This is a genomic window from Frigoribacterium sp. Leaf44 (assembly GCF_001421865.1).
In the GTDB taxonomy this organism is placed as follows: domain Bacteria; phylum Actinomycetota; class Actinomycetes; order Actinomycetales; family Microbacteriaceae; genus Frigoribacterium.
In genome coordinates, this window is record NZ_LMLG01000006.1 from 1,160,772 (window position 1) to 1,205,196 (window position 44,425).

General features: G+C 71.8%; 44 protein-coding genes and 1 tRNA gene. 32 read left to right on the forward strand and 13 right to left on the reverse strand.

Going from position 1 to position 44,425, the window contains the following annotated elements:
• The 6 genes from ASE87_RS13915 to ASE87_RS13940 form a co-directional block, all read left to right on the forward strand.
• Positions 1 to 1,691 (forward strand): S1C family serine protease (locus ASE87_RS13915; RefSeq protein WP_056229310.1); only part of this gene is annotated, 1,691 nt, incomplete at its 5' end.
• 148 nt (positions 1,692 to 1,839) lie between these two features.
• Positions 1,840 to 2,883 (forward strand): glycosyltransferase family 2 protein, encoded by a 1,044-nt coding sequence (locus tag ASE87_RS13920; RefSeq protein ID WP_043595427.1) that lies wholly within the window; start codon positions 1,840 to 1,842, stop codon positions 2,881 to 2,883.
• Positions 2,884 to 2,889: 6 nt separating this feature from the next.
• Positions 2,890 to 3,696: a CDP-alcohol phosphatidyltransferase family protein gene (locus tag ASE87_RS13925; protein ID WP_043595425.1), complete on the forward strand. Its 807-nt coding sequence runs from the start codon at positions 2,890 to 2,892 to the stop codon at positions 3,694 to 3,696.
• The gene (locus tag ASE87_RS13930; RefSeq protein ID WP_056229314.1) at positions 3,693 to 4,580 is read left to right on the forward strand and encodes a glycosyltransferase family 2 protein; all 888 of its coding nucleotides are present in this window, start codon (positions 3,693 to 3,695) and stop codon (positions 4,578 to 4,580) included. Before ASE87_RS13925 ends, ASE87_RS13930 begins: the two co-directional genes overlap by 4 nt.
• A gap of 53 nt (positions 4,581 to 4,633) precedes the next feature.
• Positions 4,634 to 5,938, forward strand: coding sequence for a CDP-glycerol glycerophosphotransferase family protein (locus tag ASE87_RS13935; protein WP_056229316.1), 1,305 nt, complete (start codon positions 4,634 to 4,636; stop codon positions 5,936 to 5,938).
• A 100-nt stretch (positions 5,939 to 6,038) separates the two neighbouring features.
• On the forward strand, positions 6,039 to 6,344 hold the full coding sequence (locus ASE87_RS13940) for a helix-turn-helix domain-containing protein (RefSeq protein WP_082452634.1): 306 nt from the start codon (positions 6,039 to 6,041) through the stop codon (positions 6,342 to 6,344).
• 39 nt (positions 6,345 to 6,383) lie between these two features.
• Here ASE87_RS13940 and ASE87_RS13945 read toward each other — a convergent pair whose 3' ends face one another.
• The 5 genes from ASE87_RS13945 to ASE87_RS13965 all read right to left on the reverse strand — a co-directional run bounded on the left by ASE87_RS13945 (position 6,384) and on the right by ASE87_RS13965 (position 9,932).
• Complete coding sequence (locus ASE87_RS13945) at positions 6,384 to 6,665, reverse strand: hypothetical protein (RefSeq protein WP_052505283.1); 282 nt, start codon at positions 6,663 to 6,665, stop codon at positions 6,384 to 6,386.
• A 120-nt stretch (positions 6,666 to 6,785) separates the two neighbouring features.
• Positions 6,786 to 7,589 carry an EcsC family protein gene (locus tag ASE87_RS13950; protein ID WP_231567101.1) on the reverse strand — a complete coding sequence of 268 codons (804 nt, stop codon included), beginning with the start codon at positions 7,587 to 7,589 and terminating at the stop codon, positions 6,786 to 6,788.
• A 9-nt stretch (positions 7,590 to 7,598) separates the two neighbouring features.
• The gene (locus ASE87_RS13955) at positions 7,599 to 8,360 is read right to left on the reverse strand and encodes an ABC transporter ATP-binding protein (RefSeq protein WP_056229320.1); all 762 of its coding nucleotides are present in this window, start codon (positions 8,358 to 8,360) and stop codon (positions 7,599 to 7,601) included.
• Entirely contained in the window at positions 8,360 to 9,157 is a 798-nt protein-coding gene (locus tag ASE87_RS13960) for an ABC transporter permease (protein WP_171007257.1), read from the reverse strand. Before ASE87_RS13960 ends, ASE87_RS13955 begins: the two co-directional genes overlap by 1 nt.
• 61 nt (positions 9,158 to 9,218) lie before the next feature.
• Positions 9,219 to 9,932 (reverse strand): NTP transferase domain-containing protein, encoded by a 714-nt coding sequence (locus tag ASE87_RS13965; RefSeq protein WP_043595417.1) that lies wholly within the window; start codon positions 9,930 to 9,932, stop codon positions 9,219 to 9,221.
• A 264-nt stretch (positions 9,933 to 10,196) separates the two neighbouring features.
• Here ASE87_RS13965 and ASE87_RS16805 point away from each other — a divergent pair, with 264 nt between their 5' ends.
• Genes ASE87_RS16805 through ASE87_RS13980 form a run of 3 tightly spaced genes read left to right on the forward strand, consistent with a single transcriptional unit; the run spans position 10,197 to position 13,442 of the window.
• Entirely contained in the window at positions 10,197 to 11,615 is a 1,419-nt protein-coding gene (locus ASE87_RS16805; RefSeq protein ID WP_235472313.1) for an ABC transporter ATP-binding protein, read from the forward strand.
• The gene (locus ASE87_RS13975) at positions 11,591 to 13,156 is read left to right on the forward strand and encodes a hypothetical protein (RefSeq protein WP_043595415.1); all 1,566 of its coding nucleotides are present in this window, start codon (positions 11,591 to 11,593) and stop codon (positions 13,154 to 13,156) included. The genes ASE87_RS16805 and ASE87_RS13975 overlap by 25 nt, the downstream gene beginning before the upstream one ends.
• Before the next feature lie 25 nt (positions 13,157 to 13,181).
• Complete coding sequence (locus tag ASE87_RS13980; protein WP_043595414.1) at positions 13,182 to 13,442, forward strand: DUF3039 domain-containing protein; 261 nt, start codon at positions 13,182 to 13,184, stop codon at positions 13,440 to 13,442.
• 13 nt (positions 13,443 to 13,455) lie between these two features.
• On the opposite strand, the gene ASE87_RS13985 is transcribed toward ASE87_RS13980, so the two are convergent.
• Complete coding sequence (locus ASE87_RS13985) at positions 13,456 to 14,706, reverse strand: nicotinate phosphoribosyltransferase (protein WP_056229730.1); 1,251 nt, start codon at positions 14,704 to 14,706, stop codon at positions 13,456 to 13,458.
• Positions 14,707 to 14,811: 105 nt separating this feature from the next.
• Between ASE87_RS13985 and murI the strand changes: the two genes are divergently transcribed.
• The 3 genes from murI (at position 14,812) to ASE87_RS14000 (ending at position 17,107) form a co-directional block, all read left to right on the forward strand.
• Positions 14,812 to 15,666 (forward strand): glutamate racemase, encoded by an 855-nt coding sequence (gene murI / locus ASE87_RS13990; protein WP_056229732.1) that lies wholly within the window; start codon positions 14,812 to 14,814, stop codon positions 15,664 to 15,666.
• A gap of 71 nt (positions 15,667 to 15,737) precedes the next feature.
• Positions 15,738 to 16,484 carry a ribonuclease PH gene (gene rph, locus ASE87_RS13995; RefSeq protein ID WP_043595412.1) on the forward strand — a complete coding sequence of 249 codons (747 nt, stop codon included), beginning with the start codon at positions 15,738 to 15,740 and terminating at the stop codon, positions 16,482 to 16,484.
• Positions 16,481 to 17,107 carry a non-canonical purine NTP pyrophosphatase gene (locus ASE87_RS14000; RefSeq protein ID WP_056229322.1) on the forward strand — a complete coding sequence of 209 codons (627 nt, stop codon included), beginning with the start codon at positions 16,481 to 16,483 and terminating at the stop codon, positions 17,105 to 17,107. The genes rph and ASE87_RS14000 overlap by 4 nt, the downstream gene beginning before the upstream one ends.
• Positions 17,108 to 17,164: 57 nt before the next feature.
• On the opposite strand, the gene ASE87_RS14005 is transcribed toward ASE87_RS14000, so the two are convergent.
• The 3 genes from ASE87_RS14005 to ASE87_RS14015 form a co-directional block, all read right to left on the reverse strand.
• Positions 17,165 to 17,872 carry a DedA family protein gene (locus ASE87_RS14005; protein ID WP_043595409.1) on the reverse strand — a complete coding sequence of 236 codons (708 nt, stop codon included), beginning with the start codon at positions 17,870 to 17,872 and terminating at the stop codon, positions 17,165 to 17,167.
• 52 nt (positions 17,873 to 17,924) lie between these two features.
• A tRNA-Leu gene (locus tag ASE87_RS14010) sits at positions 17,925 to 18,006 on the reverse strand.
• A gap of 55 nt (positions 18,007 to 18,061) precedes the next feature.
• Entirely contained in the window at positions 18,062 to 19,312 is a 1,251-nt protein-coding gene (locus ASE87_RS14015) for an MFS transporter (protein ID WP_056229735.1), read from the reverse strand.
• A 39-nt stretch (positions 19,313 to 19,351) separates the two neighbouring features.
• Here ASE87_RS14015 and mnmA point away from each other — a divergent pair, with 39 nt between their 5' ends.
• The 10 genes from mnmA (at position 19,352) to ASE87_RS14065 (ending at position 31,032) form a co-directional block, all read left to right on the forward strand.
• Entirely contained in the window at positions 19,352 to 20,482 is a 1,131-nt protein-coding gene (mnmA, locus tag ASE87_RS14020; protein WP_082452636.1) for a tRNA 2-thiouridine(34) synthase MnmA, read from the forward strand.
• 11 nt (positions 20,483 to 20,493) lie between these two features.
• Positions 20,494 to 22,842 (forward strand): NAD-dependent DNA ligase LigA, encoded by a 2,349-nt coding sequence (gene ligA / locus ASE87_RS14025; protein WP_056229325.1) that lies wholly within the window; start codon positions 20,494 to 20,496, stop codon positions 22,840 to 22,842.
• A 173-nt stretch (positions 22,843 to 23,015) separates the two neighbouring features.
• Positions 23,016 to 24,404 (forward strand): alpha/beta hydrolase, encoded by a 1,389-nt coding sequence (locus tag ASE87_RS14030; RefSeq protein ID WP_157489891.1) that lies wholly within the window; start codon positions 23,016 to 23,018, stop codon positions 24,402 to 24,404.
• Between the two features lie 187 nt (positions 24,405 to 24,591).
• Complete coding sequence (gene gatC, locus ASE87_RS14035) at positions 24,592 to 24,891, forward strand: Asp-tRNA(Asn)/Glu-tRNA(Gln) amidotransferase subunit GatC (RefSeq protein ID WP_056229330.1); 300 nt, start codon at positions 24,592 to 24,594, stop codon at positions 24,889 to 24,891.
• Between the two features lie 2 nt (positions 24,892 to 24,893).
• Positions 24,894 to 26,444, forward strand: coding sequence for an Asp-tRNA(Asn)/Glu-tRNA(Gln) amidotransferase subunit GatA (gene gatA, locus ASE87_RS14040; RefSeq protein WP_056229333.1), 1,551 nt, complete (start codon positions 24,894 to 24,896; stop codon positions 26,442 to 26,444).
• The gene (gatB, locus tag ASE87_RS14045) at positions 26,444 to 27,943 is read left to right on the forward strand and encodes an Asp-tRNA(Asn)/Glu-tRNA(Gln) amidotransferase subunit GatB (RefSeq protein WP_043594163.1); all 1,500 of its coding nucleotides are present in this window, start codon (positions 26,444 to 26,446) and stop codon (positions 27,941 to 27,943) included. The genes gatA and gatB overlap by 1 nt, the downstream gene beginning before the upstream one ends.
• Before the next feature lie 37 nt (positions 27,944 to 27,980).
• Positions 27,981 to 28,778 (forward strand): hypothetical protein, encoded by a 798-nt coding sequence (locus tag ASE87_RS16810; protein WP_056229335.1) that lies wholly within the window; start codon positions 27,981 to 27,983, stop codon positions 28,776 to 28,778.
• Positions 28,771 to 29,607, forward strand: coding sequence for a DUF3097 domain-containing protein (locus tag ASE87_RS14055; RefSeq protein ID WP_235472315.1), 837 nt, complete (start codon positions 28,771 to 28,773; stop codon positions 29,605 to 29,607). The genes ASE87_RS16810 and ASE87_RS14055 overlap by 8 nt, the downstream gene beginning before the upstream one ends.
• Positions 29,608 to 29,708: 101 nt before the next feature.
• The gene (locus ASE87_RS14060; RefSeq protein WP_056229338.1) at positions 29,709 to 30,563 is read left to right on the forward strand and encodes a hypothetical protein; all 855 of its coding nucleotides are present in this window, start codon (positions 29,709 to 29,711) and stop codon (positions 30,561 to 30,563) included.
• A 52-nt stretch (positions 30,564 to 30,615) separates the two neighbouring features.
• On the forward strand, positions 30,616 to 31,032 hold the full coding sequence (locus ASE87_RS14065) for a DUF3054 domain-containing protein (RefSeq protein WP_082452690.1): 417 nt from the start codon (positions 30,616 to 30,618) through the stop codon (positions 31,030 to 31,032).
• A 24-nt stretch (positions 31,033 to 31,056) separates the two neighbouring features.
• Here the strand turns inward: ASE87_RS14065 and ASE87_RS14070 are convergent, their stop codons facing one another.
• Entirely contained in the window at positions 31,057 to 31,383 is a 327-nt protein-coding gene (locus tag ASE87_RS14070; RefSeq protein WP_043594170.1) for a hypothetical protein, read from the reverse strand.
• 191 nt (positions 31,384 to 31,574) lie between these two features.
• Between ASE87_RS14070 and ASE87_RS14075 the strand changes: the two genes are divergently transcribed.
• From ASE87_RS14075 to ASE87_RS14095, 5 genes are all read left to right on the forward strand, one after another.
• Positions 31,575 to 32,291, forward strand: a complete 717-nt coding sequence (locus ASE87_RS14075; RefSeq protein WP_056229341.1) for a DedA family protein — start codon at positions 31,575 to 31,577, stop codon at positions 32,289 to 32,291.
• A 43-nt stretch (positions 32,292 to 32,334) separates the two neighbouring features.
• Complete coding sequence (locus tag ASE87_RS14080; protein ID WP_369814014.1) at positions 32,335 to 33,249, forward strand: hypothetical protein; 915 nt, start codon at positions 32,335 to 32,337, stop codon at positions 33,247 to 33,249.
• A 90-nt stretch (positions 33,250 to 33,339) separates the two neighbouring features.
• Positions 33,340 to 34,350: an SDR family oxidoreductase gene (locus ASE87_RS14085; RefSeq protein WP_043594173.1), complete on the forward strand. Its 1,011-nt coding sequence runs from the start codon at positions 33,340 to 33,342 to the stop codon at positions 34,348 to 34,350.
• The gene (locus tag ASE87_RS14090; RefSeq protein WP_056229348.1) at positions 34,347 to 35,810 is read left to right on the forward strand and encodes an NAD(P)/FAD-dependent oxidoreductase; all 1,464 of its coding nucleotides are present in this window, start codon (positions 34,347 to 34,349) and stop codon (positions 35,808 to 35,810) included. Before ASE87_RS14085 ends, ASE87_RS14090 begins: the two co-directional genes overlap by 4 nt.
• A 109-nt stretch (positions 35,811 to 35,919) precedes the next feature.
• Positions 35,920 to 36,375: an SRPBCC family protein gene (locus tag ASE87_RS14095; RefSeq protein ID WP_056229350.1), complete on the forward strand. Its 456-nt coding sequence runs from the start codon at positions 35,920 to 35,922 to the stop codon at positions 36,373 to 36,375.
• A 97-nt stretch (positions 36,376 to 36,472) separates the two neighbouring features.
• Here the strand turns inward: ASE87_RS14095 and ASE87_RS14100 are convergent, their stop codons facing one another.
• The gene (locus tag ASE87_RS14100; RefSeq protein ID WP_056229353.1) at positions 36,473 to 38,155 is read right to left on the reverse strand and encodes a long-chain-fatty-acid--CoA ligase; all 1,683 of its coding nucleotides are present in this window, start codon (positions 38,153 to 38,155) and stop codon (positions 36,473 to 36,475) included.
• A 123-nt stretch (positions 38,156 to 38,278) separates the two neighbouring features.
• Here ASE87_RS14100 and ASE87_RS14105 point away from each other — a divergent pair, with 123 nt between their 5' ends.
• The 3 genes from ASE87_RS14105 to lepB all read left to right on the forward strand — a co-directional run bounded on the left by ASE87_RS14105 (position 38,279) and on the right by lepB (position 40,897).
• Entirely contained in the window at positions 38,279 to 39,097 is an 819-nt protein-coding gene (locus ASE87_RS14105) for an SDR family oxidoreductase (RefSeq protein WP_200925478.1), read from the forward strand.
• Positions 39,098 to 39,227: 130 nt separating this feature from the next.
• Complete coding sequence (locus tag ASE87_RS14110; protein ID WP_043594181.1) at positions 39,228 to 40,145, forward strand: oxygenase MpaB family protein; 918 nt, start codon at positions 39,228 to 39,230, stop codon at positions 40,143 to 40,145.
• 110 nt (positions 40,146 to 40,255) lie between these two features.
• Entirely contained in the window at positions 40,256 to 40,897 is a 642-nt protein-coding gene (gene lepB, locus ASE87_RS14115) for a signal peptidase I (protein WP_043594183.1), read from the forward strand.
• A gap of 78 nt (positions 40,898 to 40,975) precedes the next feature.
• Here lepB and ASE87_RS14120 read toward each other — a convergent pair whose 3' ends face one another.
• The gene (locus tag ASE87_RS14120; protein ID WP_056229360.1) at positions 40,976 to 42,670 is read right to left on the reverse strand and encodes a long-chain-fatty-acid--CoA ligase; all 1,695 of its coding nucleotides are present in this window, start codon (positions 42,668 to 42,670) and stop codon (positions 40,976 to 40,978) included.
• Between the two features lie 106 nt (positions 42,671 to 42,776).
• Complete coding sequence (locus ASE87_RS14125) at positions 42,777 to 43,334, reverse strand: TIGR03086 family metal-binding protein (protein ID WP_043594186.1); 558 nt, start codon at positions 43,332 to 43,334, stop codon at positions 42,777 to 42,779.
• Positions 43,335 to 43,445: 111 nt separating this feature from the next.
• On the opposite strand from ASE87_RS14125, the gene ASE87_RS14130 reads away from it, so the two are divergent.
• Together ASE87_RS14130 and yidC are read left to right on the forward strand one after the other, a co-directional pair.
• Positions 43,446 to 43,742, forward strand: coding sequence for a DUF6412 domain-containing protein (locus ASE87_RS14130; RefSeq protein ID WP_052505164.1), 297 nt, complete (start codon positions 43,446 to 43,448; stop codon positions 43,740 to 43,742).
• 94 nt (positions 43,743 to 43,836) lie between these two features.
• A partial coding sequence (gene yidC, locus ASE87_RS14135; RefSeq protein WP_235472316.1) for a membrane protein insertase YidC occupies positions 43,837 to 44,425 on the forward strand: 589 nt, incomplete at its 3' end.

Sequence of the window (44,425 nt, forward strand, 5' to 3'; positions counted from 1 at the left end):
CGCAGAGCGTTCCGGGCGCGGATCGGAGCGCACGGGACGGGGCCCAGCCCACGACGCCGTACCCGGCCGACCAGGGCGTCACCTACGGTGCTCCGCCGCTCCCCGGCAGCACCCCGCAGGCCGGGGCCTTCGGGTCCGGGCCCGAGGAGGCGCGGCACGACCAGGCCCACGACCCGAGTCAGCCCCACCCCGGCTCGCATCAGCAGCCGTCGTCGTACCAGCAGCCCGGCTCGTACCAGCAGCCTGCGCCGCATCAGCAAGCCGCATCCCACCAAGAGCCCGGCTCGTACCAGCAGCCGGGTCCCTACCCGCAGTCAGGGTCGTACCAGCACGGTGACTCCTACCAGCAGCCAGGGTCGTACCAGCAGGGCGACCCCTACCGACAGCCACGGGCGTACCAGCAGGGCGACCCGTACCAGCAGCCGACCTCCGACCCGTCGGCGTTCGCCTACGACACGACGAACTCGTACGCCGCGGCGGGGTGGCAGGCACCCGCCCAGAAGTCGAAGAAGAGCCGACGTGGTGTGGGCTCCGTGGCCGCGGCCCTCCTGGTCGGCGTCCTCGTGGGCGGCGCGGCGGGCGGTGGCGTCGCCGCGGTGCTCTCCCGCGACTCGGGGGCCGGGGTCTCGGCGACCGGTGAGTCCCGCGACCTGACGGTGAACGACTACGACGACGCGACGGTCGTCACGGCGGTCGCCGCGAAGGCGACGAAGTCGGTCGTCACGATCAACGTGACGGCGGGCGAGTCGGGCGGCACCGGTTCGGGCGTCATCCTGAGCGACGACGGGTACATCGTGACCAACACGCACGTCGTCACCCTGGACGGTGCCAGCGCGTCGGGCACCGTCACGGTCACGCTCAGCGACGGCAGCATCCTGCCGGCCGAGGTCGTGGGGCTCGACCCCACGGTCGACCTCGCCGTGCTGAAGGTCGACGCGACGGGGCTCACCCCGATCGACTTCGCCGACTCGTCGGAGCTGAACGTCGGTGACACGGCCGTGGCCATCGGAGCACCGCTCGGCCTGTCGAACACGGTGACCGACGGCATCGTCTCGACCCTCAACCGCAGCATCACCGTGCAGTCCTCGGCAGCGCCGACCGACGGCAGCGACGAGGGCCAGCAGAACGACAACAACGGTCAGGGGCCCTTCTCCTTCAACAACGGTGACGGCTCCACGCAGAACCAGGCCAGCTCGGTCATCTCGCTGCCGGTCATCCAGACCGACGCGTCGATCAACCCGGGCAACTCCGGTGGTGCGCTGCTCAACTCGCAGGGCGAGCTGATCGGCCTCAACGTCGCCATCGCCAGTTCGGGGGAGTCGTCCGGCAGCATCGGCGTTGGGTTCTCGGTGCCGTCGAACCTCGTGCAGCGGGTCGCCAAAGAGATCATGGCGAACGGCAAGGCGAGCCACGGCCTCCTCGGTGCCAGCGTGAACGACGCCACGAGCGACGCGGCGGCCACCCGGGTCGGTGCCCTCATCGTCCAGCTCAGCCCCGGTGGCGCGGCCCAGAACGCCGGCCTGCGACAGGGCGACGTCGTGACCGAGTTCAACGGCGTGCCGATCAGCGACCGCACCGACCTCACGGCGCAGGTCAGGTTCCTGGCCGGTGGCGCGACGGCCGACCTGACCTACGTCCGGGACGGGACGACCGACACGACGAAGGTCACCCTCGACACCTTGACCAGCTGACGGGTTCCCCGGTCGGCACGGCGGGGGTCGGGACGCGACGGCGTCCCGGCCCCCGTTCGGGTGTTGCTAAGCTCGCCACGATCCCTGCGGCCGTCCGCAGTCCCGACCCGCGCCTCCCCGGCGCTCACCAGCCCGAGGAACGCGATCCATGCAAGCAGGCGACGCCACCCGACCCGGGGTCTCGTACGTCATGCCCGTCCTCAACGAGGAGCGTGACATCCGGGCGGCGGTCGAGAGCCTGCTGGTCCAGGACTACGAGGGCCCGTTCGAGGTGATCCTGGCCCTCGGCCCGAGCGTCGACCGCACGAACGAGGTCGTGGCCGAGATGGCGGCGGCCGACCCCCGGGTCCGGAGCATCCCCAACCCCGTCGGCTCGACCCCGGCCGGCCTCAACGTGGCCATCCGCGCCTCGGTCCACCCGATCACGGTGCGCGTCGACGCCCATTCGGTGCTGCCGAGCGACTACACGCGCATCGCGGTCGAGACCCTCGAGCGCAGTGGGGCCGACAACGTGGGCGGCATCATGGCCGCCGTCGGTCGCACCCCCTTCGAGAAGGCCGTGGCCCGGGCCTACGGCAGCAGGGTCGGCCTCGGGGGTACGCCGCACCACGTCGGCGGTGCCGAGGGCCCGACCGACACGGCCTACCTGGGCGTCTTCCTGCGACACCGACTGCTCGAGGTCGGGCTCTTCGACGAGGGCGTCAAGCGCGGCCAGGACTGGGAGCTCAACCGGCGGCTCCGGGCCACGGGCGGGACGGTCTGGTTCACGCCCCGGCTCGTGGTCACCTACCGACCTCGCCCGAGCCTGCGCAAACTGGCCCGACAGTTCGTCGCCACCGGGCTGTGGCGCGGCGAACTGGCCCGGCGGTTCCCGAAGGCGAACACGGTGCGGTACCTGGTGCCTCCCGTCATGGTGCTCGGGGTGGCTCTCGGCCTCGTGGTCGGGTTGGTCGGCGTGGTCGGACTCGCACTCGGCAGCCCGCTCGGGTGGGCCACGCTCGCCCTCGTCGTGCCCGGCGTGTACGTCGTCTTCGTCCTCGCGGCCGCACTGCTCGCCGCCCGCGGTGACGACCTCCGCACCCGCCTCTGGTTTCTCGTAGTCTTGCCTTCCATCCACTTCGGGTGGGGCGTCGGCTTCGTGCTCGGCTTCCTCGACCTCACGAAGAACATCACCGCCCAGACCGGAAGGTAGCCGCCGATGACCGCGCTGCCCACGAGACCGAGTTCGATTGCCGAGCTGCGACGCGTCGCCCAGCCGCCCGAGGTGCGCAGTCGCGCGAACGCCGAGCACTGGACGGCCTCGTTGTACCTGCGCGACGTCTCGCCCTACCTGACCTGGTGGCTGCTCAAGACGAGCGTCTCGGCGAACGGCGTGACCGGGCTGATGATCCTCGTCGGCTGGTGCACCGCCCTGTCGCTGCTCGTGCCGGGCATCACCGGCGCGTTGCTCGCCCTCGTGCTGGGCCAACTGCAGATGCTCGTCGACTGCTGTGACGGCGAGGTCGCCCGCTGGCGGGGCACCAGTTCGCCGGCCGGGGTCTTCCTCGACAAGGTCGGCCATTACTCGACCGAGGCCCTCATCCCGATCGTGTTGGGCATCCGCGCCGCCGGATTCCCGTTCGAGACGCCGGGTGACTTCCTCTGGACGACCGCGGGCTTCGCCCTCGCCCTCGTGATCGTGCTCAACAAGGCCCTCAACGACATGGTCCACGTCGCCCGCGCGAACGCGGGTCTCGACCGGCTCGAAGACAAACGAGGAGGCGCGACGCAGCCGAGCGGGCGCCTCCTGTCCCGACTGCGCAGCGCCGCGCGGTTCGTGCCGTTCCACCGGCTGTACCACTCGGTCGAGCTGACCATGCTCGTCTTCCTCGCGGCGCTCGTCGGCCTCGTCGTCGGAGGCGTCACCGCCGACCGCGTCCTGCTCGTCGCCCTGCTCCCGCTGTCGGTGCTGGCGCTGGTCGGCCACTTCGTCGCGATCATGGCGTCGAAGCGGGTGCGCTCCTGAGCGAGGCCCTGCCCCGGGTCGGAGTCGTGAGCCTGACCCAGGGGCGTCGCCCGGACGACCTGCGTCGGGGGCTCGCTTCGCTGTCGGCCCAGCGCGACGTCGCACTCGACGTCGTCTGCGTGGTCAACGGACGCGACGCCGCGAGCCCGGAGGTCGAGGTGCCCACCGGGGTCCGCCTGCTCGAGCTCGCCGAGAACGTGGGCATCCCCGCCGGCCGCAACCGGGGGGCCGAAGCCGTCGCGGGCGAGTGGATCTTCTTCCTCGACGACGACGCGAGCCTGCCCTCCGACCGGTTCCTCGCGGACGCCGTCGCGTTGTTGCGGGCCCGACCCGAGATCGGGCTCCTTCAGCCACGGGTCGTGGACCCCGACGGCGCCGCCAATCCGCGGCGATGGACGCCTCGCCTGCGCAAGGGCGACCCTCACCGGTCGAGCGACGTCTTCTCGGTCTGGGAAGGGGCGACCCTGCTGCCCCGCGACGTCTTCGACGCCTGTGCCGGCTGGGGCGAGCCGTACTTCTACGCACACGAGGGCATCGAGCTGGCGTGGCGGGTCTGGGCCCAGGGCAGGCGCACCTGGTACGAGGGCTCGCTTGTGGCGAACCATCCGGCCATCGACCCGGCGCGTCACGCCGAGTACTACCGGCTGAACGCGCGCAACCGGGTCTGGTTGGCCAAGCGCAACCTCCCGTGGCCGCTCGTCCCCGTCTACGTAGCGTCCTGGACGGCGGTCCAGCTGCTGCGCTGGGCACGCACCCCGCAGCGCCTGCGGCCGTGGTTCGCGGGCTGGGCGGAGGGGTGGCGAGAGGCGCCGGGCGGTCGACGGTCCATCGGTTGGGTAACGGTCCTCCGCATGTCCAGGGCCGGTCGACCTCCGGTCCTCTAGGCTTTCCGGGGTCCGGCGCCGATCGGGGTGACGGACCGACCCGAGGAGGGCATGTGCCGCTGACCCGAGACCTGGGGCTCGCCTGGAGCCTGGCCCGCCGGGCCATCCGATCGCGCAGCAGTCGACGTCGGCTCGAGCGCGACCCACGGGCGGCGGCGACGCCCGCTCCGGGCACCGTCCGCGTCGCCGTGTACTTCGCCGACACGACCGTGAACATGTACCAGATCCGACAGTGGTACGCCCCGCTCGCCCGCCTGGCCGAGACCTTCCCCGTCGCCGTCGTCGTCCGCTCGCCGGGCACGATGGTCACCATGCTCGACGAGAGCCCGGTGCCGCTCGTCTACGCCCGCAAGGTGGCCGACCTCGAGGACTTCGTCGCCGCTCAACCCCTCGCCATGACGCTGTACGTCAACCAGAACGCGAAGAACTTCCAGATGATGCGGTACGGCCGCATGTGGCACGTCTTCGTCAACCACGGCGAGAGCGACAAGATGTACATGACGACGAACCAGTTCAAGGCGTACGACTACGCCTTCGTCGCGGGCGACGCCGCGAAGGACCGACTCGCCGCCAAGCTCTGGGACTACGACCTCGACAAGCGCGCCGTGCCCATCGGTCGGCCCCAGGCCGACCACTTCTCGGGTGAGGTGCCCTACCCCGACGACGACCGTCTGGTCGTGCTCTACGCCCCCACCTGGGAGGGCGACCGTCCTGCGGCCGCCTACGGGTCGATCGCCACGCACGGCCTCGCCCTCGTCAGGGCACTGCTGGCCTCGGGGCGTCACCGGGTCGTCTACCGGGCACACCCGCGCAGCGGTGTGCTCGACCCCGGGTACCGGCGAGCCCACGAGGCGATCATCCGGGCGCTGGCCGAGGCCAACACTCGTGATCCCGATGCTCATCACATCCACGACGAGGGGCCCGAACTCGGCTGGCAACTGGCCGCGGCGGACGTCGCCGTGACCGACATCTCGGCGATGGTCTACGACCGCCTCGCGACGGGCCGACCCCTCGTCGTGACCCGTCCGGTGGCCGTCGAGGCCGACGTCGACGAGTCGGGATACCTCGGGGACGCCGAATGGTTGACGGCCGACGGCGCGGGCGACATCGTTTCTCTCGTCGACAGGGTCGTCGACGATCCGGAGGCGCGGAGCCGTCTCGATCACTGGGTACGGCGTCACTTCGGCGACACGTCGCCCGGGGCGGCCACGCGTCGGTTCGAGAACGCGGTGGCGGACCTCGTGCGGCTGCGTGACGACTACGCCGCACGCCGACCGTCGTTCGACGAACCACGCTCGGCCGGTGCGGCCGACGACGCCGAGCAGGAGGCCAGCGACGCGGAGGCGACGGACCTCTGACCCCGGCGACGGGGCACGGAAAGCCTCTCATCGCTGAGGCATTCATGTCCCGGTGCTGAGGACTCTGGATCTCAGACGCTGAGCAGCGTATCCATGAGGCATGCCTGAACCGACGTCCGCCGCCGCCCGCCAGTTCGGAGTACGCATCCGCGACGAGCGCCTGCGGCTCGGCCTGAGCCAGGACGAGGTGGCCCACCTCGCGGGCATGAACGTGTCGAACTACGGAAAGATCGAGCGTGGCATCGGGAACCCCGTGCTGCACACGATCGTCCGGCTCGCCGTGGTGCTGGGTGTCGACCCGGCCGTGCTGGTCACCGGCCTCGGGGTCGATCACCTGCCGCCCCTCCTGGAGGCCTTCACGGCCGCGGACTACGTCGCTGAGAGACGGGCTCGGCTCACCAGCTGACGCGGCCCCCCACCCGGCAGGACTCGTCCACCCCGGAGGTCAGAAGCTGAACCGCCAGAGGTACTCGTCGCCGTCGGGCCGGAACCACCGCACGACGGCGATCGCGCTGCGGGCCAGTTCGACACCCAGCACACAGAGGTCGACCGAGTCGCCGGGGTCGAGCCGGGTGGTCGCGACGGGGACGAGCAGCCCCGTGCCGACGAGGGTGACCCGGACGCCGGTCACGGTCTCGGGGGAGTCGTTGAGCAATCGGTAGACGCGGGGTGCGCGGGAGCGGTCGAGGGTGAAGGGGACGGTGTAGGCGAGGGACGTCGACGTCATGTCGTCGACCCTAGGAGCGGCCGCCGAGGGTCGTCTCGAGTCCTTGTGGACGACGGCCTCTTGGGGAGGACCCGTCGGAGGGGACGTGGCCGACCACGCCGGCCGCCCCCGGCCAGCTGCTCAGAGGGACAGGGCGACCGGGAACTCGGCCGGCGCCGCACCGAACGCCGTGCGGGCCGTCGTGACGACCTTGCGTCCGAGCAGGTGGTTGCCCGTCCCTCCCACGACGGCCCCGATGCCGAACGGGAGGGCCCGCCCGAGGACGGAGGCCCCTTGCGATGCGGCGAATCGCCGGATGAACTGTTTGCGGATCGTGTCGGTCAGGCCGCTCATGGCCGCCTTCGGCAGTTTGGAGGTGACCAGCTCGCCCCAGAACGCGGTCCGGGCCGGAGCCGTGCCCATGGCCTCGCCGGCGAACTGACGGACGAGGCTGGCACCGGGACCGCCGAGCAGCATCGCCATGACCAGTGCCCGGGCGCGGTCGGGGTCCGAGACGGCGATGCCGTGGACCTCGGTCACGGACTGGGCGAAGAGTGCGCTCGCCTCGAGGAAGCCGGCGGTCTCGACGCCCGAGAGCGCCAGCGACACACCCCAGCCGACACCGGGGATCACCGCGCTGGCCCCGACGGCGGCCCCACCGGTCGTGACCGCGGCGAGGTACTCGCGCTCGAGGATGGTGATGAGCTTCTGTGGTGTCGCCTTCTTGTGGCGCCGACGCAGCGTGGCGACGTGCTTGACGACGACCGGACGCTGGACGGCCAACAGCTTGTCGAGACGTCGCACCCAGGCGGCGTCGTCCGACCGGTCGGGCGCCGACGTCTGGTAGTGGTACTCGGTCGAGTTCGCGGCGTCGCGGGCGGCGAGCTGTGCGTCCGTCGTCGAGGCGGCGTGATCGGGGCTGTGGGGCTGACTGCGTTCGGGCACCCCTCGACACTACGCCGAGGGGCGGGGAGGGTGATCGGAGGCGTACCGGGCCAGGGCGTCGTCGAGGGGGCCGTCGAACACCAGGGCACCCTTGTCGAGGTAGAGGCCCCGTCGGCAGAACCGCTTGAGGTCGCGTTCGTTGTGCGACACGAGGAAGAGCGTGCGACCGTCGGCCAGCATCTCGCCGATCCGGGCGTAGCACTTCTCGCGGAAGGCCTTGTCACCCACGGCGAGCACCTCGTCGACCAGCACGACGGGCTCTTCGAGCCGTGAGATGACGGCGAACGCGATGCGGACCTTCATGCCGCTCGAGAGGTGCTTGTACGGGGTGTCGACGAAGTCGCCGATCTCGGCGAAGTCGATGATCTCGTCGAAGCGCTGGTCGATCTCGGGGCGGGTCATGCCGTGCAGGCCGGCGGTCAGGTACACGTTCTCCCGCACCGTCAGGTCGGCGACGAAGCCACCGGTGATCTCGATGAGGGGGGCGACGCCGCCCGACACCTCGACGGTGCCCGTGTCGGGCAGGATCACCTCGGCCACCAGCTTGAGCAGCGTCGACTTGCCCTGGCCGTTGCGTCCCACGACGCCGATGGCCTCGCCCGGTCGGACCTCGAAGCTGACGTCGCGGAGGGCCCAGAACTCGCCCGGTCGCGACCGTCTGCTGCTGTCGGCGAAGAGGTCCTTGAACGATCGCCGCCCGCGCCGGTTGCGGCGGAAGCGGATGCCGACGCCGTCGACGCGGATCACGGGGCGTTGTCCGGTGGTGGACATCAGATCTCCTTCAGCACGGCACGCTCGCTGGCCCGGAAGACGAGCAGCCCGACGCCCAGGACCACGACGCACACGGAACCGCCGACGAGCACCTCGGTGAGGTCGAACTGCTCGGGGAAGAACGCCGACCGGTAGAGGCCGAAGATGCCGCTCAGCGGGTTGAACGCGGCCAGGAGGTGCAGGCTCTCGGGGAGGTCTTGGGTGCCGTAGATGATGGGCGAGGCGTAGAAGGCGAACCGCAGGGCGAGCTTCGTGGCGCGCTCGAGGTCGCGGAAGAACACGACGAGTGGTGCGACGACGAGCCCCACCCCGGCGACGAGTACGGTCTGCATGACCATGGCCAAGGGGAAGAACACAGCCTGCCAGTGCAACTGGGCCCCTCCGACGGCGGCGAACAAGGCCAGGACGGGCAGGCTGAGGGCGAACTCGATGCCTTTGGAACCCACGAGTCGGAACACCCAGATCGTCCGGGGGATCTTGGTCGATCGGACGAGCTTCGCCTCGCGGATGAACGCCCGGGTGCTGTCGGAGACCGCGCCGTTGAACCACATCCAGGGCAAGAGGCCGGAGAGGAGGAAGACGATGTACGGCTCGTCGCCGACCGAGCGCTTGAACACGACCGAGAAGACGAAGAAGTAGATGCCCGACATCACGAGCGGGTCGAGGATCGACCAGAAGTAGCCGAGCTTCGAGGTGGAGTACCGGACCTTGAGGTCGCGACTCGTCAGCAACCAGAGCGTCTGGCGGTATCGCGCGAAGCCGCTGCGACGGGGCCGTTCGGCCAGGTCAGTGCTCACGGACGTCCTTCTCGTTCAGGACATCGCGTAGCGGCACGCGGCCGTCGGGAGACGGCCCGGTTCAGACGAACAGGTTCGCGCGCTCGAGGTCTTCGGCGAAGTCGACCTCGACGGCGTAGAGGTCGGAGATGTCCACGGGCTCAAAGCGTAGCCCGTCCTGGCCGATGGCCAGTTCGATGCCACGCTCGAAGTAGTCCTGGTTGTCGACCTTGGAGAGCTGGTGCATGAGTGTCGCCTTGTCGGACTTCGACACGTAGTTGATGCCCACGGCCTCGCCCAGCCCGCCCTTGACCTGCTTCGACAGCTCGGCGATGTAGCCCTCGGCGTCGGTCGTGTACTTCACCTCTTCGTCGGACACCTTGGAGGTGTTGACGGTGACGAACGACTGGTCGTCGCGAACGAGGCGGGCCGCACGGGTGAGGGCCGTCGGGTCGAAGACGACGTCGCCGTTCATCCACAGCACGCCGCCGGAGGCGCTGGCCCGCAGGGCGCGGAGCAGGCTCTTCGACGTGTTGGTCTGGTCGTACATCTCGTTGTAGACGAACGAGGCGGACGGGAAGGCCTCGACGATGTGCTCGAACTTGTAGCCGACGACGACGGTCACCCGGGCGTCGGGCCCGAAGGCGTCGCGGATGTTGTCGAACTGCTGCTGCATGATGGTGCGACCGTCGTGGAGCTCGGTCAAGGCCTTGGGCAGCGAGCGGCCGAGACGGCTGCCGAGCCCGGCGGCCAGGATGACGATCTGCTGGCGGTGGTTCGTGTCGTTCTTGCTCACGCTGGTCTCCTCACAAGGGGCGAGCCCGTGCGGGACGGGCTCTGCGGTGGCCCCGGCGGTGCGGACCGGACCCGTCTCTGGGTGCGATTCGCCTCGTGTTCGAGCGGTGTTCACCGCGGAGCATCGATCTGGACACGTCGTCGTGCCGTTGAAGACTACCCGATCCGGCCAGGAGCAGCCAGGGAACGGCCCCGAAGCGTGTCCCTTTCGTGATATGCGCCTCCCGTCGTCCGGTCGGCGTCGTGGCCTTGGTACGGTGGGGCGATGGCTGGACGGCGCGAGGACGAAGTGGGTGACATCGCCCCCGACTCGACGCCGGGTGACGACACGGTCGGAGCGGCGGGCGCATCCGACCAGGGGGAGAACACAGTGGACGACGACGCGACGACCGCGGGGGACGTGGCCGAGGGGACGGCCGCCACGACCGAGGCCCCGACGCCCCGCGTGCCGGTGACGAAACCGTCGACGGCTCGCAAGCCCTCGGCGCCCCGGAAGCCCTCCTCGCCTCGCAAGCCCTCTCAGCGCACCGCCGCCGATCGGTCGGCGGCGGCCAAGAAGGCGGCAGCGACCCGCGCCGCGAACGCGCGCGCCCGGGCCGAGGCGGCGGCGAGGGCCGCAGAAGAAGAGGTCGTCGCTGAACTGGCCGACGCAGGAGTCACGACGGAGGGCACCGTCGTCGTCCCCGTCTCGGCCGACGACTACTTCGGTGATGCCCTGACCGCCGAAGAGGAGTCGGCCGCCGCCCTCGACGACGCGCTCGCCGGCGACTCTCCGTCGACCGCCCCGGACGACGACGACACGACCACCACCGACGAGACCGTCGGCGACCTCTCCGAGGCCGAGGACGGCGTCGCCGTCGAGACCGAACGGACCTCCGCCGACGAGGGCTCGGTGCGAGCGGCGCGCGAGGTCGACGCCGAGGCCCCCGTGGTGCTCGCGATCTCGGGGCTCATGAAGCGCTACGGCGGCACGGTCGCGGTGGAGAACGTCGACCTCGAGGTCCGAGCCGGGTCGTTCTACGGAATCGTCGGTCCGAACGGGGCCGGCAAGACGACCACCTTGTCGATCGTGACCGGTCTGCTGCGACCCGACGCCGGCACGGTGACCGTCCTCGGGGCCGACGTCTGGCGCGACCCGGCCGCGGCGAAGCGGTCGCTCGGTGTCCTCCCCGACCGTCTGCGACTCTTCGACCGGCTGACCGGTGCGCAGCTCCTCTACTACTCGGCGACCCTCCGCGGGCTCGACGGCGTCACGGCACGCAAACGCTCCTCCGACCTCGCCACCGCGTTCGGCCTGCACGACGCGCTCGGCCGTCTCGTCAGCGACTACTCCGTGGGCATGACGAAGAAGATCGCCCTGGCCGCCGCGATCATCCACTCGCCCCGGGTCCTCGTGCTCGACGAGCCGTTCGAGTCGGTCGACCCCGTGTCGGCCGCCACCGTGACGGACGTCCTGCAGCGCTACGTGGCCGGGGGTGGGACGGTGTTGCTGTCGAGTCACAGCATGGACCTCGTCGAGCGCATCTGCGACAGCGTCGCGGTGATCGTCGACGGTCACGTCCTCGCCAGCGGCACGGTCGACGAGGTCCGGGCCGGACGCTCTCTCGAGCAGCGGTTCGTCGAGCTCGCCGGCGGGCGCGCGGTCACGGAGGGCATGGAATGGTTGCAGAACTTCTCCGACTGAGGCTCCAGACGATCGGCAACACGGTCCGCTTCGGCCCGCGCCGTCTGACCGTCGCCGTGGCTTCCGTGCTCGCCGTCCTCATCGTCACGATCGCCGTCGCGAGCCTCGTGAGCGGCCTGCGCGACGCGCCCCTCGACGACGTCCGCGCCCTCGCGGTCGGTGGGGGCTCCCTGCTGCTGGTCGGCTTCGCCGTCGTCCCCTTCGCGACCGTCCGTCCCGCCTGGAGCGACCCCCGCCGTCTCGCCGTCCTCGGCGTGTCCGAGGGAGGGGCAGCGGTCGGCCTCGCGCTCGGTGCCGCGATCGGCCTGCCCACGCTGGCCCTGCTGGTCCTCTCGACCGGGTACGTCCGTGCCTGGGGCGAGGGCACCGGCGTCGCGGCGATCGCCGTCGTCGGCGCCCTCGTCGCCGGCGTCACGGCGCTGTTGCTGGCCCTCGTGGCCTCGACGCTGAACAGTGTCGTGCTGACGTCCCGTCGCGGTCGCGAGCTCGCGCTCGTCGGGGCCGTGCTCGTCGTCCTGCTGGCCGTACCCGTGATCGTCGACCTCGTCCGCCTCTCGTTGCCCGGCCGCTCGGGCACCGGCGTCGTCGCGGACGCCCTCGCCTGGACGCCCTTCGGGGCCGCGCTCGCGCTTCCCGGCCACGTCGCCGCGGGCCAGACGGGTCGCGTCGTGGCCGACGTCGCCATCGCCGTCGTCTCGCTCGTGGCCCTCTGGCTCGCCTGGCGGGCACTCGTCGCTCGCGCGTTCGTCGACCGGCCCGAACCCGAAGAGGTCGACGACGGCGACGGCCTCGGCTGGTTCGAGTACGTCCGGGCCTCGCCGACCGGTGCCGTCGCCGGCCGCAGCCTCACCTACTGGATGCGCGACGCGCGATACCGCATGTCGCTCGTCATCATCCCGTTCCTGCCTCTGCTCGTCGTCCCCCTCGGCATCGCGGGCGTCAGTTGGAACTGGCTGGCGCTCGTCCCGGTGCCGATCATGTGCCTCATCCTGGGATTCCTGCCGCACAACGACGTGGCCTACGACAGCACGGCCCTCTGGATGCACGTGGCGTCCGACACGCGGGGCCTGGCGGACCGCGTGGGGCGACTCGCGCCTCCACTGCTGATCGGCGTCCCTCTCGTCGTGCTGGGCTCGGTCGTCGCGACCTGGCTGTTCGGCGACTGGCAGGCGCTGCCGTCCGAGCTGGGGGTGAGCGCCGGCTTCCTGCTCAGCGGCCTCGGCCTGTCGAGCCTGGTGTCGGCCCTCATGCCCTACGCCACGGTCCGTCCGCACGACGACCCGTTCCAGCAGCCGCAGTCGAACGGCGCCACCGCGGCCTGGGCGCAGACCGTCATGATCGGGGGAGCGGTCCTCGCGACGGCACCCGCGCTCTGGTTCGCCGGTCGCGGATTGATCACGGGCTACCCGGCGGGTGGCACCTGGGCGCTGGCGCTGGGTGTCGGCGTGGGACTCATCGTGCTGGTCGCGGGTGTGGCCCTCGGCGCCCGGGTCTTCTCGCGGCGAGCGCCCGAGCTCCTGGCGTTCGCCCTCCGCAGCTGAGTCGAGGTCGACGTACGATGTCTGCATGACTGACACGCAGACGGGCGGCGGCCTCGACGTCATGGACCGCGAGCTCGAGAAGCTCCTGAACGACGAGGCGATCGACCCGGGCGACCACGAGCGCTTCTCGCACTACGTGAAGAAGGACAAGATCATGGAGTCCGCGCTGAGCGGCAAGCCCGTCAAGGCGCTCTGTGGCAAGAAGTGGACGCCTGGTCGCGATCCCGAGAAGTTCCCGGTGTGCCCGACCTGCAAAGAGATCTACGAGAAGATGACGTCCGAGTGAAGCCGGCGTTGGGTCAGGCGTAGACGGTCGGGACGACCGGCTCGCCACGGCCCAGCCTCAGCGCCTGGTCGGGCAGCTCGGCCACGGCCGCGGCTCGGTGGAGGCGCGCGCGGGCCACGCCCTCGGCTCCCGTGTGACGGGTGTCGATTTCTCCTGCCACCACGAGCGGCACGTGCAGCGGGCGCTCCCCGGCCGCGACCTCGGACGATCCGACGCGGATGAGCTCGCGGGTGGCGACCCCGTCGACGATCACGCGCACGGGGGACTTCCGTCCACCGACGGTGGCCTTGTCGGCCGACTTCTTCGCCACCGAGACCCAGGCGCCGTCGTCCCCGCGACGCGCGACCAGCTTGAAGACCATGCCGGCGGCCGGGTGGCCCGAGCCCGAGACGACCGACGTGCCCACGCCGAAGGAGTCGACCGGGGCCGCGCGCAGGGCGGCGATCGTGTACTCGTCGAGGTCGTTCGTGACGGTGATCTTCGCCCCCGTCGCGCCGAGCTCGTCGAGCTGGGTGCGGACCTGTCCCACCAGTGACGGCAGGTCCCCGCTGTCGATGCGCACCGCTCCGAGCCCCGGCCCGGCCACCCGGACGGCCGTGGCCACCGCCTCGGGGATGTCGTAGGTGTCGACGAGCAGGGTGGTACCCGGCCCCAGCGTGTCGACCTGGGCGCGGAAGGCGTCCTCCTCGGTGTCGTGCAGGAGCGTGAACGCGTGGGCCGCGGTGCCCATCGTCGGAACGCCCCACGACCGTCCGGCCTCGAGGTTGCTCGTGGCGCCGAAGCCCGCGATGTACGCGGCCCGGGCCGCGGCCACGGCGCTGCGTTCGCCCGTGCGACGTGAACCCATCTCGGCGAGGGGGCGTCCGTCGGCGGCCGAGACCATGCGCGCCGCCGCGCTGGCCACCGCCGAGTCGTAGTTGAAGACGCTCAGCGCCAGGGTCTCGAGCAGCACGGCCTCGGCGAACGTCGACTCGATGACCAGCAGCGGTGACCCGGGCAGGTACACCTCGCCCTCGGCGTAGCCCCAGATGTCGCCCGAGAACCGGTAGTCGGCCAGCCAGTCGGCCGTCGTGGCGTCCACGACGCCCGCCTCGCGGAGCCAGGCCACCTCGTCGTCGCCGAACCGGAAGTCGGCCAGGAGTTCGAGGAACCGACCGGTGCCCGCGACGATGCCGTAGCGCCGTCCCTCGGGCAGGCGTCGGGCGAACACCTCGAAGACGCTGTCCCGGTGGGCCGTGCCCGCCTTGAGGGCGGCCTCCACCATGGTGAGCTCGTACCGGTCGGTCAACAGCGCGCTGGTCACCCCGCCAGCCTAGGCTCGCCCGGTCGTCCCGGGGGGCGCGGCTCGCGACGGGTAGGCTTCGTGGTCGTGACGGACGCACCCATCGGAGTCTTCGACAGCGGCGTCGGCGGCCTGACCGTGTCGCGGGCGATCATCGACCAGCTGCCCCACGAGTCCATCCGGTACGTGGGCGACACGGCCCACTCGCCGTACGGACCGAAGCCCATCGCCCGAGTGCGCGAGTACGCCCTCGCCGTGATGGACGACCTCGTCGCCCAGGGCGTCAAGCTCCTGGTCATCGCCTGCAACACCGCGTCGTCCGCCGTGCTGCGCGACGCCCGCGAGCGGTACACGATCGGCGCCGGCATCCCCGTGGTCGAGGTGATCCAGCCAGCCGTGCGCGCGGCCGTGCAGCAGACGCGCAACGGCCGCATCGGCGTCATCGGGACCGAGGGCACGATCAACTCGCGGGCCTACGAGGACGCCTTCGCCGCCGCCGCGGGCCTCGAGTTGTTCACGCAGGCCTGCCCGCGCTTCGTGGAGTTCGTCGAGGCGGGCGACACGTCGAGCCCCGAGCTGCGGGCCGTCGCCGAGGGCTACCTCGCCCCGCTGCGCGACGCCGGCATCGACACCCTCGTCCTGGGCTGCACCCACTACCCCCTCATGTCGGCGGCCGTGCAGTACGTCGTGGGCCCCGACGTCCGGCTCGTGTCCAGCGCGGAAGAGACGGCGGCCGACGTCTACCGCACGCTCGTCCAGCACGGGCTCGAGCGCACCGACCGCGGCGAGCCACACCACGAATTCGAGGCCACCGGGCCCGACGAGAAGGCGTTCCTGCGCCTGGCCCGGCGGTTCCTGGGGCCCGAGGTCTCGCGCGTCGGTCACCTCGAGACGGGGGCGATCGAGTTGCCCACGAACCTCCGCACCGTCGAGCGGACCTGACCCGCGCCTCCTGCGTCCCTCGGGGTCGACGACCCCGACGCCACCGTCCACCACCGCCGAGAGAAGGCATCATGACCGACACCACGAGCACGACCGTCCGCGCCGACGGGCGCAGCACCACCGATCTGCGACCCGTCACCATCGAGACCGGGTGGAGCGCCCACGCCGAGGGCAGCGCCCTCATCACGTTCGGCGGCACCAAGGTGCTCTGCACCGCGTCCTTCACGAACGGCGTGCCCCGCTGGCTGACGGGCAAGGGCAAGGGCTGGGTCACCGCCGAGTACGCGATGCTGCCCCGGGCCACCAACTCGCGCAACGACCGCGAGAGCGTCAAGGGCAAGATCGGTGGACGCACGCACGAGATCTCGCGCCTGATCGGCCGCAGCCTCCGGGCCGTGGTCGACACCAAGGCGCTCGGCGAGAACACGATCGTGCTCGACTGCGACGTCCTGCAGGCCGACGGCGGCACCCGGACCGCCGCGATCACGGGTGCCTACGTCGCCCTGGCCCAGGCGATCGAGTGGGGTCGCGAGAAGAAGTTCGTGGGGCAGAAGGCCACGCCGCTGACCGACAGCGTCTCGGCGGTCTCCGTCGGCATCATCGACGGCGAGCCCATGCTCGACCTGGCCTACGTCGAGGACGTCCGGGCCGAGACCGACATGAACGTCGTCGTCACGGGCAGCGGGTCGTTCGTCGAGGTGCAGGGCACGGCTGAGGGAGCGCCGTTCGACCGGCGCGAGCTCGACTCCCTCCTCGACCTCGCCGTCGCCGGCGCCGTCGACCTGAGCCGCTTCCAACGCGAGGCCCTCGGCCGATGACCCGCGTCGTCATCGCCACGCACAACCAGGGCAAGGTGGCCGAGCTGCGGCTGCTGCTCGCCGAGACGGCGCCGGGCGTCGAGCTGGTCGCCTACGACGGCCCCGAGCCGGTCGAGGACGGTGACACGTTCGCCGCCAACGCCCTGATCAAGGCGCGTGCGGCAGCACGTCACACCGGGCTTCCCGCGCTCGCCGACGACAGCGGCATCTCGGCGGCGGCCCTCGGCGGGGCTCCCGGCATCCACTCGGCACGCTACGCCGGCACCCGCGACGCGGACGACAACATCGACAAGCTGCTGACCGAGCTCGACGGTGCCGACGACCGCTCGGCGTGGTTCTCGTGCGCCGCCGCCCTCGTCGTGCCGAGCCCCGCCGGTGCCGGGGGCCCCGACGGGCCGCCCGAGGCGAGCGAGTGGGTCGAGCACGTCGAGTACGGCGAGTGGCACGGCGAGGTGCTGGAGGCGCGGATCGGCTCGAACGGGCACGGTTACGACCCCGTCTTCCGCCCCGAGGGCGAGAGCCGCAGCGCGGCCGAGCTCACCGCGGACGAGAAGAACGCCGTCAGCCACCGCGCCCGGGCGTTCCGGGCGATCGCACCCCGGGTGGCCGCGCTGGCGGACTGAGCCGCGCGCGCCTCCTCGGGGTGGTGCGGCCGGCAGCCGCCTGCGTGCCCGCGGTGCTCAGGCGTCGTGCGGCGCGGACGACACCTGAGGCGTCTCGACCTCGCCCGAGGCCTCGGCCTTCTTGGCCTGGTGCACCCCGTGGAAGTAATGGATGGCGATGGGGATCACCGTGGCCAGCACGGCCCCGAGCAGGATCAGGTCGATGTACGAGCTGACGAAGTCCGCGACGGGTGGGATGTGCCCGATGCCGAAGCCCGCCAGCGTGATGCCCATGCCCCAGACGACGGCGCCGATCGCGTTGAAGAGCGAGTAGCGCCGGTAGCTCATGTGGCCGACGCCGGCCATGATGGGCGCGAAGGTCCGGATCACCGGGACGAACCGGGCGATGATGACGGCCATCGGGCCGAACCGCTCGAAGAAGGCGTTCGTGCGGTTGACGTTGGCGACGCTGAACAGGCCGCTCTCTTTCCGCTCGAAGATGCGCGGGCCGACCTTGTGGCCGATCAGGTAGCCGAGCTCGCCACCGGCGAACGCGGCGATGCTGATGAAGATCGCGATGAGCCAGATCGGCAGGCCGAGGGCCCCGGGGTTGGTCGCGGCGAGGATGCCCGTGATGATCAGCAACGTGTCGCCCGGGAACAGGAACCCGACGAGCAGGCCCGTCTCGGCGAAGACGAGCAGGCAGACGCCGAGCACGGCCCACGGGCCGAAGGACGTGAGCAGGTACTCGGGGTTGAGCCAGGGGATGGAGACGAGGGGCAGCATCGGGTGTTCTCCGGTCGTGGTCGCCGGCGTTCCCGGGGCCTCAGATGGGTCGTGCGGGAGAAGGGACTTGAACCCTCACGCTCGAAAGCACAGGAACCTAAATCCTGCGTGTCTGCCAATTCCACCACTCCCGCGGCAGACCGAGTGTACCGACGACGGCCTCGGGCCGGAACGGCGGACGAGGAGGTGCTAGCGCTTCGACCGGGGCACGTGCGGTGAGTACCGGGGCACGTAGCGCACGAGGATCGCCGCGCCCACGAGACCGAGCACGCCCATCACCCCGCTGGCCAGCGAGATCGACACGACGGCGGTCACCCCGGAGATGAGGAGCGGAGCGGCCGCGCTGCCGGCGTCCCCGGTGAAGCGCCAGGCGCCGAGGAAGGGCGCGGGGTCGCCCTTGTCGGCCAGGTCGGCGCCGAGCGTCATGAGGATGCCGCTGCCCACGCCGTTGGCCAGGGACATCAGGATCGCGACGGTGACGAACCAGCCGACGTTCGCGTCGAGGTCGTGCGTGACCGACAGTGCGAGGTACGAGAGGCCGAGGCCGACCATGCAGGGGACGGCGCTCCACAGGCGCCCGAAGCGGTCCATGATCTGGCCGCTCGTGTAGAACAACGCGAAGTCCACGGCGCCGGCGATGCCGATGATGATCGCGGTCTCGGACGCCCCGAGGCCGATGCTGACGGCCCAGAGCGGCAACATGACCTGGCGGCCCGAGCGCATGGCGCCGATCAGGGCCGCGCCGCTGCCGAGCTTCAGCAGCACGCCGCGGTGACGCCAGAGGGTGCCGAAGAGCCCCTGGGCCTCCCTCGCGACGAGGTCGGCGCCGTCCTCGGTGCCGCGACCCGACCGGACGCCGAAGGCCGCCGACGGGTCACGCAGGACGAGCAGCGCGACGGCCGCACCGAGGCAGCCGACGATGTGCACGACGAACGCCGACTGGACGGACCCGGTCAGCTCGATGACCCCGGCCGACAGGAACGGGCCGACGAAGTAGCCGAGCCGGAAGACGCCGCCGAGGCTCGACAGGGCCCGGGCGCGGATCTCGACGGGCACGAAGCTCGTCATGAAGGCGTGCCGAGCGAGGGCGAAGACCGCGGTCGCGAGGCCGATGACCAGCACGCCGACGGCGAGGACGATCTCGTTCGGCGCCAGCAGGCAGGTGACGAGACCGCCGATGCTGACGAGCGAGGCGCCGATCATCGAGGTGCGCTCGCCGATGCGACTGACGAGCCATCCGCTCGGGATGTCGCCGATCAGCTCGCCGACGAGGATGAGCGCGGCGACGAAGCCGGCGAAGGGGAGCGAGGCGCCGAGCTCGCTCGCCACCACGGGGATGATCGGGATGATGGCCCCCTCGCCGATGGCGAAGAGCGCCGCGGGCAGGAACGCCGCGAGGGCCACCGACCGCATGCTGAAGGCGGGGGAGGAGGAAGACATGTCGTCCGCCACCCTAGGCCCGCTGCGTACACTTGTCGGATGAAGGTCTTGGCAGCGATGAGTGGTGGAGTCGACTCGGCGGTCGCCGCGGCGAGGGCGGTCGAGGCCGGCCACGACGTGGTGGGGGTGCATCTGGCGCTCAGCCGCATGCCGGGCACGCTGCGGACGGGCAGCCGGGGTTGCTGCACCATCGAGGACTCGATGGACGCCCAGCGCGCCGCCAACAAGATCGGCATCCCCTACTACGTGTGGGACTTCTCCGAGCGCTTCAAGCTCGACGTCGTCGACGACTTCGTCGCCGAGTACACCGCGGGTCGCACTCCCAACCCCTGCATGCGCTGCAACGAGCGCATCAAGTTCGCCGCCCTGCTCGAGAAGGCGCTCGCGCTCGGCTTCGACGCGGTCTGCACGGGGCACTACGCGACCGTCCTCACCGACGACCGGGGCAATCGCGAGCTGCACCGCGCCTCCGCCTGGGCGAAGGACCAGTCGTACGTCCTGGGCGTGCTCACCGCCGAGCAGCTCGCGCACTCGATGTTCCCGCTCGGGGCGACGCCCTCCAAGGCCGAGGTGCGGGCCGAGGCGGCCGAACGCGGCTTCAGCGTGGCGTCGAAGCCCGACAGCCACGACATCTGCTTCATCCCCGACGGCGACACCCGCGGGTGGCTCTCCGAGCGCGTCGGTGCCGAGACGGGCGAGATCCTCGACCGCAGCGGCGCCGTGGTCGGCTCGCACGAGGGCGCGCACGCCTTCACTGTCGGTCAGCGCAAGGGCCTCAACATCGGGTTCCCCTCGGACGACGGCAAACCTCGCTTCGTGCTCGAGGTGCGGCCCGTCGACAACACGGTCGTCGTCGGACCGAAAGAGGCTCTCGACATCGCCGAGATCGCCGGCGGCTCGTACACGTGGGCCGGGCTCGCCCCGGTCGACCCGACGGTCGCGTTCGACTGCGACGTGCAGATCCGTGCCCACGCCGACCCGGTTCCCGCCGTCGCGCGGGTGTCGGTGGTCGAGGGTAAGAAAGAACTCGTGATCACACCTCGCGAACCCCTCAACGGCGTCGCCCCCGGGCAGACCGCCGTCGTCTACGTCGGCACCCGCGTCCTCGGGCAGTGCACGATCGACCGCACGGTCAGCGCCGTTCCGGTCCCCGCTGCCGCCACCGCCTGAGGCGACCGACGATGAGCGAGACCGGCACCGACGCCGCCTCCGGGTCGGCGGTCGAGACGGACGGCGTCCCCGACGACCTGTCCCTGGCGCGAGACGAGGCAGAACGGCTGACGACCCGCATCCTCGAGCTGCGGGACCAGTACTACGAGGGCAACGGCTCGACCGTCGCCGATGCCGACTACGACGGGCTCGTGCGACGCCTCGACGCCCTCGAGCGGGTGCACCCCGAGCTGCAGAAGCCCGACAGTCCCACGCAGACGGTCGGCGGCCGGGCCGAGACCACCCAGTTCGCACCCGTCGAACACGCCGAGCGCATGCTCAGCCTCGACAACGTGTTCAGCGACGACGAGTTGGCCGAGTGGGCCGGCAAGGTGCAGCGCGACGCCGGCGCCGAGCGCGTACGGTTCCTCACCGAGCTGAAGATCGACGGCCTGGCGATCAACCTGCGCTACGAGGACGGAGTGCTCGTCACCGCCGCCACGCGCGGCGACGGCGTCGTCGGCGAAGACGTGACCGGCAACGTGCTCGCGATGGGCACCATCCCCGAGCGCCTCGAGGGCGCCGGCCACCCCCCGCTCGTCGAGGTGCGGGGCGAGATCTTCTTCCCGGTCAGCGAGTTCGACGAGCTCAACGCGCAGCAGCGTGAGGCCGGCGAACGCGTCTTCGCGAACCCCCGCAACGCCGCCGCCGGCTCGCTGCGTCAGAAAGAAGAGGGCAAGAGCCCCGAGAAGCGCGCGTTGATGCACGCGCGCCTCCGTCGCCTGCGCATGCTCGTGCACGGGATCGGTGCCTGGCCGGTGCGCGAACTCGAACGCGCGACCGAGGTGCGGTCGCAGTCCGAGGTCTACGACCTGCTGGGCGGGTGGGGGCTGCCCATCTCGACCCACTACCGCGTCTTCGACACGGTCGCCGAGGTCGAGGCGTTCATCCACGACTACGGCGTGCGCCGCTCGTCGGTCGAGCACCAGATCGACGGCATCGTCGTCAAGGTCGACGACCTCGCCCTGCACGACGAGCTCGGGGCGACGAGCCGGGCCCCGCGCTGGGCGACGGCGTTCAAGTACCCGCCCGAAGAGGTCAACACGAGGCTGCTCGACATCGTCGTCAGCGTCGGACGCACGGGGCGGGCCACGCCGTTCGCCGTGATGGAGAAGGTCGAGGTCGCCGGCAGCGAGGTCCGTCAGGCGACCCTGCACAACCAGCAGGTGGTCAAGGCCAAGGGCGTGCTGATCGGCGACACCGTCGTGTTGCGCAAGGCGGGCGACGTCATCCCCGAGGTGCTCGGCCCGGTCATCGAACTGCGTGACGGTACCGAACGCGAGTTCGTCATGCCCGTCGACTGCCCCGAGTGCGGCACCCCGCTCAAGCCCGCGAAAGAGGGCGACATCGACCTCCGCTGCCCCAACGCCGAGAGCTGCCCGGCGCAGGTGCGCGGTCGCGTCGAGCACATCGCTTCCCGTGGCTCGCTCGACGTCGAAGGCCTCGGCGAGGTCGCCGCCGCCGCGCTGACGCAGCCCGTCGAGCCGGCCACGCCGCCGCTCCGAACCGAGGCGGGCCTGTTCAGCCTGACGATGGCCGACATCTTCCCCGTACGGGTCGTCGTGCGTGATGCCGAGACCGGCATGCAGAAGCTCGAGGCCGACGGCCAGCCGAAACTCGTCACCCCGTTCCGGCGCAAGCGCGCCAAGCGCGACGGCACGTACGACCCCACGGCGGGCGAGTTCTCGGGCGACGAGACCTCGGTGCCGTCCAAGACGGCGATCGAGATGCTCGCCAACCTCGAGAAGGCGAAGACCAGCCCCCTGTGGCGCATCCTGGTCGGTCTCAGCATCCGGCACGTCGGACCGGTCGCAGCTCGCGCCCTCGCGAACCACTTCGGCTCGCTCGACGCCATCCGGGCGGCTTCACGCGACGAGCTCGCGGCGGTCGACGGCGTGGGCGGCATCATCGCCGACGCGCTGCTGGCCTGGTTCGACGTCGACTGGCACACCGAGATCATCGATCGGTGGGCGGCCGCGGGTGTGCAGTTCACGACTCCGGGTCACCCCGGCCCGGGAGCGGCCGAGGCGGCAGGGGGAGTGCTCGCGGGGGTGACCGTCGTGGCGACCGGCAGCCTCGAGGGCTTCACCCGCGAGGGCGCTCTCGAGGCCATCGTCGAGGCGGGGGGCAAGGCCGCCGGCAGCGTCAGCAAGAAGACCGACTTCGTCGCGGCCGGACCGGGTGCCGGCTCCAAGTTGACCAAGGCCGAACAGCTCGGGGTACGGATCATCGACGCAGAGCAATTCGCTGTCCTCCTTAAGGAGGGCCCGGCGGCTCTCGTTGTCCCCCAGGTGGGGGACGAGGGGTCGCCTGATTCGTGATTTCCCTGGTCAGGGGTGCTTTTCTTTCCTAAGGTGTGAGGACGTGTCGTTCTCCAGCAGTAGGGAGCCGGGGTACAGGCACGTGACGAGGGGGAAGACCCGACGTGCTGTTCCTCGCTACAGCCATGTTCTCTGCTTCGGTGCACCTCGCCGGGGTGGCCGATGCTCCGACCGTGACCTCCGCGACGGTCCGGGCGCTCGACCGCCCGGCTGCCGTGTCGCTCGTCGACGCGTCCGTCCAGGACGTGCCCGGGCCGGCTCCGGTGCGGGACGGTCGGGCCGTGCCCGAGCTCGACGGCTGCCGGGAGGTCGAGGCGAGCACGTTCTCGGCCGAGGCCTGCCTCGACCAGTTGACCCGCGCCTCCTCGGCCGGGGTCGAACGCTTCGCCGCGTCGCTCGACGCCGACGGTGACGACGCGGCGGCACTCGTGGCGGCGGTCGGCGGACAGGTCCCGCCCGACGACGCGGCGGCCTGGTGGTCCGACCTGGGTGACGACCGACGGACGGTGCTCGCGCACGCCGTGCCCGGCGTCGTGGGCAACCTCGAGGGCGTCCCGTACTCGGTGCGCGACACCGCCAACCGCCAGTTCCTGCGGTACGCGACCACGGCCGTCGCCGGTCGGATCGGCTCGGACGCCGAGCGACCGGACGATCTCCGGCGCCTCGCGATGCTCGAGCAGGTGCGGGCGACCCTCGACGGGGCGACCCACGACGTGCCCTTCGCCGGGACCGCCGACCGGCACCTCGTCGCCCTCGACACCGTCCTGCCCGGCCGCGCCGCCGTCACCGTCGGCGACCTCGACACGGCCGACGACGTCAGCCTGCTCGTGCCCGGCATGCTCTTCACCGTGTCGGACCAGCTCGTCGACTGGACCAACACCGCCGGCGCCCTGCACGACGAGCAGGCCACCTGGGCGACGTTGCTGGGACGCGGCGGGCCGGGCCCCGTGCCGACCGTCGCCGTCGTGGCCTGGATGGGCTACCAGACGCCCGACCTGACGAACTTCTACGACCTCGGACTGGCCCAGCGGGGGGCCGCCCACCTCGAGGGCGCCCTCGCCGGGCTCGACGCGGCTCGCGCGGACGACGAACCGCGGGTGTCGGTCATGGCGCACTCGTACGGTTCGACGACGGCGACGATCGCCCTGTCGTCGGGACGCGTCGCGGTGGACTCGCTCGTGCTGCTCGGGTCGCCCGGCAGCGTCGTGCCCGACGCGGGCGACCTGGCCGTCCGCGGAACCGACGTCTACGCGGCAGCCGGCAGCTTCGACCCCGTGGCGGGCAGCGGCTTCTTCGGGGCGGACCCGGCCACGGCGGCCTTCGGTGCCGTCGCGCTGCACATGGGCGGCGGCTCCGACGCGGTGACGGGCCGTCCCCTGTCCGGTGCCCTCGGTCACAACGACTACTTCCGTGCCGGCACCGAGTCGATGCGCAGCCTGGCCCTGATCGGGCTGGGCCACGGGGTGCTCGTCGACGGTCGTGCCGGCGACCCCGGCCGGGGTGGCCCCGAGGCCCCGGTGCTCACGCTCGTGCGTCCCCAGGACGTGTACTTCCGCGACTGACGTGCGCGTCGGGCTCGACGCGCGAGGGGCGTGACGCCACCGGGCGGGGACGGGGCTCTGGCTCGTGGCCCGCCGCGCGGTGGCCGGGGGACCTGCGGCGGACCGGGGCCGCGGCGTCGGTGCCGCCCCGTAGAATCGTCCGGTAGCCCCGCCGCGGTACCCCCGCACGACCACGTGAGAGAGAAGCATGTCCGAAATCACGCGCGAGCAGGTGCAGCACCTCGCCGGTCTCGCCCGCATCGCCCTCACCGAGGCCGAGATCGACACGATGACCACCGAACTCGGCCACATCGTCGACAGCGTCGCCAAGGTCCGAGAGGTCGCCACCGACGACGTCCCCGCGACGAGCCACCCCATTCCGCTCGAGAACGTGTTCCGGCCCGACGTCGTGGGCGAGACGCTCACGGCCGAGCAGGCGCTGTCCGGCGCCCCCGACCACGACGGTTCGCGCTTCCGGGTGAGCGCGATCCTGGGAGAAGAGCAGTAGCCATGACCGACACCACCTCGCTCGTCCACCTGTCGGCCGCCGAGCTGTCGACCCGCCTCGCCGCCGGCGACGTGTCGTCGGTCGACGTCACGCGCGCCCACCTCGACCGCATCGAGGCGGTCGACGGCGACGTCCACGCCTTCCTGCACGTCAGCTCGGCCGCGCTCGACACGGCCGCCGACGTCGACCGTCGTCGTGCCGCGGGCGAGGCCCTCGGCCCGCTCGCCGGCGTCCCGATCGCCATCAAGGACGTCCTGTGCACGATCGACATGCCGTCGACCTCGGGCAGCAAGATCCTCGAGGGCTGGGTGCCGCCCTACGACGCGACCGTCGTCGCCAAGCTGCGCGCGGCCGACCTCGTCCCGCTCGGCAAGACCAACATGGACGAGTTCGCCATGGGCTCGTCGACCGAGTTCTCGGCCTACGGGCCCACGCACAACCCGTGGTCGCTCGACCGCATCCCCGGCGGGTCGGGCGGTGGCTCCGCGGCCGCCGTCGCCGCCTTCGAGGCGCCCCTCGCCCTCGGCAGCGACACCGGCGGGTCCATCCGCCAGCCCGGCGCCGTCACCGGCACCGTCGGGGTGAAGCCGACCTACGGGTCGGTCAGCCGCTACGGCGCGATCGCCCTGGCCAGCTCGCTCGACCAGGTCGGTCCCGTCAGCCGCACCGTGCTCGACAGCGCCATGCTGCACGACGTCATCACCGGGCACGACCCTCGCGACTCCACCTCGCTGCGCGACGCCTGGCCGTCGTTCACCGAGGCGGCCCGAACCGGTCTCGCCGGCGGCGCCCTGGCGGGCGTCCGCGTCGGCGTCGTCCGCGAACTGAACGGCGAGGGCTTCCAGGCCGGCGTCAAGGCCCGCTTCGCCCAGGCCCTCGAGCTCATGAGCGCGGCCGGTGCCGAGATCGTCGAGATCTCGGCCCCGAGCTTCGAGCACGCGATCAGCGCCTACTACCTGATCCTGCCGGCCGAGGCGTCGAGCAACCTCGCCAAGTTCGACTCGGTGCGCTTCGGCCTGCGGGTCGTCCCCGCGGGCGGCGGCACCGTCGAGGACGTCATGGCCGCCACGCGCGAGGCCGGCTTCGGCCCCGAGGTGAAGCGTCGCATCATCCTCGGCACCTACGCCCTGAGCGCCGGCTACTACCACGCCTACTACGGCAGCGCACAGAAGGTGCGTACCCTCGTGCAGCGTGACTTCGCGGCCGCGTTCGACCAGGTCGACGTGCTCGTCTCGCCCTCGGCGCCCACCACGGCGTTCCGACTCGGCGAGAAGATCGACGACCCGCTGGCGATGTACCTCAACGACATCACGACCATCCCCGCCAACCTGGCCGGCATCCCCGGCATCACGGTCCCGATGGGCCTGGCCGAAGAAGACGGTCTGCCGACGGGGTTGCAGTTCATGGCCCCCGCGCGCGGCGACGCCCGCCTCTACACCTACGGCGCCGCCCTCGAGCAGTTGCTCGAGCAGGGCTGGGGCCACACGCTCATCTCGCGCGCGCCCGACCTGAGCGCGACCGAGCAGACCGCCGCCACCGAGGGAGTCATCTGATGGCCAAGGCAGACCTGATGGACTACGAGAAGGCTCTCGAGCAGTTCGAGGTCGTCCTCGGCTTCGAGGTGCACGTCGAGCTCGCGACCAAGACCAAGATGTTCTCGGACGCCCCGAACTTCTTCGGCGGCGAGCCCAACACCAACGTCACCCCGGTCGACCTGGGCCTGCCCGGCTCGCTGCCGGTGGTCAACGAGCAGGCCGTGCGCTACTCGATCAGCCTCGGCCTGGCCCTGGGCTGCTCGATCGCCGAGAGTTCGCGCTTCGCCCGGAAGAACTACTTCTACCCCGACAACCCCAAGAACTACCAGGTCAGTCAATTCGACGAACCGATCGCGTTCGAGGGCGAGGTCGAGGTCGAACTGCCCGACGGGACGATCTTCGCCATCCCGATCGAGCGCGCCCACATGGAAGAAGACGCCGGCAAGCTGACGCACGTCGGTGGGTCGACCGGTCGCATCCAGGGCGCCGAGTACTCGCTCGTCGACTACAACCGTGCGGGCATCCCGCTCGTCGAGATCGTCACCAAGCCGATCATCGGTGCGGGCGCCAAGGGCCCCGAGCTGGGAGCAGCCTACGTCTCGACCATCCGCGACATCGTTCGGGCCCTGGGCGTCAGCGAGGCCCGCATGGAGCGCGGCAACCTGCGCTGCGACGCGAACGTGTCCCTGCGTCCGCACGGGCAAGAGAAGCTCGGCACCCGCACCGAGACCAAGAACGTCAACTCGTTCCGCTCGGTCGAGCGCGCGGTCCGCTACGAGATCCAGCGCCAGGCCGCGATCCTCGCCGCAGGCGGCACCATCACGCAAGAGACGCGCCACTGGCACGAAGACACCGGTCGCACCTCGGCGGGCCGCCCGAAGAGCGACGCCGACGACTACCGCTACTTCCCCGAGCCCGACCTGCTGCCCGTCGTCCCTCCGCGCGAGCTCGTCGAAGAACTCCGCCTCGCCCTGCCCGAGGCGCCGGTGGCCCAGCGTCGCCGGCTCAAGTCCGAGTGGGGCTTCGCCGACCTCGAGTTCCAAGACGTCGTGAACTCGGGGCTGCTCACCGAACTCGTCGAGACCGTCGCCGCCGGTGCCTCGCCCCAGGCCGCACGCAAGTGGTGGACCGGCGAGATCGCCCGCCTCGCCAACGCCCAGGGTGTCGAGGCCTCGAGCCTCGTGTCGCCGATGCACGTCAGCGAGCTCATCGCGCTCGTCGAGAGCGGCGACCTGACCGACCGACTGGCCCGTCAGGTGCTCGAGGGCGTCGTCGCCGGCGAGGGCAGCCCGTCCGAGGTCGTCGAGGCTCGCGGGCTCAAGGTCGTCTCCGACGACGGCGCCTTGATCGCGGCGATCGACGAGGCCCTCGCCAGTCAGCCCGACGTGCTCGCGAAGATCCGCGACGGGAAGGTGCAGGCGGCCGGTGCCGTCATCGGCGCCGTCATGAAGGCCATGAAGGGTCAGGCGGACGCCGCGCGCGTCCGCGAGCTGGTGCTCGAGCGGGCGCAGGCCTGATCGACGTGACCACGGCCGCGGCAGGGTGCGGCGCACGATGAACCTCGTCGCGCGTCTGCGCCCCGCCGTGCCCGTGGCGGTCGCCCTCGTCGGCGTCCTCGTGACGCTGGCCGTCGCCTCGCGCGTCCTGCCCGGCCGGGTCGTGATGGTCCACCTGAGCGAGACCGGCGGGTCGGCGTTCGCGGCCAGCCGCAGCGACCTCGTCCTGCTCGGCGCCGTCCTCGTGGTCGGCATCGTCGTGACCTGGCTGGTCTCGGCGCTGTTCCTTGCGGTGACGCCCGTCCGCCACGTGCTCGTCCCGCATGCCGCGTTCTGGAAGCAACCGCCGAACCGGGCCGAGATGAGGCGCCGGTACGCGCGGTACCTCGCCATGGCGACCAGCGCCTCCTTGTGGTTCGTCGCCGCGTTGTTCGTCGTCGCGACGGTCTCGCAGAGCGGCCCTCTCACCGTCTGGTGGTTGCCGGCGGCCGTGTCGGCCGCGTTCGTGCTCTTCGTCCTGGGCGGTCTGGTCTGGGTCTTCACCGCCGGGTTCACGCCGATCCCGCCGGGCGTCGCGGCCCGTGCGGCCGCGTCCGACCCGGAGGCGCGGGTCGCGTCCAGACCGTCGACCCCGGTCGTCGAGACCCTCCGGTCCGGCCCGTCGGCGGCACGTCCACCGCGCGCGAGCCCCCGTCCGCCGTCCGATGCCCCGCGGATCGGCACCGCGCCTCCTGCTGCGTCACCCCGGCCGGGCCGTGCACCCGGACGGCCCGCGACACCGACCGGAGACGGTCCACGCAAGGGTCCGCCCCGCCCCTACCAACCCCGACCCCGCTCTGGAGGCCCCCGTGGATGACGACCGGTACGGTGCCGACGTGCTCGCCGGCGACTGGAAGCGATCGTCGAGGCCCGCGCCGACGCCGACCGACGCCGTCCGCGACCTCGTGGTCGAAGAGGTCCGGACGGGTTTCACCGGGGCGATCGTGCGCGTCGAGGCCGGCACGGTCGAGCTCGAGGACTGGAAGGGCCGGGTGCGGGCCTTCCCCCTGGCCGGTTCGTTCCTCATCGACGGCGCCCCCGTCGCGTTGCGGGTACCGCGAACGGCACCTCAGGGCCGAGCACGCACGGCCTCCGGCTCGTTCGCCGTCGAGGGGGCGAAGGCCCGGGTCGCCCGTCAGAGCCGCATCTTCGTCGAGGGGCGACACGACGCCGAGTTGGTCGAGAAGGTCTGGGGCTCCGACCTGCGGGTCGAGGGCGTCGTCGTGGAGTACCTCGAGGGCGTCGACCACCTGGCCGACGTGCTGCGCGATTTCCGGCCGGGGCCCGAGCGACGCGTCGGCGTGCTCGTCGACCACCTCGTCCCGGGCTCGAAAGAGAGCCGCGTCGCCGAGGGCATCGCCCGTAGTCCGCTGGGCCGCCACGTGCTCGTCGTCGGGCACCCGTTCGTCGACGTGTGGCAGGCCGTGAAGCCGGGCCGCCTCGGCATCGACGCCTGGCCCGTCGTGCCCCGCTCGGTCGAGTGGAAGCACGGCGTCTGCGAGGCGATGGGCTGGCCGCACGACGACCAGGCCGACATCGCCCGGGCCTGGCAGCACATCCTGTCGCGCGTGCGCAGCTACGCCGACCTCGAACCGTCGGTGCTCGGCCGGGTCGAAGAGCTGATCGACTTCGTCACGTCGGGCTGAGCTCACGCATCGGCCCCGCGAGGCCGGTTCGGGACCACGATCCCCGGGAATCGCCCGGGCGTGTCGGCTCTCGGGCGGCTTTTCGCCCTAGATTCGAGGGCATGGCCGAGCAGATCGAGGGACGCGTCAGCTCGGCCGTCGACGCCTGGCTGCGCTGGCTGCCACGGTGGCACATCGGCACCGCCCGGGGTCGCACGCGACCCTGTCGGGTGTGCCTCGGCTCGCCCGTGGCCACGGCGGCCGGTTTCGACCACGACGTGCCACACGCCGTGCAGCACGCGCTGTTGAACCGGATGCGGCAGATCGTCGACGACGACGTCGACGAGTACACGGCCCGCAACCTGCCTCTCGTGACGCGCGAGCTGCGACTCGCCGAAGCCCAGGAGGCGCGGGGCTACCGACCCGAGCAGGGTCTCGACCCCGAGTTCCAGGGCCTCGACCTCGACCCCGAGCCCGAACCGGGGCAGCCGTTCCTCTTCACGCTCGCCGGTCTCGCGGGGATGCCCCCGGACGACGGTCTCGTCCCGCCCGACCCCTCCGTCGCGGGTGGCGATTCCGCAGGGCCGATCACCGAGCCCGACGTCGGTGCCGCCTCGTTCGACATCGACGATCTCGACGGCTGGTTGTTGCCGCCCGACTCGGCGACGCCGGTCGACGCGCTCCCGCCGGACGCGCCTGACCCCGTGACGCGATCGGAACACCAGCCCGAGCCCGAGCCTGCCCCGCGAGCCGAGTCCGAGCCTCGACCCGAGTACTCGGACGAGGCCAAGGCCGCGCTGCGACACGAGATCACCCTGGCCGGCGACCACGCGGAGGCCGTGGGCACGAGCCTGTGCCTGGCCCTCGTGCAGCACCGCCCTCGCATCGCCGAGGCGATCGACCGCCTCGTGGCCCCGCAGGTCGACGAACTCCTGGCAGAGTTGTCGCGCGCACTCGAGCAGCCGCGGTCCCGCTGAACCGGCACCGTTCGACCCACTGCGGGTGCCGATGCCACGAGAGGACCCCGAGATGACCCGCCCCACCCCGACCGCGACCACCACGACCCGGCGACGCGACGCAGGCCAGGCCAGGTGGCCGATCGTCGTCGACCTCGTCGCCGTCCTGGCCTTCGTCGCGATCGGGCGCCGCAGTCACGCCGAGGGCCTCGACCTCCCCGGGCTGCTCGGCACCCTGTGGCCGTTCGTCGTCGGCGCGGTCGTCGGCTGGGTGAGCGTGGCTGGGGTCCGCTGGCCGCTGTCGGCCGTCCGGTCGGGCGCGGTCGTCTGGGTCTCGACCACCGTGATCGGGGTGCTGCTGCGGGTGGTCGCCGGTCAGGGCGTGCAGCTCAGCTTCGTGGTCGTGACGATCGTGGTGCTCGGCGTGTTCTTCGTGGGCTGGCGGGCCGTGGTCGCCCTGGTGCGGCGGGTGCGCGGCAGCCGGAGCTGAGGCTCGACGGCCACCCGACGCTGGTCAGCTGCGGCGCTTGGTGCTGTTGTCGAGACTCGGTTCGTCGGTCAGCACGAGGCCGGACGAACTGTTCGACGAGGCCGTCAGCTCGGTGAGCCAGTCGCGGTTGATCGACGGCACCCGGCCGCCGGAGTACTTGAAGTACAGGGGGATGCCGGCGTCCAGCCAGATGCTGCTCCGACCGTCACCGACCTTCTGCGTGTCGCGCCACGAGAAGAAGAACGACTCGCGGCGACGCAGCTTGGTGGCGATGACGATCTGGAGGTGTTCGAGCACGCGGTCCTCGAACTCGACCTCGATGCCCGAGGTTCCGTAGATGAGCGATCCCATGGGGGTCCTGTTTCTCCAGTGTGTCCGACGTCGGAAGCCAAGCCGACACAGGTCAATCTAGCAAGCGATCCGGTGTTCCTCGTCAGGCGCAGCCCACCCGGGCGTTGTGGGCGGACGTGCAGGCTGCCCCGCCATACTCGGGGCTGCCGATCCGTTGCGCCCCCGAGCGCCCGACCGACCACCTGGGACCCATGACCTCGACAGCCCGCGTCCTCCGCGCCTCCTCGTCCTCGAGCCAAGACGTAGTCGCCGACCTCGACGGCTTGGTCGGGTTCGCCGCGCGCGTCATCGACGCCCTCGGTGAATGGGGCGTCGCCCTGCTGACCTTCGTCGAGACCGTGTTCCCGCCGATCCCCAGCGAGGTCATCCTGCCGCTGGCCGGGTTCCTGGCCGGCGCCGGGTCGATGAACATCGTGTTGTTGATCGCGCTGAGCACCCTCGGCGCCTACCTGGGAGCGCTGGTCCTCTACGGGCTCGGGGCCGGTCTCGGTCTCGACCGCAGCATCCGGTGGCTGGCCAAGCTACCGCTGGTCGACCGCCACGACTTCGAGAAGGCGGCCGGCTGGTTCGAGCGCCACGGGCGGTCCGCGGTCTTCTTCGGCCGGTTCATCCCGGGCGTGCGCAGCCTCATCTCGCTGCCCGCAGGCGCCGAGCGCATGCCCCTGCTGGTCTTCTCGGTCTTCACGATCGTGGGCAGCGGCCTCTGGAACGGGCTCTTGATCGGGTTGGGTGCCGCGCTCGGCACCCAGTACGAGCTCATCGACCGGTACGCGAAGTACCTCGACTACGTCGTGTACGCCGCGATCGCGGGCGTCGTGGTGTTCCTGGTCGTCCGGTCGGTGCGCCGACGGCGAGCCGGCGTCGACGACGCGTCGCGTGACGCCGTCGATCAGGACGTTCGCGGCTGACGCTCCGTCACCGTCCAGGCGGCGGGCCGGGACGATCCGTACCGTGGTGGGCAGACCGACGTCGCGCCCGGTGCGCGGCACCGAGCACACGATCCGACAGGACACCACCATGGGATTCCTCGACCGCCTCCTCGGCCGCGAGCCGCAGCAGGGCCAGCTGCAGCAGCCCTCCGCTCCGCAGGGCTACCGGTACGGGCAGCAGAGCTACGAGCAGCCCGCCGCCCCGCAGCAGGGGTACGGCCAGCAGGGGTACGGCCAGGAGGCCTACGGCCAGCAGCCGCCGGTCCCGTCCTCGTCGGCCGGTGCCGGCCCTGCCCGCAGCGACGACGAGATCGCCGTCGAGCGGTACCGCTACCTGCTGAAGACCGCCCCGCCCGAGACCATCGAGCAGGTGCACGCCGAGGCGTTCGCCAAGCTCAGCCCCGAACAACGGCGTCTCGTCTTCGACCAGCTGACGGCCGAGTCGAGCCCCGGCGAGGCGCCGCGCGGTGACGACGCCGGCTCGCTCGCCCAGGCCGCCACCCGGTCCGAGTTGCGACGACCCGGAACCCTCGAGCGCACCCTCGGCGGCGGCCCGGACGGGCGGCAGCAGGTCGGGCCGAACGGCCAGCCCCTCCGTCAGGGCCCGGGCATGGGTTCGATCATCGGGGGCTCGATCCTGGGCACGGTCGCCGGTTACGTCATCGGATCGACCCTGATGAGCGCGTTCCTGCCCGACGCCGGGGCGACGGCGGACGGCGGCTCGGGTGACGACGCCGGCGGCGACCAGGGCTCCGAGGGCGACGGCGGAGCGGACGGCGGTGCCGACGCCGGCACCGAGACGGCGAGCGACGGCGGCGGCGACTTCGGTGCCGACGGGGCCGGCGACTCCGGCGGGGGTTTCGGGGACTTCGGGGGAGGCGACTTCGGGGGAGGGGACTTCGGCGGAGGCGACTTCGGCGGAGGCTTCGACATCTGACACCTGGGCATCTCCCCCGGGACGGACCCCCGTTCGCGGACTAGCGTCGGGGATCAATCCATGACACGCCGAGAGGCCCGAGGGAGCACCATGACCAGCACGAGAACCGCCGTCGTCACCGGGGGGTCCGCGGGACTCGGCCGGGCCACCGTCCGAGAGCTCGCCGCGCGCGGATGGGACGTCGCGATCCTCGCTCGGGGACAGGACGGCCTCGACGGGGCCGTCCGCGACGTCGAGGCCGCCGGTCGCCGCGCGCTGGGCATCTCGACCGACGTGGCCGATCGCGCCCAGGTCGAGTCGGCCGCCGATCGCGTCGAGGCCGAGCTCGGCCCGATCGACCTCTGGGTCAACGACGCGATGGTCGGTGTGTTCGGCGAGTTCCTCGAGACGGACCCCGACGACTTCGAGCGGGCCACGGCCGTCAACTACTTCGGCTTCGTCAACGGCACTCGTGCGGCCCTGTCGCGCATGGTGCCCCGTGACCGCGGTCAGGTCATCCAGGTGGGGTCGGCGCTCGCCCACCGGGGCATCCCGCTCCAGGCCTCGTACTGCGGCGCGAAGCACGCCGTCCAGGGGTTCACCGAGTCGGTGACCACCGAGTTGATCCACAACAAGAGCTCGGTGCGGATCAGCACGGTCGACATGCCGGCCCTCAACACCATCCAGTTCAACTGGGTGCGCTCGACCCTGCCCGAGCACCCCCAGCCCGTGCCGCCCATCTTCGAACCCGAGGTCGGGGCGCGGGCGATCGCCGACGTCGCCGACAAGCCGCGTCGCCGGACCTGGCTCGGCGAGCCCACCGTCATGACGGTGCTCGGCAACCGGTTCGTCGCGAACTTCCTCGACGTCTACCTCGCCAAGAGCGGGTACTCCGGCCAGCAGGCTCCCGACAAGAGCGAACCCATGCTGCCCGACAACCTCTACGAGCCCACGGCCGGCGACCACGGGGCTCGCGGCATCTTCAGCGACCGCGCGCGCACCACGAGTCCGCAGGTCTGGTACACCCGGAACCGCGCCCTGACCGTGGGGGCCGTGGTGGGAGCGTCCGCGGCCGCCACCGCCGCCGTGGTGGGTCGGGTGACCCGCGGGCGTCGGGCATGAGCGCCGCGCCCGAGGTGGACGCGGTCGTCGTCGGCGCGGGGCCCAACGGTCTCGCGGCGGCCGTGGTGCTCGCTCGGGCCGGTCTCCGTGTCGAGGTCGTCGAACGGGCCGACACGATCGGCGGGGGAGCGCGCACCCAGGAGGCGACCCTGCCGGGCTTCCGTCACGACATCTGTTCGGCCGTGCACCCCATGGCCCTCGCCTCGGGGTTCTTCCGGCGATTCCAACTCGACCGCCGGATCGAACTCACGGTTCCCGAGATCTCGTACGCCCACCCGCTCGACGGCGGGCGCGCGGGCATCGCCTACCGTGACCTCGACCGGACGGCGGACGGGCTCGGAGCCGACGGGGCCGCCTGGGCGCGCCTCCTCCGGGGCCTCGTCGAGACCGAGCCCCGCATGGCGAAGTTCACGATGCGCGAGCTCGTCCGGGTGCCGGACGACCCGCTGACCCTCGCGCGCTTCGGTCTGGCCGCCCTGTCACAGAGCGGCCCCTGGTGGAACGCCGGGTTCTCGGGTGACGAGGCCCCGGCCATGCTCGCCGGGGTGATGGCCCACGCGATCCGCCCGATGCCGAGCCTGTCGACCTCGGCCGCCGGGCTCGTCCTGGCCGTCCACGCGCACGCCCGGGGCTGGCCGGTACCGACCGGTGGCAGCCAGTCGATCGTCGACGCCATGGCCGACGACGTCCTGGCCCACGGAGGCACCATCACGACGGGCGTGGACGTCACGTCGATCGACGAGCTGCCGAGGGCGAGGGCCACGATCTTCGACACGAGCGCCCGGGCCCTGGCCGACATCGCGGGCAGTCGTCTGCCCGACCGGTACGAGCGCGCCCTGCGGCGCTTCCGCTACGGGAACGCGGCGGCCAAGGTCGACTTCGCGCTGTCGGGGCCGGTGCCCTGGGCGAACGACGAGGCCCGGCGCAGCCCCACGCTGCACCTCGGGGGGACGCGGGCCGAGATCGCCTCGGGCGAGCACGACGTCGCCTCGGGTCGACACGCCCGCACGCCGTACGTCCTGGTGGCCCAGGCGGGCGTGGTCGACGGCACGCGTGCCCCCGACGGTCAGCAGGCCTTGTGGGCGTACACGCACGTGCCGCGCGGGTCCACGGTCGACCAGACCGAGACCGTCATCGCCGGCATCGAGCGCTTCGCACCGGGATTCCGCGACACGATCCTCGCCACGAACAGCCGTACGGCGGTCGACCTCGAGGCGCACGACCCCAACTACATCGGCGGCGACATCGCCTCCGGGGCCCCGAGCGTCTGGCAGTTGGCGGCGCGGCCGACGCTGTCGACCGACCCCTGGCGCACACCGACGCCCGGCCTCTACCTGTGCTCGTCCTCGACCCCGCCGGGCCCCTCGGTGCACGGTCTGGGCGGGGCGTACGCCGCGCGCAGCGCCCTGAAGCACGAGTTCGGCATCGACCGGCTGCCGTACCTCGGCGTCGACTCCTGATCGGGTCGACTCCCGACCGGTTCGGTGCCCGACTCCTGATCTGATCCACCACGGCAGGGGCGAGTCAACGGGGGTGCGCGGCGCGCGGGGACCGTGCCAGGATCGACGGATGAGCACCACGCACCGCTTCATCGAGGCCTCGCCCCACGACGTCTTCGACGTGCTGAGCGACGGGTGGCTCTTCACGAGCTGGGTCGTCGGGTCGGCGCGCATCCGCGAGGTCGAACTGACCTGGCCGAGCGTCGAGGCCAGGGTCCACCACTCGTTCGGAGTCTGGCCGTTGGTCATCGACGACGTGACGACCATCCTCGAGTGGGACCCTCCGGTCCGGGCCGTGTTCCACGCCAGGGGCTGGCCGATGGGCGAGGCCCGGGTCGAGATCGACGTGCGCAACCGCATGGGCGGCTGCTTCGTCACGATGACCGAGTACGCCGTCGCGGGCCCCGGTCGGCTGGTGCCGAAGCCCCTGATGGACCCTCCGCTGCACTGGCGCAACAAAGAGGCGCTGCGGCGTCTCGCCTGGTTGGCCGAAGGACGCGTCAACGATCGCGTCTCGCCCAGCTGACCCGCGCCTCCCGGGCCGACCGACCGACCGACCGCATCGAAGGCGAGCGACCCGCGCCTCCTGACCGTCGTCCGGTCGAGGAGGCGCGGGTGCGGTCTCAGCGCTCGGCGAGCGAATCGCGCACCTTGCGGCGCAGGACCTTGCCGATCAGCGACCGGGGCAGGTCGTCGACGACGACGATGCGCCGCGGCACCTTGTACGGCGTGAGGTGCTTCCGTGCGAACGAGCGCAGGGCCGCGACGTCGACGTGAGCGCCCGGCTTCACGACGATCGCGGCGGCCACCTGTTCGCCGCCGGGGGTGGGCAGACCCACCACCGCGGCTTCGGCGACGCCCTCGAACCGGGTCAGGACCTCTTCGACCTCGGACGGCGAGACGTTGAACCCGCCCGTGATGATCAGCTCTTTGATGCGGTCGACGATGCGGACGAACCCGTCGTCGTCGATGGTGACGATGTCGCCGGTGCGGAACCAGTCGCCGTCGACGAAGACCTCGCCCGATTCTTTCGGCTTGCGGAAGTACCCGCTGAACACCTGCGGTCCGCGGACGATCAGCTCGCCGCGTTCGCCGGCCGCCACGTCGACCGTGGGGTTCTCGGGGTCGACGACGCGTACCTCGGTGCCCGGCAGGGGCAGGCCGACCGTGCCGGCCCGGCGCGTCGGCCCCACCGGGTTGGCCATGAGGACGGGCGAGCACTCGGAGAGCCCGTAGCCCTCGACCAACCAGCCGCCGGACTCGGCCTCCCACGGCTCGACGACGTCGGCCGAGAGAGGCATGGCACCCGAGATCGCGACGTCGACGCCCTTCAACGAGACGCCGGCGTCGTCGGCGGCCTTCTGCAGGCGGGCGTAGATCGGGGGGACCGCGGGGAGGAAGGTCGGCGGGTGCTTCTTCATGACCTTGAGCACCAGCGCCGGGTCGAAGGCCGGGAAGAGCACGAGTCGGGCCCCCATGCTCATCGCGAAGGTGAGGCAGAGCGTCAGGCCGTACGCGTGGAACATCGGGAGCACCGCGTAGACGACGCAGGTGCCGCGTTCGATCGTCGGCACCCAGGCCTGGGCCTGCGCGGCGTTCGACAGGAGGTTGTGGTGCGTCAGCTGGGCACCCTTGGGCGCGCCCGTGGTGCCGCTCGTGTACTGGATGACCGCGAGGTCGTCGGTGGTCGGTCGCGGGTGCTTCGCCTTGATGCGGGACGAGCCGACGACCTTCTCCCACGGCGTGGTGCCCGTCACGGTCGTCGTGAGGCGCTCACGGGACTGGCGGGCCTTCTTGATCGGCAGGGCCAGGGCGGCCCGCGTGGTGAACGGCATCGCCCGGGTGACGTCGACCGAGACGAGGTGCTCGACGGCCACGTCGTCGGGGAAGGCCTGGATGGTCTCGACCACCTTGTTCCAGGCGATGGCCACCTTGGCGCCGTGGTCCTCGAACTGGTGACGCAGCTCGCGCGGCGTGTAGAGCGGGTTGTGCTCGACGACGATCGCGCCGAGACGCAGCACCGCGTAGAACGCGACGACGTGCTGCGGACCGTTCGGCAACACGATGGCGACGGTGTCGCCGTGGCCGACCCCGAGCTTGCGCAGCCCCTCGGCCGCCCGCGCGATCTGGTCGACGAGCTCGGAATAGGTGGTCGTCGCCCCGAAGAACTCGAGCGCCACCGCCCTGGGGTACCGCGCCGCGGAGGCCTCGACCAGGTCGAGCAGCGAGCCGTCGACCGGTTCGAGGTCGTGCGGCACGCCGGGTGCGTAGGAGTCGAGCCAGGGACGAGCGCTGTCGGTGGTCACCGGGCCACTCTATCGACCGCCGGGCGTACCCCGTGGGCTCGGTGCCGGCTGGCAACCTGACCGCGGACGAGGAGGCGCGGCGCAGCATGGTCCTCCACATCACGAAGAGAGGAACGACACATCGTGAGCAAGGTCTGGTTCATCACCGGTGCATCCAAGGGCTTCGGCCGCGAGTGGGCCGAGGCAGCCCTCGAACGCGGCGACCAGGTCGCGGGCACCGCACGCAGGATCGACGACGTCGCGCCCCTCGTGGACGCGTACGGCGACTCTTTCCTGCCCATCCAGCTCGACGTGAACGACCGTGCGGCCGACGTCGCTGCGGTGAAGAAGGCCGCCGAGCACTTCGGCCGCCTGGACGTCGTCGTGAACAACGCCGGCTTCGGCCACTTCGGCATGATCGAGGAGATCACCGAAGACGAGGCCCGCGCCCAGCTCGAGACCAACCTGTTCGGTGCCCTCTGGGTGTCGCAGGCCGCGCTGCCGATCATGCGCGAGCAGGGCTCCGGGCACATCGTCCAGGTGTCGAGCATCGGCGGCATCAGTGCCTTCCCGACCGTCGGCATCTACCACGCCTCGAAGTGGGCACTCGAGGGCTTCAGCCAGTCGCTGGCCCAGGAGGTCGCGGGCTTCGGCATCAAGGTCACCCTCGTCGAGCCCGGCGGCTTCTCGACCGACTGGTCCGGTCCGTCCGCCTCGCGCAGCGACGAGCTCGAGGCCTACGCCGAGGTGCGCGAGGCCGCGTCGAAGCGTCCCTCGGCCGCCGACCCCGGTGACCCCACGGCCACCCGCTCGGCGATCCTCACCGTCGTCGACGCCGACGAGCCGCCGCTGCGCATCTTCTTCGGCAAGGCACCGCTCGAGATCGCCACGAAGGACTACGAGTCGCGTCTGAAGACGTGGAACGAGTGGCAGCCCGTCTCGGTCGAGGCGCACGGGAACTGACGCCCGCGCCGTCCCGCCCGCCGCGCCTCCTGCTCTCCTCCCCGGGACGCAGGAGGCGCGGCGCACGTCCGCCGGGACCGCGAACGACGTCCGCCGCGAGCGTCCAGCCACCGCGGCGCATGATCGAGGCATGCCCGCACTGACCGAACCGCTCCGCGCCCGCCTGCAGTACACCTTCAACGGGCAGTACACGGGCACGCCCGAGTGGGTCACCGACCTCGAGAAGGGCGACGACGAGGGGTTCTTCCTGCCGGGCTCGGCGGTGTGGGCCGTGCACGGCGCCATGTCGACCATCCCGGCCGGCGTGCGGGCCCTGCTCGTCCAGGCGCTGCACCCGGGAGCGCTCGCCGGCGTGCACGACCACTCGCGCTTCCGGGAGGACCCGCTCGGTCGCCTGGCCGGGACCATCCGCTGGATCTACACGGTCTCGTACGGGAGCCGCGAGGCCGCGACGCACGCGTCGAACTGGGTGTCACGCCTGCACACGAAGGTCGTCGGCACGTACGACGACCGGAACGGCGTCACCCACGACTACGCCGCCAACGACCCCGACCTGCTCAGCTGGGTGCACATGGCCTTCGCCGACTCGTTCCTCGCCGCCTACCTCGAATGGGGTCGCGAGCCGGTCCCGGGTGGGCCCGATGCCTACGTCCGCGAGTGGGCCACGGCCGGCGAGCTGATGGGCGTGCCGAACCCGCCGCGCAGCGTCGCCGAGATGCAGCAGCAGCTGATGGACTTCGACCGTCGGGGCGTGCTCGAACGGACGGCCCGGACCGACGACGTCGTGAAGTTCATCAAGCGGCCGCCGCTCTTCCCCGCACTGAAGGTCGGCTACCCCGTGCTCTTCAACGGTGCGGTCGGCACGCTGCAGCCGCGTTTCCGCGAGCTGCTCGGGCTGCGTGCGCCGCACGTCGGGCCGATCGACCTGCCGACCCGGGCACCGGCCCAGGCCATGCTCGCCGGCGTCGGGGGAGTGCTCGGCAAGCGACCCGTCGCCGAGGAACACGCCCTCGCGCGTCTCGACCGCATCGGGTGGACGGCGGCCTGACGCGGCGCCTGACGCGCAGCGCGATCGTCCGCCCGAAGCCGTGCGCCCGCGACCGGACGGCCCCCTGACCGGGGAGGGCGGGGCCGGGCGTCCGCTGACAGGATGAGCCGGTGACCGACACCAGCCCCCTCGCCGACGCGACCGACGAGGCCGGGGCGACCCGCGCCTCCTCGACTCGGCGGGGCCCGACGGGACGGTGGCTGCTCGAGTTGCTGGCCATCGTGCTGGTCGGGCTGGTGCTGTCGTGGGGCGTCAGGACCTTCCTCGTGCGCAGCTTCTCGATCCCGTCGGGGTCGATGGAGCAGACGCTCATGATCGGCGACCGCATCATGGTGAACGAACTCGCCCCCCGCGTGATGCCGCTGCACCGGGGCGACATCGTCGTCTTCGAGGACCCGGGCGGGTGGCTCGGCTACGGTGACGACGCCGGGCAGGATCTCGTCAAGCGCGTCATCGGGCTGCCGGGCGACCACGTCAGCTGCTGCGACGCGGACGGCCACGTGCTCGTCAACGGCCGGCCCCTCGACGAGCCGTACCTCACGCTCGCCGACGGCGGCCCCCGGGCTTCGGCCACCGACTTCGACGTGACCGTGCCCGAGGGGGCGCTCTGGGTGCTCGGCGACAACCGCGACCGCTCGGCGGACTCGCGCGCCCACCAGACCGGGCCCTACGCCGGCTTCGTGCCCGTCGACGACGTGATCGGGCGGGTCTTCGTGATCAGCTGGCCGACGGACCGGTGGCAGCGGCTCTGACCCCGGCGACCGGACCTGCCGACGTCCCGGCCGGCCGGTCCGGCCGGCCGTGACCCGCCCGCCACCCTGCCTCGGCGCTCAGCCCGCGGCGATGAGCCGGTCGCGCACCTCGCGCCGCAGCACCTTGCCGATCAGCGACTTCGGCAACTCGTCGAGCTGCACGACCCGGCGCGGCACCTTGTAGGCCGCCAGTTGGCCGCGTGAGGCGTCGCGGATGGCCTCGGCGTCGAACGAGGCGCCGGGCTCGAGCACGACGGCCGCCACGACGTCCTCGCCGCCGCCCGACCGGGGCAGGCCGACCACGGCGACCTCGGCGACGCCGGGCGCGTTGCGCACGGCCTCCTCGACCTCGGAGGGGGCGACGTTGAAACCGCCCGTGACGATGAGCTCTTTGATGCGGTCGACGATCGTGACGTAGCCGTCGGCGCTCATCGTGACGATGTCGCCGGTGCGGAACCAACCGCCCTCGAGGAACGCCTCGGCGGTCTCGTCGGGGCGGTTCCAGTAACCGCGGAAGACCTGCGGCCCGCGCAGCAGCAGTTCACCCGCGGCCCCGGCCACGACCGGACGGCTCGGGTCGGGGTCGTCACGGTCGACGACCATCGCCTCGGTCGACGGGAACGGCACGCCGACGGTGCCGACGCGGCGGGTCGGTCCGATCGGGTTGCCGAGCGCGACGGGCGAGGTCTCGGTCAGGCCGAAGCCCTCGACGAGCATGCCGCCCGTGACGCCCTCCCAGGCCTGGACGACCGCGGTCGGCAGGTTCATGGCGCCCGAGATGGCGAAGCGAGCCGACGACAGGTCGACGCCGCGCTCGCGGGCCGCGTCGGCCAGACGCTGGTAGATCGGGGGAACGGCCGGCAGGAAGGTCGGCGGGTGCTTCTTCGCGGCCTTGAGCACGAGGTCGACGTCGAACTTCGGGAACAGGACGAGGCGTGCCCCGATGCTCATCGCGAAGGTGAGGCAGAGCGTGAGGCCGTAGGCGTGGAAGAACGGCAGCACGCCGTAGACCGTCTCGTCGCCGTCGACCAGGCCGGGCACCCAGGCGCGGCCCTGCGCGGCGTTGCTGCGGAGGTTGCGGTGCGTCAGGATCGCGCCCTTCGGCGACCCCGTGGTGCCGCTGGTGTACTGCAGCAGGGCGATGTCGTCGACGTCGGGGCGGGGGTGCTTCTTCCGCAGCGGACGGTTCGCCAGCAGGCCCTGCCAGGTGACGTCGCCCTCGGCCCCGTCCGTCAGGGCCGCCCGGCTCTTCTTGGCGGCGGGCACCGGCAGCTTGAGGGCGAGGCGCGTGCCGAGCGGCATGCCCTTCGTCACGTCGACCGAGACGACGGTCGAGAAGCCGATGTCGGCGGGCAGCGCGCGCAGCCGGTCGACCAGCTTGTCCCACGCGACGGCGATCGTGGCGCCGTGGTCCTCGAAGAGGTGCCGCAGCTCGCGGTCGGTGTAGAGCGGGTTGTGCTCGACCACGACGGCGCCCAGGCGCAGCACGGCGTAGAACGCCACCACGTGCTGCGGGCTGTTCGGCAGGATCAACGCGACCCGGTCGCCGCGACCCACGCCGAGCCTCCTGAGGCCCTCGGCCGCGCGCGCGACCTGGTCGCCGAGGTCGCGGTAGCTCGTCTCACGGCCGAAGAACTCGAGGGCCGGTTTCTGCCGGCACGTCGACACGGCGTCGTCGATGAGGTCGACGAGGCTGCCCGTCACGGGCTCGATGTCGTCGGGGACGTCGGGGGCGTAGCTGTGCAGCCACGGGCGGTCGATCGGGGCGGTCATGCCACCACCTTGGCAGGACCGGGTGATGAACCCCCGGGAGGCGCGGGTCGCCTCGCCGAGGACGCCCCCGGTCGGGCCCGCGCGGGGACGCCGGCCCCGCGCCGCCTCAGCGGGCGTCGCGCCCGGTGAGGGCGAGCAGGCGGATGCGCAGCGGGGCGTCGTCGTCGACCGGTACCGGCGAAGCGAACAGGCCCGAGGCCTCGAGGGCGTCCTTCTGCGGTGCGAACACGCCCCAGACGGCCTCGACCAGCGCGTCGTCGAGTTCCTCGTCGGTGCCCACGGCGCGGGCGAGGTCCCAGGTGTGGATCGTGACGTCGGCGACCTGCTCGGCGAGGTACTCGTGCACGGGCACGACGTCGGCGCTCAGCCGCACCTCGGCGTGGGGGTCGGCCTCGCTCCACGCGGCGGTGGCCGCGCTCGACCACCGGTGCCAGGCCTCGACGAGGTCGTCGCCGAGCGGCTCGATCGAGTTCTCGGCCTCGGCGGGGTCGCCGCCCTCGAGCAGGAGCGGCACCCACTGCTGCTCGCGCGTGACGTGTCGCACGAGGTCGCGCACCTTCCACTCGGTGTCGGGCGTCGGGGCGTCCCAGTCGGCCACGGCCTCGACGCGGCGGGCGAACTCGTCGTGGGCGGTCTTCTGCAGGGTGATCCAGTCGACGGTCATCGGGAGTCCTCTCGGGGTGGGGCGGTGGCTCTCGGCGTCAACCGCCCGGGACAGCTTGGTGTTCCCGAGAGCACTGCCCCGATGGTAGGACCGTCGGCTAGGGTCGTCGGCATGACCCTCGGCCTCTCGATGCTGGCGCCCCTCGCGGCGTTCGTCGAGGCCGTGCTCTCGTCCGGCGGGGCGCCGCTGTCCGCGGTCGTGCTCGTCGGCCTGCTCGGCGCCGCCACCGCGGTGGTCGCGCTCGGCGTGGCCCGGGTCGTGCTCACGCTCTGCGGGCTGGCGGGGGCGGTGCCCGAGGTGACGCTCCGGGAAGAAGCCGGCACGCGCCTCCTCGTCTGGCGACGCGACCCCGACGCCCGCGGGCACGTGCGGTCCCGGGCTCCCGGGCGGGCCGTCCCGGCCGCCTGAGCGCACCCGCGCCCGCGTCGATCCGACGTCGCGTCGATCCGACGACCCTCGGCGGCCAGAAGACACCCACCGTCTCTCTGACCGAGGAGTCCTCATGGACCTGTCCACCTTTCCCCCGATCGCCGTCGTCCTCGGCGGTCTGCAGTCGCTCGTCACCACCCTCGGCGTGCTCGTCGAACCGGTCGCCGGGGCGTCCGCCGCCGCCCTCGGCGTCGTGCTGTTCACGCTGCTCGTCCGCCTCGTGCTCGTGCCGGTGGGTGTGTCCCAGGTGCGCGCCGAGATCGCCCGCCGTCGACTCGCCCCGGCGATCGCCGACCTCACCCGCCGGATCACCGACCCCGAGGCCCGGAGCAAGGCACTGATGGCGCTGTACGCCTCCGAGAAGGTGTCTCCGCTGGCCGGCTGCCTGCCGACGCTCGCGCAGGCCCCCGTGCTCACCGCCGTCTACTCGCTGTTCGCGCATGCCGAGATCGCCGGTCACGCCAACACCCTGTTGACGCACACGCTCGGCGGTGCGGCGCTCGGGGCGAACCTCGTCGTCACGCTCGGGACCGGGTTCGCCGCGGTCTGGCCCTATCTGGTGCTGCTCGTGCTGCTGGCGATCGTCGTCGAGCTGAGCCGGCGCGCCACGCTGCGTTTCACCGGACCGGCGACCGTCGCGACGACGGGGCCCGGGCAGGAGG

Excerpts from the sequence above, each read along its gene's own strand:
- ASE87_RS13945 (WP_052505283.1), bottom strand. The coding sequence starts at position 6,665 with ATGACGTCGACGTCCCTCGCCTACACCGTCCCCTTCACCCTCGACCGC.
- gatC (WP_056229330.1), top strand. The coding sequence starts at position 24,592 with ATGTCCGAAATCACGCGCGAGCAGGTGCAGCACCTCGCCGGTCTCGCC.
- ASE87_RS14095 (WP_056229350.1), top strand. The coding sequence starts at position 35,920 with ATGAGCACCACGCACCGCTTCATCGAGGCCTCGCCCCACGACGTCTTC.
- ASE87_RS13955 (WP_056229320.1), bottom strand. The coding sequence starts at position 8,360 with ATGTCCACCACCGGACAACGCCCCGTGATCCGCGTCGACGGCGTCGGC.
- ligA (WP_056229325.1), top strand. The coding sequence starts at position 20,494 with ATGAGCGAGACCGGCACCGACGCCGCCTCCGGGTCGGCGGTCGAGACG.
- ASE87_RS16810 (WP_056229335.1), top strand. The coding sequence starts at position 27,981 with ATGAACCTCGTCGCGCGTCTGCGCCCCGCCGTGCCCGTGGCGGTCGCC.
- ASE87_RS13940 (WP_082452634.1), top strand. The coding sequence starts at position 6,039 with ATGCCTGAACCGACGTCCGCCGCCGCCCGCCAGTTCGGAGTACGCATC.
- ASE87_RS13925 (WP_043595425.1), top strand. The coding sequence starts at position 2,890 with ATGACCGCGCTGCCCACGAGACCGAGTTCGATTGCCGAGCTGCGACGC.
- ASE87_RS14110 (WP_043594181.1), top strand. The coding sequence starts at position 39,228 with ATGCCCGCACTGACCGAACCGCTCCGCGCCCGCCTGCAGTACACCTTC.
- ASE87_RS14065 (WP_082452690.1), top strand. The coding sequence starts at position 30,616 with ATGACCCGCCCCACCCCGACCGCGACCACCACGACCCGGCGACGCGAC.
- ASE87_RS13920 (WP_043595427.1), top strand. The coding sequence starts at position 1,840 with ATGCAAGCAGGCGACGCCACCCGACCCGGGGTCTCGTACGTCATGCCC.
- ASE87_RS13985 (WP_056229730.1), bottom strand. The coding sequence starts at position 14,706 with ATGGTGGAGGCCGCCCTCAAGGCGGGCACGGCCCACCGGGACAGCGTC.
- ASE87_RS14130 (WP_052505164.1), top strand. The coding sequence starts at position 43,446 with ATGACCCTCGGCCTCTCGATGCTGGCGCCCCTCGCGGCGTTCGTCGAG.
- ASE87_RS14120 (WP_056229360.1), bottom strand. The coding sequence starts at position 42,670 with ATGACCGCCCCGATCGACCGCCCGTGGCTGCACAGCTACGCCCCCGAC.
- ASE87_RS14060 (WP_056229338.1), top strand. The coding sequence starts at position 29,709 with ATGGCCGAGCAGATCGAGGGACGCGTCAGCTCGGCCGTCGACGCCTGG.
- gatA (WP_056229333.1), top strand. The coding sequence starts at position 24,894 with ATGACCGACACCACCTCGCTCGTCCACCTGTCGGCCGCCGAGCTGTCG.
- ASE87_RS14125 (WP_043594186.1), bottom strand. The coding sequence starts at position 43,334 with ATGACCGTCGACTGGATCACCCTGCAGAAGACCGCCCACGACGAGTTC.
- ASE87_RS13975 (WP_043595415.1), top strand. The coding sequence starts at position 11,591 with ATGGTTGCAGAACTTCTCCGACTGAGGCTCCAGACGATCGGCAACACG.
- ASE87_RS14075 (WP_056229341.1), top strand. The coding sequence starts at position 31,575 with ATGACCTCGACAGCCCGCGTCCTCCGCGCCTCCTCGTCCTCGAGCCAA.
- mnmA (WP_082452636.1), top strand. The coding sequence starts at position 19,352 with ATGAAGGTCTTGGCAGCGATGAGTGGTGGAGTCGACTCGGCGGTCGCC.
- gatB (WP_043594163.1), top strand. The coding sequence starts at position 26,444 with ATGGCCAAGGCAGACCTGATGGACTACGAGAAGGCTCTCGAGCAGTTC.
- ASE87_RS14090 (WP_056229348.1), top strand. The coding sequence starts at position 34,347 with ATGAGCGCCGCGCCCGAGGTGGACGCGGTCGTCGTCGGCGCGGGGCCC.
- ASE87_RS14015 (WP_056229735.1), bottom strand. The coding sequence starts at position 19,312 with ATGTCTTCCTCCTCCCCCGCCTTCAGCATGCGGTCGGTGGCCCTCGCG.
- ASE87_RS14070 (WP_043594170.1), bottom strand. The coding sequence starts at position 31,383 with ATGGGATCGCTCATCTACGGAACCTCGGGCATCGAGGTCGAGTTCGAG.
- ASE87_RS13980 (WP_043595414.1), top strand. The coding sequence starts at position 13,182 with ATGACTGACACGCAGACGGGCGGCGGCCTCGACGTCATGGACCGCGAG.
- ASE87_RS14085 (WP_043594173.1), top strand. The coding sequence starts at position 33,340 with ATGACCAGCACGAGAACCGCCGTCGTCACCGGGGGGTCCGCGGGACTC.
- ASE87_RS16805 (WP_235472313.1), top strand. The coding sequence starts at position 10,197 with ATGGCTGGACGGCGCGAGGACGAAGTGGGTGACATCGCCCCCGACTCG.
- ASE87_RS14000 (WP_056229322.1), top strand. The coding sequence starts at position 16,481 with ATGACCCGCGTCGTCATCGCCACGCACAACCAGGGCAAGGTGGCCGAG.
- ASE87_RS14005 (WP_043595409.1), bottom strand. The coding sequence starts at position 17,872 with ATGCTGCCCCTCGTCTCCATCCCCTGGCTCAACCCCGAGTACCTGCTC.
- rph (WP_043595412.1), top strand. The coding sequence starts at position 15,738 with ATGACCGACACCACGAGCACGACCGTCCGCGCCGACGGGCGCAGCACC.